General features: G+C 41.5%; 42 protein-coding genes and 3 pseudogenes. 25 read left to right on the top strand and 20 right to left on the bottom strand.

The genetic code is table 11. From position 1 onward, the window contains the following. The coding region (locus tag AACR11_RS15790) for a hypothetical protein (protein WP_079324849.1) at positions 1–255 on the top strand (255 nt) is incomplete at its 5' end. An 11-nt stretch (positions 256–266) separates the two neighbouring features. On the opposite strand, the pseudogene AACR11_RS15785 reads toward AACR11_RS15790, so the two are convergent. After that, positions 267–605, bottom strand: a pseudogene (locus tag AACR11_RS15785) (DUF6088 family protein); the annotation flags it as partial. 309 nt (positions 606–914) lie between these two features. On the opposite strand from AACR11_RS15785, the gene AACR11_RS15780 reads away from it, so the two are divergent. From AACR11_RS15780 to AACR11_RS15740, 9 genes are all read left to right on the top strand, one after another. Beyond that, the gene (locus tag AACR11_RS15780; RefSeq protein WP_189338774.1) at positions 915–1,682 is read left to right on the top strand and encodes a hypothetical protein; all 768 of its coding nucleotides are present in this window, start codon (positions 915–917) and stop codon (positions 1,680–1,682) included. Positions 1,683–1,825: 143 nt separating this feature from the next. Continuing rightward, complete coding sequence (locus AACR11_RS15775) at positions 1,826–2,143, top strand: hypothetical protein (RefSeq protein WP_223295746.1); 318 nt, start codon at positions 1,826–1,828, stop codon at positions 2,141–2,143. A gap of 330 nt (positions 2,144–2,473) precedes the next feature. Further along, positions 2,474–3,613, top strand: a complete 1,140-nt coding sequence (locus AACR11_RS15770; RefSeq protein WP_079324843.1) for a DUF6161 domain-containing protein — start codon at positions 2,474–2,476, stop codon at positions 3,611–3,613. Between the two features lie 143 nt (positions 3,614–3,756). After that, entirely contained in the window at positions 3,757–4,047 is a 291-nt protein-coding gene (locus tag AACR11_RS15765; RefSeq protein WP_079324839.1) for a hypothetical protein, read from the top strand. Between the two features lie 132 nt (positions 4,048–4,179). Continuing rightward, entirely contained in the window at positions 4,180–5,028 is an 849-nt protein-coding gene (locus AACR11_RS15760; protein ID WP_079324837.1) for a YecA family protein, read from the top strand. A 142-nt stretch (positions 5,029–5,170) separates the two neighbouring features. After that, positions 5,171–5,587, top strand: a complete 417-nt coding sequence (locus AACR11_RS15755; protein ID WP_079324855.1) for a lysozyme inhibitor LprI family protein — start codon at positions 5,171–5,173, stop codon at positions 5,585–5,587. A gap of 158 nt (positions 5,588–5,745) precedes the next feature. Further along, a complete protein-coding gene (locus AACR11_RS15750; RefSeq protein ID WP_069530165.1) occupies positions 5,746–6,957 on the top strand; it encodes a DUF3644 domain-containing protein in 1,212 nt (403 codons plus the stop codon). Positions 6,958–7,131: 174 nt separating this feature from the next. Then, a complete protein-coding gene (locus tag AACR11_RS15745) occupies positions 7,132–7,917 on the top strand; it encodes a DUF6602 domain-containing protein (protein ID WP_339367389.1) in 786 nt (261 codons plus the stop codon). A gap of 158 nt (positions 7,918–8,075) precedes the next feature. After that, a complete protein-coding gene (locus AACR11_RS15740; protein ID WP_079324831.1) occupies positions 8,076–9,011 on the top strand; it encodes a hypothetical protein in 936 nt (311 codons plus the stop codon). 577 nt (positions 9,012–9,588) lie between these two features. On the opposite strand, the gene AACR11_RS15735 is transcribed toward AACR11_RS15740, so the two are convergent. Further along, positions 9,589–10,791, bottom strand: coding sequence for a tyrosine-type recombinase/integrase (locus AACR11_RS15735; protein ID WP_079324827.1), 1,203 nt, complete (start codon positions 10,789–10,791; stop codon positions 9,589–9,591). A gap of 484 nt (positions 10,792–11,275) precedes the next feature. On the opposite strand from AACR11_RS15735, the gene AACR11_RS15730 reads away from it, so the two are divergent. After that, positions 11,276–12,265, top strand: a complete 990-nt coding sequence (locus AACR11_RS15730; protein WP_005445595.1) for a DUF3187 family protein — start codon at positions 11,276–11,278, stop codon at positions 12,263–12,265. 4 nt (positions 12,266–12,269) lie between these two features. Here the strand turns inward: AACR11_RS15730 and AACR11_RS15725 are convergent, their stop codons facing one another. After that, on the bottom strand, positions 12,270–13,013 hold the full coding sequence (locus AACR11_RS15725; protein ID WP_029791136.1) for a sporulation protein: 744 nt from the start codon (positions 13,011–13,013) through the stop codon (positions 12,270–12,272). Between the two features lie 193 nt (positions 13,014–13,206). Between AACR11_RS15725 and hutC the strand changes: the two genes are divergently transcribed. The 6 genes from hutC to AACR11_RS15695 all read left to right on the top strand — a co-directional run bounded on the left by hutC (position 13,207) and on the right by AACR11_RS15695 (position 20,962). Next, entirely contained in the window at positions 13,207–13,914 is a 708-nt protein-coding gene (gene hutC / locus AACR11_RS15720) for a histidine utilization repressor (protein ID WP_029791137.1), read from the top strand. A 121-nt stretch (positions 13,915–14,035) separates the two neighbouring features. Continuing rightward, a complete protein-coding gene (gene hutI, locus AACR11_RS15715) occupies positions 14,036–15,286 on the top strand; it encodes an imidazolonepropionase (protein WP_017190337.1) in 1,251 nt (416 codons plus the stop codon). A 1-nt stretch (position 15,287) separates the two neighbouring features. Continuing rightward, the gene (hutG, locus tag AACR11_RS15710; RefSeq protein WP_029791138.1) at positions 15,288–16,301 is read left to right on the top strand and encodes a formimidoylglutamase; all 1,014 of its coding nucleotides are present in this window, start codon (positions 15,288–15,290) and stop codon (positions 16,299–16,301) included. A gap of 113 nt (positions 16,302–16,414) precedes the next feature. Further along, the gene (gene hutU / locus AACR11_RS15705) at positions 16,415–18,112 is read left to right on the top strand and encodes a urocanate hydratase (RefSeq protein ID WP_009705869.1); all 1,698 of its coding nucleotides are present in this window, start codon (positions 16,415–16,417) and stop codon (positions 18,110–18,112) included. An 11-nt stretch (positions 18,113–18,123) separates the two neighbouring features. Next, positions 18,124–19,659, top strand: a complete 1,536-nt coding sequence (gene hutH / locus AACR11_RS15700; protein ID WP_029791145.1) for a histidine ammonia-lyase — start codon at positions 18,124–18,126, stop codon at positions 19,657–19,659. 577 nt (positions 19,660–20,236) lie between these two features. Next, on the top strand, positions 20,237–20,962 hold the full coding sequence (locus AACR11_RS15695) for a DUF3581 domain-containing protein (RefSeq protein WP_009697345.1): 726 nt from the start codon (positions 20,237–20,239) through the stop codon (positions 20,960–20,962). An 82-nt stretch (positions 20,963–21,044) separates the two neighbouring features. Here the strand turns inward: AACR11_RS15695 and AACR11_RS15690 are convergent, their stop codons facing one another. Together AACR11_RS15690 and ydiJ are read right to left on the bottom strand one after the other, a co-directional pair. Continuing rightward, positions 21,045–21,506: a methyltransferase family protein gene (locus tag AACR11_RS15690; protein ID WP_005445612.1), complete on the bottom strand. Its 462-nt coding sequence runs from the start codon at positions 21,504–21,506 to the stop codon at positions 21,045–21,047. Between the two features lie 92 nt (positions 21,507–21,598). Then, positions 21,599–24,634, bottom strand: coding sequence for a D-2-hydroxyglutarate dehydrogenase YdiJ (gene ydiJ, locus AACR11_RS15685; RefSeq protein WP_029791147.1), 3,036 nt, complete (start codon positions 24,632–24,634; stop codon positions 21,599–21,601). Positions 24,635–24,893: 259 nt separating this feature from the next. Between ydiJ and AACR11_RS15680 the strand changes: the two genes are divergently transcribed. The 7 genes from AACR11_RS15680 (at position 24,894) to AACR11_RS15650 (ending at position 30,724) form a co-directional block, all read left to right on the top strand. Continuing rightward, positions 24,894–25,577 (top strand): DUF3334 family protein, encoded by a 684-nt coding sequence (locus AACR11_RS15680; protein WP_009697342.1) that lies wholly within the window; start codon positions 24,894–24,896, stop codon positions 25,575–25,577. 145 nt (positions 25,578–25,722) lie between these two features. Then, on the top strand, positions 25,723–26,418 hold the full coding sequence (locus AACR11_RS15675; protein WP_005445617.1) for a DUF2786 domain-containing protein: 696 nt from the start codon (positions 25,723–25,725) through the stop codon (positions 26,416–26,418). Positions 26,419–26,583: 165 nt separating this feature from the next. After that, positions 26,584–27,243, top strand: coding sequence for an OmpA family protein (locus AACR11_RS15670; protein ID WP_017190341.1), 660 nt, complete (start codon positions 26,584–26,586; stop codon positions 27,241–27,243). 76 nt (positions 27,244–27,319) lie between these two features. Next, the gene (locus tag AACR11_RS15665) at positions 27,320–28,297 is read left to right on the top strand and encodes a J domain-containing protein (protein ID WP_026138246.1); all 978 of its coding nucleotides are present in this window, start codon (positions 27,320–27,322) and stop codon (positions 28,295–28,297) included. Between the two features lie 181 nt (positions 28,298–28,478). Then, entirely contained in the window at positions 28,479–28,664 is a 186-nt protein-coding gene (locus AACR11_RS15660) for a hypothetical protein (RefSeq protein WP_005445621.1), read from the top strand. Between the two features lie 360 nt (positions 28,665–29,024). Next, a complete protein-coding gene (locus AACR11_RS15655) occupies positions 29,025–29,417 on the top strand; it encodes a SulA-like leucine-rich domain-containing protein (RefSeq protein WP_009697340.1) in 393 nt (130 codons plus the stop codon). Positions 29,418–29,620: 203 nt separating this feature from the next. Beyond that, positions 29,621–30,724, top strand: a complete 1,104-nt coding sequence (locus AACR11_RS15650; protein WP_005445626.1) for a phosphoribosylaminoimidazolesuccinocarboxamide synthase — start codon at positions 29,621–29,623, stop codon at positions 30,722–30,724. Positions 30,725–31,013: 289 nt separating this feature from the next. Here AACR11_RS15650 and AACR11_RS15645 read toward each other — a convergent pair whose 3' ends face one another. The 15 genes and pseudogenes from AACR11_RS15645 to AACR11_RS15575 form a co-directional block, all read right to left on the bottom strand. Further along, entirely contained in the window at positions 31,014–31,415 is a 402-nt protein-coding gene (locus AACR11_RS15645; protein ID WP_033001807.1) for a hypothetical protein, read from the bottom strand. 136 nt (positions 31,416–31,551) lie between these two features. Further along, entirely contained in the window at positions 31,552–31,998 is a 447-nt protein-coding gene (locus AACR11_RS15640; protein WP_029791150.1) for a hypothetical protein, read from the bottom strand. Positions 31,999–32,058: 60 nt separating this feature from the next. Beyond that, complete coding sequence (locus AACR11_RS15635; RefSeq protein WP_029791151.1) at positions 32,059–32,514, bottom strand: hypothetical protein; 456 nt, start codon at positions 32,512–32,514, stop codon at positions 32,059–32,061. Between the two features lie 1,043 nt (positions 32,515–33,557). Next, positions 33,558–33,809, bottom strand: coding sequence for a DUF2442 domain-containing protein (locus AACR11_RS15630; RefSeq protein ID WP_005445646.1), 252 nt, complete (start codon positions 33,807–33,809; stop codon positions 33,558–33,560). Between the two features lie 846 nt (positions 33,810–34,655). Further along, positions 34,656–34,885 (bottom strand): annotated as a pseudogene (locus tag AACR11_RS15625) (hypothetical protein); the annotation flags it as partial. Between the two features lie 166 nt (positions 34,886–35,051). After that, a complete protein-coding gene (locus AACR11_RS15620; protein WP_029791157.1) occupies positions 35,052–35,483 on the bottom strand; it encodes a GNAT family N-acetyltransferase in 432 nt (143 codons plus the stop codon). 206 nt (positions 35,484–35,689) lie between these two features. Next, positions 35,690–36,106: a hypothetical protein gene (locus AACR11_RS15615; protein ID WP_029791159.1), complete on the bottom strand. Its 417-nt coding sequence runs from the start codon at positions 36,104–36,106 to the stop codon at positions 35,690–35,692. Positions 36,107–36,294: 188 nt separating this feature from the next. Next, entirely contained in the window at positions 36,295–36,621 is a 327-nt protein-coding gene (locus AACR11_RS15610) for a hypothetical protein (protein WP_029791160.1), read from the bottom strand. Position 36,622: 1 nt separating this feature from the next. After that, positions 36,623–37,123, bottom strand: coding sequence for a hypothetical protein (locus AACR11_RS15605; RefSeq protein WP_029791164.1), 501 nt, complete (start codon positions 37,121–37,123; stop codon positions 36,623–36,625). Positions 37,124–37,419: 296 nt separating this feature from the next. Further along, entirely contained in the window at positions 37,420–37,725 is a 306-nt protein-coding gene (locus AACR11_RS15600) for a hypothetical protein (protein WP_017191351.1), read from the bottom strand. Then, entirely contained in the window at positions 37,725–38,111 is a 387-nt protein-coding gene (locus AACR11_RS15595) for a type II toxin-antitoxin system YafO family toxin (RefSeq protein WP_029791167.1), read from the bottom strand. The genes AACR11_RS15600 and AACR11_RS15595 overlap by 1 nt, the downstream gene beginning before the upstream one ends. An 18-nt stretch (positions 38,112–38,129) precedes the next feature. Next, a complete protein-coding gene (locus AACR11_RS15590) occupies positions 38,130–38,273 on the bottom strand; it encodes a hypothetical protein (RefSeq protein WP_155397170.1) in 144 nt (47 codons plus the stop codon). A 179-nt stretch (positions 38,274–38,452) separates the two neighbouring features. Further along, on the bottom strand, positions 38,453–38,779 hold the full coding sequence (locus AACR11_RS15585) for a hypothetical protein (protein WP_223295743.1): 327 nt from the start codon (positions 38,777–38,779) through the stop codon (positions 38,453–38,455). Positions 38,780–38,867: 88 nt separating this feature from the next. Then, positions 38,868–39,806 carry a DUF3644 domain-containing protein gene (locus AACR11_RS15580; RefSeq protein WP_223295747.1) on the bottom strand — a complete coding sequence of 313 codons (939 nt, stop codon included), beginning with the start codon at positions 39,804–39,806 and terminating at the stop codon, positions 38,868–38,870. A gap of 448 nt (positions 39,807–40,254) precedes the next feature. Further along, positions 40,255–40,359 (bottom strand): annotated as a pseudogene (locus AACR11_RS15575) (zinc ribbon domain-containing protein); the annotation flags it as partial. A 437-nt stretch (positions 40,360–40,796) separates the two neighbouring features. Here AACR11_RS15575 and AACR11_RS15570 point away from each other — a divergent pair. Further along, positions 40,797–40,985 (top strand): type II toxin-antitoxin system RelB/DinJ family antitoxin (locus tag AACR11_RS15570; protein ID WP_079324823.1); only part of this gene is annotated, 189 nt, incomplete at its 3' end.

Raw genomic sequence — 40,985 nt, 5'->3', positions numbered from 1 at the left:
TTAAAAAGAAAAGGAGGAAAGAAATCAAGAAAGCAGCAAGCGAAAAGGATTGAGTTGTTAGTCTTAAATATTGCCGAGCACGAGCATGCGGTGAAAAGAATCAATCAGATTGGCCGCAACCACGTTACTGGCTTTCTAAAACGGAACAGTGACTATGCTCTCAGCACCAAGCGAGATTATAACTATGCGATAAGGTACTTCTGGAATACTGTCTTAAATCGGAACAGTGCTCCTCCGGTGTTTGAGTTACATTGATTGTCTTTGGATCAATCATCGGAGCGCTTTCGAACACTACATAGAACTCGGTTACCTACCTTGATCTCACGATTAAATACTTTGTGATCCCAAGAATACTGAACCGAAGCGGGGATCTGATTGGAGTGACCATTGATACTTTTCAATGACATTTGGTCAATCTCAAAAGGGACACCAAGTTTCTTCAAGATTTCTAGCATCACCCCATCCGTGCCACCAGGGTGAGTCGGCATTGGCTTGTTCGTTAAGCTGTTTATTGTGGCTTTAGTGTATAAGCCATACCCTACTCTCATCAATATGCCTTTTTCAATCAGTTGTTTAAGGCTACGACTAATTTGAGAATAGCTGGCACAGCGAGCAAAAATCTGTATTTCACTTCGACTCTAGTTTTCTTTTAAAGAGAGAATGTACGTCAACGACTATTAGTTTGTATGCTGCATACATAAGTAACTAGCAACTCTTGCCTGCGTGAGGGCATCGTTCTTCTCAAAACCAGTTACGCACCTTCAAGTTATGCATCTTTTAGCATTTTAAAAACTCCGTGCTATTGCTAAGTTATTGATTATAAGCTTTATTAGTAAATAAAAGACGGCGCTACGTTGGGTTAAAAAGCAGCTGTTAGTGGTCTAATTAGCGTTATGTAAAATGAGGAAACTTTTTTGAGTCGTATTGGTTTGTTAAGACCACAGTCTTTTGTTTGGTTATTAAATTACATAGGTGTCCCGGCAACACTTTTATATTTTATCTCGATGTGTGTTGTACCTTGGTTCTACGGAGATTGGGAATATGTGCACCAAGTGTGGTTAGATTGGCAAACCTTAAACACAGGTGTTCTAGCGTTTATATCAAGCATTACAGCTTTTAATATTGCCAGTTTTACTGCTGAAATACAGAGAGCGCGAGAATTTGTAGCCGCTAGGGCATTATTACCACAAAAATTAGATTCTCTACTTAGGTACGTTGATAGTAGTGCAGAAGTTTTACAACAGGCTAATTTCTATCAGAAAGCGAGACAAGCCAGAGAGCAGATAAGCCCGCCAGAGCTCAATACTAGTGATTTGACGACCATTCAAGAGTGTATTCGATACGCTACTCCCGAGGTTGCAAAATACTTGGCAAATATTCTAAATCAATTGCAAGTACATAGCTCTAGGCTTGACTGGGTTTGTAGACGAAACGATAACAATCAGAGGTTTTACAATACGCTCTATTACGAGCTTGCTGTGCTAAGGAATAATATAACAAACCTATTCCCTTTAGCTCGAGGTGAAGACGACAAAATTAACACCGCTTGCAATAAAGGTGCGATTGACTTTGCGCTGCATATACTCAACATTCGTTATGAGTTTGTTGATGGGCTAGAGGACTATGTATCTGAAAGATTGGGGAAAATTTCACATAACAAAGCGTTTAAGAGTGATTCGTAACGCGTGGCATTTTTACTATGCGTTGGTTTTAGTGTTTAAGGCGTAATGCGGAGGCTTTTGTATTGCGTTACTCACACCTTAACGCGGCGTTATGTGAAAATTCTCCTGAAGCCGTTGTTAGCTCTAAGTAAAGGTATTAGATAGTGAAAGATATAATGCTCAAATTAGCGTACTTCACGCAGCATATAACTTTGAATAAAAATGATTACGAATACATAGGGGAAGACGAGCTTAGCGTTGTCTTTCGCTACAATAATAGTGTCCTTTGCCGCCCCTATATTTATTTTCGACCAGTAAATATTAGTAGTGCTTTGAACGAACATGAATTTACAGAGACTATGTTCGAATGCTATGAGGGGAATGTTGAAATTGTCTCTCAAACTTTTACCGAGTTTGAAGACAGATTTCAGATAGTTACACGCTATGGTATGGTTCTTGGCGATACTAATGGTGAGTTTTAGGGGTGTGAGTTTACTTATAGGCAAGATAACGACAACATTTTTAAGTACCAAGTCGAAAACTCCATAGCGCCTGAAGATGAATGTTGCACACCTTTGAACCCTCTAAAACTCTCAGTAAATGGAACGTTAGAGTGTGAGGTTGTGGAAGAGCCTTTAGTAGGCTCTTTTCTCTGCCCAAATTAATTTTCACATAACAAACTGTTTAAGAGTGATTCGCAACGCGTGGCATTTTTGCTATGCGTTGGTTTTAGTGTTTAAGGTGGTATGCGGCAACTTCGGTATTGCGTTGCTCACACCTTAACAGGGCGTTAGAAGTTACAAGGAGATTAGATGGACAAGTTACAACAAGAGATAGAAAGTTGGTCTTGGTTAGAAGGTATAGATCATGGTTTGGATGGATATGAGCAACTTAACCAAATAGGACTTAAACTCAATAGAGAGCTACAAAAAGCTAGTCCATCAGACAGCAAACTACAGACTTTTGAAGAAAAAATAGAAGAACTAAGCCAAGAACGAAAAATATTCTTATCTCAAAGTGTAACTGGTCGCTTCATCAACAGTATTGAGGATAAAGCTGTTGCAGTTAGTTGTTTACGCACGCTTTTGAACCAACAAGACTCTGACATTGAGGGTATTGTTACAGCAATTTTATATAAAAAGGGATTACGAAAGAAATTATTGCCGGAAAAGCAGCAATTTCTAGATTTGATGTCAGAAATCAGAATACAGGCTAAAAAGCAACAAGAGTCTTTGGAAAGTGAGTCTATTGCTCTAGAGAAACGAGCCCGAGAATCTGAACAATTAGTCATCAGCTTAGATGACAGAGTAAAAAAAGCTATTCAAGAGGCTGAAGAAAACAAGGATACATTTGTTGAACGGGTTGAAACTGACTTACAGGAAACTATCAACCTCAATTCCAAAAGGTACGAAAGTCAGATTGAAGAACTAAACACTAAACTGGAGTCTGAAAAACAGAAAGCTAAAGAAAAAATATCCAATTTTGTTGAGTCATACAAAAGTGAAATCCAACTCAAAGCACCTGTTTCATATTGGGAAGATAATAAAAAGTTCCACAGGAAACGAGCAAAATACTTTGGTATTGCATCTTTAATTATCGCTCCGTTCATTTTTGCTTTAATAACGTGGGTTGGTTGGGAAGTTCTTTCTACGGACTCAATTGTTTGGGGGAAGATCGGAGTTATTGTATTTGCGACATCTTTAGCTGTATGGCTCATAAGAATTTTGGTAAGAATGTATCTTAGTCATAATCATCTTGAATTAAGTTCGCAGGAAAGAATTATAATGACTAAATCTTACCTAGCTCTCCTAAGTGAGGGAGGCGCTTCTTCTCCTGAAGAAAGGCAGTTAGTTCTACAATCAATATTCAAGCCTTCGGCAACAGGTATCATCTCAGATGATGCGGCACCACCAAGTGTTATTGAACTGATAAACCGAACGACCTCAAGATAGTAACTTCTAACAAATTGTTCAAGAGTGATTCGGCACGCGTGGCGTTTTTACTATGCGTTGGTTTTTGTGGTTAAGGTGTTATGCAGAAGCATCGGTATTGCGTGCCTCACACCTTAACAAGGCGTTAAATTTTAGAGGAAAATATGAAGTACAAAGTTGTAGTCCACATGGCATCAGATTTAGATGAGGGTTCCTTTGATAGCGCAGAAGAAAGATTCCAAAGTGCTTTAGGTTGCTCAAAAGGTGCTATAGAGTCGATTTTTTATGATCACCATGTCCAAGTAAACTTAGAATCCAATGTTATAACTATCGAATTTGAGCAATCAAGTGAAGTTAATGAGCAGCAGTTAAAGGAAATGATAAAGCCTGCATTTTGTGAAACATCAGGTCATAAGTTCCCAGAATTTCAAGTAATTGATGTGAATAAAATTTAACAAACGCTTTAAGACGGATTCGCAACGCGTGGCATTTTTACCATGCGTTGATTTTTGTGATCATGGTGTTGTGCGGAAACATCGTATTGCGTTGCTCACCACTTAAGCGGGCGTTAACTTTATAGGTAAGACATGTCGAAAAGTAATAAAAAAACAGGTCGTAATGAGCTTTGTCCTTGCGGGTCTGGTAAAAAGTTTAAGTATTGTCACTATGGTTATGATAGAGACATACCGGTAGCCCCTGAGAACAACCCATTAGGGTTGAACAAACAAGGGCAAGAGCTGAGTAATTTAATATTTTCGTTGATAGCAAATGAAAATTTACCACTATTTGAATTTTGTCTCGAGAGTGGAATTTACTATTTTCAAGGAATGTCTATCGATGCTCACATAAAGAAATTAGAGGCATTGCGAGCTGGTAACCTAGATACAGACGCCCTATTTGAATCTTGGAAAGATGGTTACTCTAGAGAATACTTGGAAAGGATGTTGAAGAATGATCAAAATAGAGAAGGTTTTTTAGGTAAAAACAAAGACGCTGTATCTCAAATTATAGAAGCACACTTCTCTGGTTTGTACACTCTAACTATCCCTACGTGTTTTGCTTTGATCGAGGGAATATTCAGAGATTATGGTAATGTTTCTTTCGACCGGAACAATAGTCCTGTATATAGAATTGACTCAAAAGGTTTGAAGGAAGGCATGTTATATGGTGATTTAGATGCAATTAAGTACTTTTGTAAATTCTTAAACAAGATTATGTCTGGTAAGTCGGAGGTTGGTGATTTTCACCGAAACACGGTTATGCATGGCGTAAGCAAGGACTACTCAGTGCACGACAATTCTTTATTACTCATTATGACATTATTCGAATTTGCACGGCTAGAAGGGTTAAGTGATATGTGGCCTCCAAGTTATTCACAAATTGGAGATGACTGGTATTGCAACGGATATAAAATTGAAATGCGTTCTGATATATAAAGTTAACAAACAATTTAAGAGTGATTCAGCACGCTTGGCATTTTTGGTTTGGGTTGAGTTCAGTGATTACGGTGGTCAAATTGAGTGGTGTGGTCGCGTGCTTCACACCTTAATTGGGCGTTATGTGCTTTCGGAGAAAACGATGAATAAGCGTCTAATCATCATATTAGCTAGCCTTTCATTTGGTGCTTTTGCTGAAGAAGAGTCCATTGACTGTAATAATGCGATGACCACAATTGAGATAAACCAATGTGCCACTATTGAATTAGAGTCAGCACAAGTTAAATTAAACAAATATCTAAACACTAGCTTTGAGCACAACTCTCATGACCCAGAACTGATCGCAGCAATTAAGCTCGCTCAACAGGATTGGCAAGCATATATGTCCTCTCACTGTGATTCGGTTTATACGCAATGGCGTGATGGAACTATTCGTGGAATTATGGCGATATCGTGCAAAACTAAGTTAACTAAGCAAAGAACGCACGAGTTATGGGAAAACTTTTTAACTTATATGGACAGTACACCACCAGTTTTACCGGAGCCAAGTGTAGAGTAGGTTTCAACCACGCACATAACAAACTGTTCAAGAGGGATTCGCAACGCATGGAATTTTCACTATGCGTTGGTTTTAGTGTTTAAGGTGGTATGTAGCGGCTTTGGTATTGCGTTGCTCACCCCTTAGCAGGGCGTTAGGCTTTTGGAGAAATAATCAACATGGTTAAAAAGGGTATGCTTCTTCAGCTATTGGATGAACTCCGAAAGCTTGAGGAAAAAGGTAGTGAATTTACAGCTAAAGAAGTGGCGGAATCAGTCGGTTATAGTGTTAGCTCTGTAAACAAATACTTCAACGAAAAGCTCAAGGGCGAGTACATCGTTAAAGTGAGTCGTTCTCTATGGAAATGCAGCGGTATTAATAAACTCTCTAATGACGAGTTTTTCAGGCTCATGTCCCAGAGTTTGAATACACAGTCCAAATCACCTGATGAAATTCTCTCGGATCAACTGATAAAAAGAAGTCATGATGCTTTTACGTTAGCGCTTGAAGTTTATAACCGTCCAACACTGGGGAACCGAGTTGAAGCATTTACCATTATGATGGTAAATGCATGGGAACTCATGCTTAAGTCGGAACTAGCTAAACGAGACGGTGCATCAAGTATTTTTAAAGAGGGTGATTTCAGCATTAGCATTCGTGAAGCTATGTGTAAGCTGCTCGAGTCATCCGACAATGTGGCTAAAAACTTGGAAACGCTGATTGATCTTAGAGACCATGCGATTCATCTGCTAATACCAGAGTTACAACCTCAATTATCTCGTTTGTTCCAAGCAACAGTACTGAATTATCAAAAACGCTATAAAGCGCTAATGGGCAATAGCCCATTAGCGGGTCAAAGCGTTGGTTTACTGAGTCTTATTGTCGATGGCTGTGAACCTGAAGTCGCAGTAATCAAAGAAACTTATGGTGAGTTAACCGCAACTCAAGTGAGAAGCTTTCTGGGCAAATTTACAGAAATGGCACGAGAATGTGACTCTGATGAATTTTCGATTTCTGTAGACTACAAGTTAGCGTTAACCAAAAAGTCTTCAGAGAGTGACTTATCTTTGTCACTGAGTGATGGTGGTGAGAAAGCAATTATCATCCGCGAAACTAAAGATCCAGATGTTACCCACCCATACCATCAGAACACAGCAATCGCAGAAATTAACGTTCGACAAACACTCTTTAAAATTACAAGTTATTCTTTTCAAGCTGTTGTAAAGAAGAACAAAACTCAGAAAGCCAAGCGCTCTAACTATCACTATGAGTTAGATGGGCGTCACAGGTACTCTGAGGCTTTCATTGAATGGTTTGTGAATAATCTTAACCAGAAAAATTGGCTGGACGGTGCATTAAAAAGTCACCGGAACCGTCGAAAAAAAGCCTAACAATCTGTTTAAGAGTGATTCGCAACGCTTGGCATTTTTGCTATACGTTGCGTTTAGTGTTTAAGGTGGCATGCGGAGGCATCGGTGTTGCGTTGCTCACACCTTAACAGGGCGTTAGGGATACTCGGGAAATGAGGGAAAATGATACTTTATCAAAACTATGCCAAAGAGATCATGAGTAAACTAGGTCGCTTAAATGAACTAGTAAAACATGCTCCGTCCGTTGGAACATATCATGAGAATTTGATAGCAAACTATTTATCAAATTTTCTTTCCAAGCGCTTTTCGGTGAAAACTGGCTTTGTCTACAATCCTAAAACTCAGGAAGTTAGCCCACAAATAGATATCTTGATCATTGATGAAAATGTACCTTCAGCTTATCTGTTTCAAGATGGGAATTTTGCTGTTGTTGTGCCAAACGCTGTAGTAAGCGCTATCGAAGTTAAAACGGTGCTGAATAAATCGTCATTTGATGACATCGTTAAAAAATCAATTCAGTATCGAAAATCAACCCCCCAAGGTTTTAACCTATTCGCTCTTTGTTTTCGTAGCAGCACAAAAAATATGGATACAGTTGCTGATTGGTGTAAATCTTACGGAATGGATGACAATTTTTTAAACTATCCTCATAAAATATTGGCGCTTGATAGTTTTATCCTCGATTTGCTGCTCGAGCCTGTAGCCAAACCATTCGGACTTTATGTTACAACGTGTAATGACTGTGTTGAATCTAAGGAAGAAGCAATACTAACTCAATTCCTATTTTGTATTATGAAGCAGTGCGAGCTGAAAGCTGGTATACATACTGCCGATACGATCAATACCATATTCGCAGGTGATTTCGACAAACTTTATTTCTTACATCACCAAGCCTTTAGATTGGGTATCGGGAAAATTCCAATGCTGGAACTTAATCATGTTGATGGTAAAAACATCTTTAGGAGATCAGAGGCTACGTAGCCCTAACAAACTGTTTAAGAGTGATTCGCAACGCGTGGCATTTTTACTATGCGTTGGTTTTAGTGTTTAAGGTGGTATGCAGGAGCATTGGTATTGCGTTGCTCATACCTTAACAGGGCGTTATAAGCCACAATTAAATTTACACGTTAGGTGTTAGTATGGTTATTGATATACCAAGTAAAAAAGACTTCCATGAAATGGGAGAATCGTTGATTCAATCTGCGTGGGAAAGCTTGGTTCACCTCTTGAAAGAGTATGATGAATATGCTGGCTTTGATGAGGGCGGGGATTTTGAATTCAGATACTTTAAATATTCCAAACCCAAGCTAATGTCTGCGTTTACACTTGTTCAACAGGCGGTGGAGTTTTTTCTTAAAGGTAATATCGCTGGAGTTTCCCCGTATATACTCATTGCTAATGATGGAAAAAATTGGCCGAAGAAAGCCGATAAGTCGGATATAAGCTTTCTGGAGTTTCGTACTTTAGATGCCCAAGATCTCATCAAAATCCACAATACATTTTGTTCAGATCGGCTAGATGAGTCGTTTACAACTTGGTTTAATCAGATGCGCTCTGTTCGAAACAAAGTTATGCACTCAGTGAATGAAAAAAGTACAATATCCCCATTAGATTTGGCAAAAGAAATTCTAACAGCTCACGAATACTTTTTTGGCAAGCAACAATGGATAAAAGCTCGTTTCAATTATCACGCTAAGCAACCTAGCAATGATCTAAATATTGTTGGAGAACTCGAATCAGAGGGGTATCGTTATTTTGAAATACATGAAGAATTGTCAATAGTAATCAGCTCACTTAAACCATCTTTGGTAAAGCAGTTTTTCGGCTTTAACCCTAAATCCCGAAGTATTGAATGCTATTTTTGCGAGGACTGGTTTCGAAAAATCTACTTTTACGAAGATACTCATTGGAAAAGGCATAATATTGATACGATGATTCAGTCTAGTGCAGATAAGTCACATTACGAGTGTTTTGTCTGCGGTACTAGCCTAGATGTCTTAGTGGCAAGTTGTGTCGAATGCAGGCAAGTTAAACTGGATAAGAATACCAGCCGTTGTGTTTGGTGCGAAGAGTAGCTTATAACAAACAATTTAAGAGAGATTCGCAACGCTTGGCATTTTTACTATGCGTTGCGTTTAGTGTTTATGGTGGTATGCGGCGGCATTGGTATTGCGTTGCACACACCTTAACAGGGCGTTATGCCACAATGTGCTCCTTGTTTACTATTTTTGTATTTAAATATGACTAGAAACTACGTCATAGAAATCAGAGAAAAATACGGCAACAATGCATGCCTACACCAACTTTCAGTTTAGTCGCTCAAAATTGAACTGATTAAACCGAACCTGACCGATTAAGACATGTAAAACTCTAAGTGATTCTGAGAGTTCTTAACCCGAGAACTCATATCGACTCAATAAATAGGAGTTTTAAAATGATTCAAAACGATAGCTTAGTCCTCGATCCAGAGAGCACCCGCCCATTTATATCGGATAAAGAAATTCGAGAGCTTTATGGTATTAGCCCCAGCACTCTATGGAGATGGACACAGAACAATGGTTTTCCAGCCTCTATTGAGGGGATGAGAGGACGACGCTCTTACAAAGAGGTCGTCGCATGGTCTCAGAAAAACAACCTAATATAACTTCTTGGTCAAGGGTTCATATCGAGTAAGACGGAGCACCAATTCTCGTAAGCTACTCTTTGCTCCTCCAAATATTCATAGTCCAAGTAGTGACTTTGTACTCCGGTATGAACCTTGTGTCCCAGCATCGCTTCGGCGACATTGTACCCTACCCCTTGGGACTCCCAGATATTTCTCGCAGTTCTACGCATGTCATGATTTGTCGTTCTTGGATATCCCATGGACGCCATTGCATCACCTAACTTTGCACCAAAATTTGTTGGAGAATTATCCGACATAGCTTGGTCTTTTTCTGTATTCACTGGAGGAAACATAATCTCGTGTTTCGGCCAAATTAGAAATTGCTCTTTGATAACTTTTGCTGCAAGTTCTGGTATTGGACGACGGATTGCGCCCCCACCACTCTTCCTAATTTTGTTGTGCTCTTCAGGAACTGTCCATACATTAGCTTTGAGATCAAAATCACTTTTCTTAGCCATCCTCAACTCGATACTACGACATGCGAAAATCGCTAACAGTCTTAAAAAGTTCTTGTTACTCTCATGAATAGAGACAGAAGCAATTGTTTTCCACAAAACAGGGACTGCATTGATATCTTGTTTTGCTCTTCTGACACTTGTAGGAGAACCTACATCTACTTTCTTTAACTCAGCAAGCGCATTGTATTTAAGCAGTCCATGACGGACGGCATACCCCAACACACTTTTAATTCGTGTCATTAAGTTTGCTGAATGCTTTGGGCTGACTCTCTCCTTCGCTTTCTTAAAGATAGGCATATAGTCAAATAGTTCTAATTGATGTGCCGGATAGGAGCCTATATAAGGGCTAATGTCAGTATCGAACATCTTTTTTAGTGCTTTCCAATGCAAAACGTTCTCTCTTGCATGGTTCTCCACCCAGTAATCAACGAGATCATCTAAAGTATGAGGTCGAGTCTTCTCTAATGATGAAACACCGGAGCGGGGGTCAACACCAATAGCAACTAGCTCGGCTCTTTTATCTCGCTCTCTTAACGCATCTCGTATTTTTAAGCTTGGATACTCACCCAATTTCATTTTGATAGGTCTACCCAGAAAGTTAACACGATAGATCCATGTAATCTTTCCCTTGGGGCTAATGCGTACACCTAAACCGTCTCGGTAAGTAATCTCACTCTTACCTGAATAAGGCTTACCCACGGCAGCCCGAAGCCATGCATCACTGATAGTCATATCTGAGCCTCATACCCGAATCTTAATTAAATTTGGTACAACGCTACAAAGAGTGCAAATGAAAATAGCTAAACGAATATAGAGTTTCATGAAATCACATCGCTTCGAATTCATAGTTAAACTGCTAATTACATTAGTTTTATTCTGTATTTACTGAAATTAAGTGAACTGTAGTGAGAAACCTTGAATAACTGCAATATGCAACAAAGACCGCACACCAAGCAACACATGTTATTCAAATTAGAAGATATTTCGAAAGTTGATGACGGTCGCTCGGTAACACGAATACCGGACCTTCATCAGAACGAGGATTGTACCTAGCTCACATTTAGAATGCAAAGAGCGATTTCAAAATGTCATCTAAACTTCATTACTACCAATTCAACACTAAGCCCAAATTGTATAATTATTGCAATTGAACAGCATTCAAAACATGAAGACACTATAGTTAATTTATTGAGTAATCTCATTTTAGGCTTTCATCATGATGGATTTAAGATGGCAACCTACTCTTTTGAGTTGCGCCTTGTTTCTAAGTACCCCAGCGTTCAGCGCATCCGATTTGTATGGTCCACTGCGCTCTTATGCGCAATCTCCAATACAAGTGGTCAGTCATACTAACGTACTTCGCTCTGGGTATAGTCTTCCCTCCGGCTACGTTGAAGCATATGGTTCGGGCACCATCGCAAGTGTCTGGGCTCACACGAGCGATTATTCTCTCGATTACTATCACAACCAACTTGAACTCGGTGGAAAATGGCAAATCAACGACCAGTGGCAATGGGAACTGAACTATCGTTGGGTCTTTGCTGCAGACAACCATTTAGATGGACTGACCGAAAGCTTTCACGACCTATTTGGTATCGGACAAAATGGGCGAGATGAAGTCGACAAGAACCGCTTTTATATGTCGATGCCCGAGTACGACATTTTAATAGAGGATTTTGAAGGTGAAACACTGGCAAACAACCTCTCAACGTATATCCAATACCAAATAATACAAAATGAACATCATGGTTTATCTGTCGGTGGTAGTCTCTACTATAACGATGTCGCTCACGGCTCCTTTAAAGGAAGCAGTTTTGAGCAAGGAGTACAAATTAACTACAGCTACCGACTCAATGCAGCCAATGTATTCTATTCCATGGCGGGGATGACGTTTCGAAATAGTGATCGAGCGCTTGTTGACTTCCCATACCGGCACAACACGGCAGCGCTTGCAGGCGGATATCGTTATGCGTTAAACAACAATCACCACTTTATCCTTGAATATCATTGGTATCAGGGCTCCACTGAAGGTCCAAGCGAGTTTGCTGACGCATCGAATGAGTTTGTTATTGGTTATCGCTATTTGATGGAGAACTCTGCCATTGAAATCATGGCGATTGAGAATGCGAGAAACATGGATAACAGTACCGATATCGCCTTCACTTTTGGATATCGGTACCTATTCGTTCCAGAAACGGAAAGTTAGATGTTTACAGATCCAATGTCGGCGCAACTGCTGCCGCAACTTCTGAATCAGAAGCTCCAATCGGTAACGAGAAAGAACGGTATTGATCGCCTGACATACTAAATGAACGGTCGATCTCTGCTAAACAGTGGATAATCCCACCATCTAGGATAAATGAGAGTTCGATCTCTTTAGTTGACACAAAACCGTTATTACGAAATTCCAGTTCTTGATAGATACCCGAGCGTGAAGAGAACGTATTGCCACGCAAGAAGCCTTTCTCGACATCCGCTTTCACCATAGTAAAACCCGCTTGTTCGATGGCTTGGATTACACGCGAAGCGACTGGTAACGGCTTAACCTCGATGTAATCTCTATCACGCGGGTCAATCGCAAAGCCAATATCTAGCGTAGTTTCTACCCAAACATGGCATTGATTTTTCTGTGCACTCACAGCTGTGATTGGTGTTTCGTCATGAAGTTTGAGCTCGAATGGCACTTGTTTTTCTTCATTCGGTTGAATGACAAACGGTTCGACCGCTTTAAGTTGGTCTATCGTGAAAGTTTGGTAACTGATACTGTCATCCACTTCCACTTTCATTTCGGTGTTGAGCTTGATGGTAATGGCATCAATTTGTTGCTCTACGTCACCACCTTTGATTTGAACATGACCGCGCAGTGTTGCCCCTTGGTACACGCTCATTTCATCTAAGATCGTATCGACTTTAGCTGAGCCGATCCCAAGCGACGCTTTGAGTTTTTTAAACATGCGATTCCTTTGTGACTGTCTATTTTCATTGTTTTGATAAGTCTCTGTTTACACAACTGCAGAAACTCCTGCAAGTAATAGACGACAAGAATGCGGACTAATTCCTTTTATCACTGCACAAAATAGGTATGTTTGTTTGCAATTTGTCCATAGATTACGCACTATTTGTATAGTCAATTAAAAGGAAATCTTTATGTCTGCGCCACTCTACATGCAAATCAAGCAATTCATCCTCGATAAAATTGACTCGGGAGAGTGGATAGTTGGGCATCGTATTGCGACAGAGATCGAGTTGACTGAGCAGTTTGGTGTGAGTCGAATGACCGTCAACAAAGCCATTCGGGACTTAGTCAACGAGGGGAAACTGCAACGTCGCCCTCGCCTTGGGACTTTTGTTTGTGATCCGGCGGAGAAGTCAGAATCGCCCCTTTTAGACATTCGTAATATTGCCGATGAAATCAGTAATCGCGGACGAGAACACCGCAGCGCAGTGTTACAACAAGTCGCTATAAAAGCCGATGACGCTATTGCAACCAAGCTTGGCGTGATGTTAGGCACAACAGTATTTTATAGTGAAATCATACACTTTGAAGATAACAACCCGATTCAACTTGAATTGCGTTGGGTCAACAGCCAATATGCGCCAAATTATCTACAACAAGACTTCACTTGTAAGACGCCAAACCAATACCTATCAGACAATTGTCCACTGAGCGCCATAGAGCATACGGTCGAAGCGATTATACCGGATGGACGCGTTAAGCAAGACCTGAAAATGCAAGCCAATGAACCGTGCTTACTCCTCAATCGCCGGACTTGGAGCCAAGATAAACTGGTCAGTACAGCCCTTCTGTATCACCCTGGTAACAAGTACAAATTAAGCTCTAAGATCCTGTTATAAACTGGACGTTACTTCTTCGTTTCGATCACATTTCCGCAACATTAGCCTTGTCAGTGATGCTTTTTTCTCCTATTTATTTGTATATACATTTAAAGAATACGAATTGAAAGGAACGACAAGAATGGATCTGTTGATTGAGAACGCCCGTTTAGTCACGATGCAAGAAGGAGAACATGGTTACCTGCCTTCTCCTCCTGCCCGCGTTGGCATTCGTTCGGGAAAAATCGTTGCCATCAGTACCACAGAAAAAGGCAAAGACAGTGCACAAACCGAATCCATTCTGAATCCAGATCATTACGAACAAACGCTTGACCTTCAAAACAGGTTGTTACTGCCAGGGTTAATAGATTGCCACACCCACCTCGTATACGCGGGTAATCGAGCCAACGAATTTGAAATGCGCCTCAATGATGTGCCTTACGAAACAATCGCCAAGCAAGGCGGCGGTATTCTCTCTACCGTTTATGCCACACGAACCGCAACTAAAGAACAACTAATTGAGCTCGCTTTGCCACGCCTTGACGGTTTGATTGCAAGCGGCGTCACGTCGATTGAAGTCAAATCCGGTTATGGATTAACTCTGGATGATGAAATAAAAATGCTACGTGCAGCCAAAGCCTTGGAACATGAACGTAAGGTTAAGATCACAACCACCTTACTCGCTGCTCATGCGCTTCCTCCAGAATATAAAGATTGCGCTGACGACTATATTCAGCATATTTGTGACGACATTATTCCTCTTGTCGCTCAAGAAAATCTCGCCACCAGCGTCGATGTGTTTTGCGAATCGATAGGCTTTAACTTAGAGCAAACCGAACGCGTCTTTCAATCGGCTACCCAACACGGGTTAAGAGTGAAAGGCCATACTGAGCAGCTTTCTATGCTTGGCGGTACCGCTTTAACCGCTCAATACAATGGTCTGTCTGCCGATCACATCGAATACCTAGATGAACAAGGCGTAATCGCTTTAGCCAACTCTCCAACGGTTGCGACGCTGCTCCCCGGCGCGTATTACTTCCTACGTGAAACCCAATTACCACCGATTGATTTACTCAGAGAACACAAGGTTCCAATGGCGATTGCAACAGACATCAACCCAGGAACATCCCCGTTTGCCGATTTAACCTTGATGATGAACATGGCATGCACACTTTTCCGTTTAACACCACAAGAGGCATTGCGTGGTGTTACGCAAAACGCTGCAAAAGCATTGGGTTACGGAGAATCTCGTGGCGTCATTGATATTGGCTGTGACGCCGATTTCTCCATCTGGGATATCGAGCATCCAGCAGACCTCAGCTATCAAGTCGGTGCAAAACGCTTAGTAGGTCGTATAGTGAATGGTGAATACGTTTCCCACGGAGGGCATTAAAATGTCTCAATCCGATGTAAATCACCCACCCTTTCACTGGCAAGGTCGTCACGATGCCGAAGATGGAGAACAAGGAAAGCGTGTCCACCACGTGATCAAAAATATCTCCACCGAAGAACTACCACATTTAAGCGAAGGCGTTTCAATACTTGGCTTTGCTACCGACGCAGGTGTGGCGCGCAACAAAGGTCGCATTGGTGCGAAGAAGTCACCAGATTTAATCCGTCGTGCCTTAGCCAATCTTGCATGGCATCAGGACGCGCCACTTTACGATATAGGTACCATCGTTTGTGAAGACGATTTACTAGAGTCGAGTCAGAATCTGTGCGCGCATACTATTGCTCAAGTCCTACCCTATAGCCCTGTCGTCGTCTTGGGTGGAGGGCACGAAATTGCGTGGGCTTCATTTTCTGGACTGGCCAAATACTTCAAAACCCATCACCCAGATAAGCAGCCAAAAATCGGTATCATCAATTTCGATGCACACTTTGACTTACGCGCTTTTGAAAGCCCCATTGCAGAGGTAAAGCCAAGTTCTGGTACACCATTCAATCAGATCCATCATTTTTGTCAGCGTAACGATTGGGCATTTCATTACGCCTGCATAGGTGTCAGCCGCAGCAGCAATACTCAGGCTCTTTTTCAAAAAGCAGATCAACTCAACGTCTGGTACGTGGAGGATAATCAGCTTTGTTACATGAACCACAGCTATCATTTAACCCAGCTCCAGCACTTTATCGATGACTGTGATTATCTCTATCTGACGATTGATTTGGACGTATTTCCAGCGGCAACTGCACCTGGGGTAAGCGCGCCAGCAGCGAGAGGCGTGAGCTACGACATCCTTGCACCGTTTCTCGATCGAATACTGCATTACAAGAACAAACTCATGTTGGCAGACATTGCAGAGTACAACCCCACTTATGACGTCGATAGCCAAACGGCTCGATTGGCAGCACGTCTGTGCTGGGATATTGCCAATGCCATGGCAGAGAAAGACCATAAACCCAAATAACCGAATTCAATAACACTTAACTCGAATAATGGTTAGTTCTCATGCCAAGTTATTTGAGGAGAAGTAGCCAAGCAGAGACTTGGATATAAACGTGAAACTAAAGGAGTCTTAAAATGACACAGCGCCAGGGACAAGATCCACGACTTGATACAAGCAGAACAATTCGTGCTCCACACGGTACACAACTGCGCGCCAAATCTTGGCTGACGGAAGCGCCACTTCGTATGCTGATGAACAACCTTGATCCAGATGTAGCCGAGCACCCTCACTCGCTTGTAGTTTATGGTGGCATTGGTCGAGCAGCACGAAATTGGGAATGCTTCGATAAGATTGTTGAAGTGTTAGAAAGACTCGACGATGACCAAACTTTACTCGTCCAATCAGGCAAACCTGTCGGCGTTTTTCCGACGCATAAAAACGCGCCGCGCGTGCTGATTGCGAACTCAAACTTAGTGCCACATTGGGCGAATTGGGAACACTTCAATGAGCTCGATAAAGAAGGCTTGATGATGTACGGTCAAATGACCGCAGGCAGCTGGATTTACATTGGCTCACAAGGCATTGTTCAAGGTACTTATGAAACCTTTGTGTCTGTGGCGAAAAAGCACTTTAAGGGTGATGCCAAAGGTCGCTGGATCTTAACTGGGGGCCTTGGTGGCATGGGTGGTGCTCAACCTCTTGCTGGCACCATGGCTGGCTTTTCCATGATTGCGGTCGAGTGTGACGAATCACGCATCGATTACCGCCTACGTACCGGTTATGTTGATAAAAAAGCAACGTCTTTGGATGAGGCACTAGCGATGATCAAAGAATCTGACGCACCAATTTCAGTTGGTCTACTGGGCAATGCAGCAGATATCTTCCCAGAGCTTGTAGAACGTAACATCACACCAGACGTAGTAACAGACCAAACCTCTGCGCACGATCCATTGAATGGTTACTTACCTCAAGGTTGGAGCATGTCACATGCAGCAGACATGCGTTTACAAGATGAAGCGAGCGTAGTTAAAGCAGCCAAACAGTCGATGGCGATTCAAGTGAAAGCTATGTTGGAGCTTCAAAACCGAGGCGCTGCAACGCTCGATTACGGAAATAACATCCGTCAAATGGCTTTAGAAGAAGGCATTGAGAACGCGTTTGACTTCCCTGGCTTTGTACCGGCTTACATTCGCCCGTTATTCTGTGAAGGCATCGGACCGTTCCGCTGGGCAGCATTATCTGGAGACCCAGAGGACATCTACAAAACCGACCAAAAAGTGAAAGAGCTGATCCCGGATAACCCACATCTACACAACTGGCTAGACATGGCACGCGAACGCATTCAGTTCCAAGGTCTACCAGCACGTATCTGCTGGGTTGGTTTGAAAGATCGAGAACGTTTAGGTCAAGCCTTTAATGAAATGGTGAAAAACGGTGAGCTCAAAGCCCCTGTCGTCATTGGTCGTGACCATCTAGACTCAGGGTCTGTAGCAAGCCCGAACCGTGAAACCGAAGGAATGATAGATGGCTCAGACGCCGTTTCAGACTGGCCACTACTAAACGCATTGCTGAATACCGCAGGGGGTGCGACATGGGTATCTCTTCACCATGGTGGTGGCGTAGGTATGGGCTTCTCACAACACTCTGGCATGGTGATTTGTTGTGACGGCAGTGATGACGCGTCGGAGCGCATTGCACGTGTTCTACATAATGACCCAGCAACGGGGGTTATGCGTCACGCTGATGCAGGATACGACATCGCAAAACAATGTGCAGCTGAGCAAAAACTGGATTTACCAATGCTCAATGAAGAACTGAAAAAGCTGAAGTAAGGATGAAAGACATGCTCAATTTAACGCTAAAGCCAGGTCATATTAGCTTAAACGAACTACGCCAAGTGAGCCGCTCACCCGTAAACCTTACTCTGGATCCAAACGCGATTCCAGCAATAGAAGAAAGCACTCAAGTGGTCGATCGAGTGATTGCAGAAGACCGGACGGTTTACGGCATTAACACCGGCTTCGGTTTGCTAGCAAATACACGCATTGCACCAGAAGATTTGGAAACACTGCAGCGCAGTATCGTGCTTTCTCATGCGGCTGGTATCGGCAAGTTCATGTCAGACGAAACCGTTCGTTTGATGATGGTATTAAAGATCAACAGCCTCGCCCGTGGCTTCTCTGGCTTACGTTTAAAAGTCATCAACATGTTGATTGATTTGGTGAATGCTCAGGTCTACCCATGCGTCCCTCAGAAGGGCTCTGTAGGCGCATCTGGTGACTTAGCGCCATTAGCTCATATGAGTACGGTTCTTCTTGGTGAAGGTCAAGCTCGCCATAATGGCAAAGTGATTTCAGGTCTAGAAGCACTGCAAATCGCCGGTCTTGAGCCAATCACTCTTGCTCCAAAAGAAGGGTTAGCACTGCTTAATGGTACTCAAGCGTCAACAGCATTTGCACTAGAAGGTTTGTTCATTGCAGAGGACCTGTTCTCATCAGCGACGGTTTGTGGTGCGATGTCAGTAGAAGCGGCTTTAGGCAGTCGTCGTCCGTTCGACCCACGTATCCATCGTGTTCGTGGTCATCGTAGCCAAATGGATGCCGCCTTGGCGTACCGCCACCTGTTAGAGGCGACCAGCGAGATTGGTGAATCTCATACCAACTGTGAGAAGGTACAAGATCCTTATTCACTGCGTTGCCAACCTCAAGTAATGGGAGCTTGTTTGCAGCAAATTCGCAATGCAGCAGACATTCTACAAGTGGAGGCCAACTCTGTGTCGGATAACCCGCTGGTCTTTGCGGAAGATGATGACATCATCTCCGGCGGTAACTTCCATGCAGAGCCAGTCGCTATGGCATCGGATAACCTTGCACTTGCGATTGCTGAAATTGGTAGCTTGTCAGAGCGACGCATGGCACTGCTTATAGATAGCGCTCTATCTAAGCTTCCTCCCTTCTTGGTCGACAATGGCGGCGTGAACTCCGGCTTTATGATTGCTCAGGTGACATCGGCAGCATTGGCAAGTGAAAACAAAACATTGGCTCACCCAGCTTCTGTCGATAGCTTGCCAACATCCGCAAACCAAGAAGATCACGTTTCGATGGCTACTTTTGCTGCTCGTCGTTTGAAGGAAATGGGAGAGAATACACGTGGCATTTTGGCGGTTGAATACTTGTCAGCTGCTCAAGGGCTAGATTTCCGTGCGCCAAACAAATCTTCAGAGCGTATCGAAATTGCCAAGCAAATGCTGCGTGAGAAAGTGTCGTTCTACGCTAAAGACCGCTACTTCGCGCCAGATATCGAGCAAGCCAATGCACTACTCAAGCTCGCTCTGCACAACGCATTAATGCCAGAAAGCTTACTACCAAGCGTGCATTAATACATAATGAGTGATGACTTTAAAGGCTCCTCCGTGGAGCCTTTATTATATTTATATATAACCTAAGTAACCTCGAGATGCTAGGTTCAGCGAGAATGACTTGGTTTGTAGACGCGGCGGCGATTTAAAGGTCTAGTGGATCTAAATCAAGAATCGCCAATAAAATATACAAGCCAAGGTCCTTACTATTTGTAAAGAGTACCCTTTGAAAGCGTGTCATTGACTCGCTTTTCTATTAAACCAATGGCTAAGTCAAACAAATTGGAAATTGGAAATAGCTGGCTGTTACGCTGCGTTGTTTTCCTTGCTTGCTTTCGGTAAGTAGGGAATCAATGACAACGCTCTGAACCCTGCATCTTGAAATCACTTGGGTATATACTCATCACCCGAAGCGAATGGTAAATTCCTGATTTATAGCCATACTGAATAATGTGACACAAAAGCACTCTTTTTGATGCTTAATTGCCCTGCGTTATCGTTTCATTGTTAAGATACAGTGAAGTTTTCACTGGATGGACCATTGCTACGCAGATATTCGCATATAATCCCTGACAGTTTTGGTTACTACGTAAAAATTATGTTTCTAACACCTTATTTTTCAAACACTAATCACCAATTTCAGTTCACTCGTGAGCAAGCAAGTCACTTCGCTAAACGCGTCGCTGGTGATTACAACCCTATCCATGATGAAGACAACAAACGCTTTTGTGTGCCGGGCGATTTACTTTTTGCCGTATTGCTAAGCAAAGAAGGGGTAAGCCAAAAGATGCGTTTCGATTTCTCCGGAATGGTGAACGATGGCGTAGCGCTTCATATCGAGAATAAGTGTGAAAAAGAAAGTGCCGTAGTCGATGAAGCAGGTAAAGAATACCTGCACATGTCTCGTGAAGGCGAAACTAACCTCAACCCTGAGTTCATTGAACACGTGGTGACTAACTACGTTCAATTCTCTGGCATGAACTTCCCTCACATCATGGTTCCTCTGATGGAAGAGAAACAAATGATGATCAACTGCCAACGACCATTAGTGATCTACGAAAGCATGGAAGTAGAATTCAGTCGTTTAGACCTAGCTCATCCAGAAGTAGATTTCACTGGTGCGACGTTCGATGTTGAAGGTAAGCGCGGCGTAGTAACACTAAACTTTGCCTTCAAAGAAGATGGCGAAGTTGTTGGCAAAGGCATCAAGCGCATGGTTGCGAGTGGTCTTAAGCCATACGACCAAGATGCAGTGGACGATTTGGTTCAACGCTTTAACGAGCGCAAGGATGCTTTCCTAGCAAAGTTTGCTAAGGCAGCATAATCATCCCACTGCCGACAGATTTCAAAAAGAAAGCCCAGCGTATTGCTGGGCTTTCTTTCATCTGTAACTCGGTATCTTTGCGTCAAATCCAGCGACGCACTTGGTTTTTATAATCCAAATAGTCTTCGCCAAACAACCTCTCTAACGCACGTTCTTCTGGTTTTATTTGATAACGGTTCATGTAGGCCACAAACAATACACCACATAAAATGACGCTTAAGTGTTGCCACCACAAACCTATAGCGACAATAACTAATAATAACGCCACATACATTGGGTTACGCGTGTAGGCAAAAACGCCGGAATCCACCACTAGTGAAGCCGTCTCTGGTTTAACCGGATTTACGGTCGTCTTTGCTTTGCGAAATTCATAAACACCAGCAATACCGATAAAACCAGCAAGAATAATGAGCCCCGCCGTAACGAACTCAACAAACGGCACTGTAATTTTCATTTCAGGCATCGCTTCTTTTAACCCATACATCAGCAGTATCATCAAGAAAAATAGAGCGACAGGCGGCACTTTAAGCTCAAGCTTTTTCAATCTTCATATCCTTATGAAAGTAAAAACAGATTCATGTTCAGTTACATAGCACTAATGACAACAAGCCCAGTAAAACTGGGCTTGAGTAAACGTTATAACAAGGTTAGCAAAGCTTGCACTGGGTGTTTAGGTTTGATGCCTTCAAAACGCTTTACTTGGCTTCGACAGGAATACCCTGTAATTAAGCATCGGTCATTATCAAGCTTATCTAAATTTGGTTTCCAGCTTAGATCATAGATATCACGAGACATAGTTAGCTTATCCACTTCATGGCCAAAAGTGCCAGCCATACCACAACAGCCTACAGGCACAGTATTCAAGATCGCACCAAAGTGAGCAAAGATTGCCCCCCACTCTTTCTCAGCATTTGGCATTTTTGTTTTCTCAGTACAATGCGCAAACAAATACCAAGGTGCTTGCTCTTTGGTATCTAAAGCCTCGAACTCGCTCAGTCTTGGATAAAGCCATTCATGAGCAGTTAAAACATCAAACCGACCACGCTTACTGCCCAATACCTCAGCATACTCATCGCGATAACAAAGCACTAGCGCGGGATCAACACCCACCATTGGAATGTCTAAATCCGCAACCATCTCCAAGAACTTAGCGGTATCTTGAGCGGTGTGCTTGAACTGGCGTAAGAAACCTTTAATGTGCTGTGCTTTGCCATTTGGCTTAAATGGCAAAAGAACAGGGTTCATACCCAACTTCTTAACCAGCTTGATAAAGTCTTCCACCACCTCAGCATCGTAGTAGCTGGTAAATGGGTCTTGTACAATCAGTACATGCTGTTGTTTATCCTCACTTGATAAACCACTCAGCACTTGAAGATCATAAGCCGTCGTTAACGTGTCTACACGATCCTTCAAAGTAGGCACAGACAGCAACGGTGCATCGACATAACCCACAGTAGATGCCGTTAAACTTTGCACCCAAGACTGCTTAAGCACTCCATTCACAAGCGTTGGGGCTTTTGCCATTAAGGGCAGCATCGACTCAATGTTCGACACCAAGTAATCTTTTGCCGGACGTTGGTAGCGCGAGTGATAGATGTTTAGGAAACGAGAGCGGAAGCTAGGCACATCAACCTTGATAGGACACTGACTCGCACACGCTTTACATGCAAGACAACCATTCATTGCCTCGTATACTTCGTGAGAGAAATCATACTCATGACGACGATTGATTGAATGACGTACACGGTCGATCATGGTTTTGATAGGCGTTTTATTTTCTAGCGTCTGCTTCTCTAAGTCGAGAATATCAATGCCTTGCTCTGTCAACTGACGTAACCATTCACGCACCAAACCTGCTCGCCCTTTTGGTGAATGGCGACGATCTGCTGTCACTTTCATCGAAGGGCACATCGGCGAGCTCGTGTCGTAGTTAAAACATAAGCCGTTCCCGTTACACTCCATTGCCTGCTTGAAGCTATCACGCACCTGAACGTCAATCTGACGGTCGAAGTAGCCACGTTTCGTATCCGTGACTTTCACAAGTTCTGCATCGCTGTTTAACGGTGTACAGATTTTGCCAGGGTTCATTTTATTGTGCGGGTCGAACGCCGCTTTCACACGTCGTAGCTCGGTAAACAATTCCTCACCGAAGAACTCAGGTCCATATTCAGAACGAAAACCTTTTCCGTGCTCACCCCACATCAAGCCACCGTATTTGGCCACCAGCTTAACAACCTCGTCTGAGATTTCATGCATTAAGGCTTCTTGATGAGGATCGCATAAATCCAATGCAGGACGGACGTGAAGTACGCCAGCGTCTACATGACCAAACATACCGTAGTTGAGTGACTTCGCATCCAGCAGTTCACGGAACTCAACAATAAAGTCCGCTAGGTTCTCTGGCGGCACACAAGTGTCTTCCGCGAACGCTACCGGCTTAGCACGCCCTTTCGCGGCCCCCAACAGCCCCACAGCCTTTTTACGCATGTTGTATATACGCCCGATGCTCGCAACATCATTACATACTTGATATCCAATAATGCCCGCTTCTTCGGTCTCTAGCATGCTATCAAGTCTGCTCGTCAGGGAGGCCACTTGCGCGGCAACTTCCTCTTCATCTTGACCTGCGTATTCCACCATATTGATGCCAAGCATCTCTTTGTTGGGAACGTCGGTGATCAGGTCGCTGACGGTGTGCCAGACAATGTCTTGTTTGGCAAGGTTAAGCACCTTAGAGTCGACGGTTTCGACTGATAGAGCATTTGCCTCAACCATAAATGGAGCATTACGTAATGCAGAGTCAAAACTGTTGTATTTTACGTTAACTAACGTTCGAGCTTTAGGGATGCGAGTTAAGTTAAGTTTTGCCTCGGTAATGAATGCCAACGAACCCTCAGCCCCACACAATACGCGAGTAATATCAAAACGATCTTCCTGCTCATCAAACGCGTTCTTTAAATCATAACCGGTTAGAAATCGATTTAACGGTGGAAACTTATCATTAATTTGCTGACGCTTATCACGACACACCGCTTCGGTAATGCGCATCGCGTTGTAGGCAAATTCACCTTCAATGGGCATACCATGAGACAGATCCGATTCTAAGATGGAACCGTCAGCAAACACCGCTTGCAGTGACAAAACATGATCTGACGTTTTACCGTATTTGAGAGAACCTTGACCAGATGCATCGGTATTGATCATCCCACCAATCGTTGCTCGGTTACTGGTCGATAAGTCTGGTGAAAAGAAGTAACCATATGGGCGCACAGCATCGTTGAGTTGGTCTTTGACCACTCCCGTTTGAACACGCACCCAACCTTGCTCTTCGTTAACCTCTAACACTTTATTCATGTGACGCGACAAGTCGACCACAATGCCTTTGGTTAACGACTGTCCATTGGTACCTGTTCCGCCTCCACGTGGTGAAAACGTTATACGTTCATAAGCTTCCTTATTGCTCAACCGACCAATAAGGGAGACATCTTGAGTGTTTTTTGGGTGAACTACAGCCTGAGGAAGTTGCTGGTAGACACTGTTATCGGTGGCTACCGCAAGGCGGCTAGAATACTGGCTTTCAATATCGCCAGTGAACCCGGATTGCTCAAGTTCTTTGAGAAAACTCAGAACAAGAGGATCGACATCCGTTTGCGAGTGTAATCTTGGTAACATTTGCTTCCTGCCCCTACTGCGCTGATCCAATCAGCTGCGGGTTATGTAATTTTTAAGCACCCACGCCTCGGAACTACACCGTCAACAGCAGAAGACAGAGACATGAATGAGGTAATATTCTTTGAATTACGTCACTTTACAACATTTAAAAAGGCGTTCAAATCAGAATCTCCAAACAAGAATTAAACTTATGCTTTATTTTTTGAGGCTTGATGCCTTACATTGAAAGGGAAATAGCCCTTTAATATGAGCTTTCAGGATGAAAAAAAATAAAGTTGTAACCACTGAAGATATCCTTCTAAAACTTTGCCAGTCGGTTTCTGGCGTTCTTACTTCGGCGACTTCCTCTCAAGTTAACTACTCAGCAATGGTGCAAAAGATCAACAAAACCAGCCTCAAGCCGGATTTTGGTTGTTTTGTACTGTTTGACGGTGGGTTTACTGGATTGGTGGTCATTAACTTTACTGCTAAAGCGGCACTGGAGGTCTACACCAACTACATGCGCAACATGGGCATGCCAGAAGAGGAGTTAGCGATCTCGCACACCTCTGACGAAGTAGGTGATGTTCTTGGTGAGCTGATGAATCAGCTGGTTGGCGACTTCACCAACAAGATCCGCAAAGAGCTACAAACCAACATTACTCAAAATCAACCCAAAATGTTGGCTCTGAATAAACAGGTAATTTTGCAAGTAGACACCAACCTCGACCGACCTCAAGCGCGTCGCGTGACCTTCTCTACGGCAAATAACAACATTTTCTACTTAGAACTTGCGATGGACAAAACCGAGTTTATTCAACTTGAAGAGTTTGAGGTGGCGGAAGACGAGAGTCCAGACGACATTTTAGAAGCGACTCGCAAAAGTATGGAAGATAAGCAAGCGTCACAATCAAGTGGTTCTAAAAATGACGCAGATGATCTGTTAGACCAGTTAGGTTTATAACGTTTCAATCGCTATTAACACCGTATTAAGCCCCTTTTAATAAGGGGCTTTCTTTTTGCTCACAGCTCACCTTTCTGGCGTTTTTAGTGCGAAAAAGGTAATATGTCCGACTTCTTAAATTTTCTGCTCTTGGTACTGTTCATCGATGGATAAACAAAAAGCTCTGAAGAAAATCGCCAAATGTTTAGAACTGGGTAATTCCGCCAACGTCAATGAGGCTGCAAACGCCATCAAAATGGCGCATCGTTTGATGCTTAAATACGGGTTGGATAAAGATGACATTGAGTTTATCAAGATGGGTAAGACGCAATCGTCACACCTGCTGCCAGCCAACATCAGTTCAACATTGCTGCGTGTGATCCGCGGTATTAACACTAAATTTGGTGTCGAGGCAGTACTTCTAAACCATAAAGGATTAAAACGAGTTGAGTTTATCGGTGAAGCAGACCGTGCGATTTTTGCTGCATTTGCATTCGATATTATCTATCGTGAAATGAACGAAAGTACTGGTCAGTTTCGTAACAGCTTTGCCGGTTCAGGCACCTCATCAATGGAAGTCACTCGTCGCGTGAACTCTTTTGTTTCAGGTTGGGTTGAAGGAGCACTTGAGAAACTACCAGTGATCTCCCCTGATGAAGAGTCCGCAAATAAGATCAATAACTACATTGATAAAGAATTTAAAAACATCGACCGAGAGACGTTCAAGAAACAACTCAAAGAAGCGATGAAAAACCTCACAGCAGATTATGAAGTTGGCCTAAAGAAGGGTCGTAAGGTCTCCGTTAACCGCGGAGTGGGCGGAGAGCAAGCGAGAAAAATGTTGGATAACCCATCGAAGTGAACCTATCACTGGTTATTCAATCGCCAACTATCAGAAAAAGCTGACGAACGTCCTACCAATCTGACGTTCACATAACAAATATCAATACCTTCTATTCCATAATTCACATCCCATTATGAGGCGCCATTGCGCCTCGGCTTATACGGAGATTTTCCTTTGAAAAAGATGTCTATTGCACTTGCGCTAGTGCTGGCTCTTACAGGCTGTCAAGCAACCCAACGCCAAAACGCAACCACAGGTGAATACGAAACAAATTCAACCACACAAGGTGCGCTTATCGGTGCGATTGCCGGCGCAGCAATCGGTCTTGCGACGGGCGACAATGCAAAAGAACGTCGTCAACATGCATTAATTGGCGCTGCAGCTGGTGGCGCAACTGGTGCTGGCATTGGTTACTACTTTGACCAACAAGAAGCAGAATTGCGTCGTGCACTACTGAATTCAGGAGTGCAAGTTGAACGCGTAGGTGAAAACAAACTGCTTCTTCGCATGGAAAACGGCATTGGCTTCTCTTCAAGCTCTTACCAATTAGACGCAAGCATCCATAACACACTACGTGGCGTGGCGCGCATTCTGGTTGAATACCCAGACACTAGCCTTGTGATCGATGGTTACACCGACAGTACTGGTAGCGATTCATACAACCAAACGCTATCTGAGCGTCGTGCTGAATCGGTACGTCAATACCTAGTATCACAAAACGTCGCAGCAGGTCGCGCAATCGCACGTGGCTACGGTGAGCGTAATCCAATTTGCTCAAACCAAACTTCTGAAGGCCGTGCTTGCAACCGTCGTGTTGAAATCCAGATCTTGCCACTGAAGTAATTTGGTTGCACCATATCGGTAATAACTAAAATTACCGGAGCAGGTCTAGCGATAAGCGCTAGACCTGACATACCTCATGTGTTTCAAAACTTTTGCCCTTTCTCTGGTATTGATGACCAGTCTGACGGGCGCAGCATTCGCCTCCCAAAACCCAACTCAGCCTGAGGCGCAATTCGAACTAGCGCAGCAACTGGCTCTATCCCCTAATCCAACTTCACCTAATGACGCACGCTATTGGTTAGAACAATCGGCACATCAAGGGTATATTCCAGCGCAAAAGCAGTTAGCCGAAGACTACGCTAGAGGTTTAACCGGAGACGTAGATTACACCTTAGCAGTGTATTGGTTTACATCAGTGGCACTGGATGATCCAAACGATCGCGGGTTCTTGTTGGCTGATTTTGTAGAACATCATCAGCAAGAAGTATCAAACGCCGATTTGGTTGAAGCCTGGTATCAACTTTCGGCTTTAAAAAACCCGCAAGCAGAGCAAGCGTACAATCAATTTTTGGAAGCGCGGTTTAACCAATTACGAGCTAAACAAGTATCGGAAATCGTCGAGTTAGACAAAAAAGCCACCGACGAAGAAGAACAAGACCAAAAACAAGCGAAGTCCACGCAACAAGCACAAGAGTCCACACTTTGGTACTTCTTTGGCGCCCTAGGTGCTGCTTTAGTAATTGCTGGAGGCGCATTCGCAACTCGCCGACATCGTCAGAATATCAATGCAAATACCGCCCACCAAGTATCCAGAACGCTGCAGTTAGAAACTCAAACTAAAGAACTTGAATTTGCAAATAAGCAGCTTAAACGTCAACTTGAAAAGGTATTCAAAGAGTTTAGGAAGATCAAAGGTCAATCGGAAGGACACAGATTGGCTGTAGCATGCGCCATGTTCGGTTATACCCCACAGAGTATCCCAGACAGTAAAGCAGTGAAATTGCGCTACAGACAACTATCAAAGCTCTATCATCCTGATTCCAGAGGAAGTGAAGAAGAAATGAAGCGTTTAAATCAGGCGTTTAAAACCATTTCACAGAATGTTACAAAATAGTAAAACCAAGTCAAACCCCTTTAGCATGCGAGCTTTTCTGCCTCTAAAATAAAGGCTCGCAATCGATCTCCCTCTCAAACAAATTAACAGACATTTAACCTAGCTATCTTTTGTATGCCATAATACTTGGCGAAAAATAACACCTAGCGACTCAAAATTCATGTAGGTGGGGAGAAAATCAATGTTCACTGAAGAAGGCACCTGTGACTGGTGCAAAAAACCTAGCTTTGTTACTCGTCATGATTACCTAGATGGTAAATACCATCGTTCTTGCAAATCTTGCTACGACATCGCCAAAATTGATGTGCGCCTCTTTAACCAAGGTGAATTGCAAATGCGTGAACGTATGGTTCAGCGAGCAAGCTAACCACAACAAATCAATGGAACTGATTTTCAAAGGCGCCTTGTTTAAGGCGCTTTTTTGATCGTATCAGCTTACCACTTTCCATCCTGCCTTCTCGTCTCCGAGTCAAATCCTACTGTGCCCCCCTGTCTATACAGTAGAAAAACACTGTATAGACAGGAAGCGCAATGTCGATGAGTTCACATTTTTTCACACTGCCAATCTACACTCGATAATAACTTTATCTCTATAATTCAACAATTTAACAAATTTTCAAGCCATAAAAATGCGACATTTATTCTAAGTCATCGATAAAAATGGGTTGATCAGACTTCGAAAACAAACTACTGTATACACATACAGCATGTATAAAGGAACAGTAAGATGCAGTTACAAAGTCAAACTCATACATACTCTCGCTACAACGTATTGGCGCAAGCAACACAACCGATGGATGTCTCTGACCAACTTCTTTCTCAGTTGGCAGTATTATCTCAGCAACAGCAGTGGATTTTGTTTACTGCTCAGTGCCCGCGTCCTGATTTTGAGCAACTTGCTGCTTCTAATATTCGCTGTCAAAACATCATTCAGATGAAGCCATCTCAGCAACTTTCTGAAGTGGAAATCGTTATTAAAGCCATCCAATCTGGCAATGCTAGCGCAGTTGTTGCTTCGAATGAGATTGCTCTTATCAATCAATCTATGCTTCGTGACATCGCTCAGCGTTATCAGTGCGAAGTCTTTTTCGTCGAAGGCCGTCCAAGCCAATACCACTAATAATATCGACGTTATCCATCCTGCATCTCGCCTCCTTTTAAGGGGGCTTTTTTATACCAAAACAAAATAAGGCAAACGTTTGCTTTTTCTCTGGCGAGTTAAAATAGTTCTGGTATGATGCCCTCATTCGGTTTATTCAGTGCGCACTGTGCGCTGAGTAAGTTCTCTTTCTGACGTTTGATTAAGATGATAGGAATGTCGCAATGAGCCTTGCTAATCAAGTACTTGCCGTCAATGACGACCTGCCAATTCGCACTCACAAGCCCGTCCACAGCGGAAAAGTTCGCTCTGTTTACTGGTTAACAGAAAAAGACAGCGCACGACTGATCAAAGAAAAAGGATACGACGTCGCCCCAGATGCGCCCTTGGCCATTATGGTAATCAGCGATCGCATCTCAGCATTCGATTGTATCTGGCACGGAGAAGGAGGACTAAAAGGCGTTCCGGGTAAAGGAGCAGCGCTGAACGCAATTTCAAATCACTGGTTTAAACTGTTTAAAGAAAACGGTCTTGCAGATAGCCATATTTTAGATATCCCCCACCCGTTTGTCTGGATTGTACAAAAAGCCAAACCAGTTAAGATTGAAGCTATCTGTCGTAAGTACATTACGGGCTCTATGTGGCGTGCTTATGCAAATGGTGAACGCAACTTCTGTGGTATTCAGCTTCCAGAAGGTCTTGAAAAAGATAAAATGTTGCCAGAGCTACTAATGACACCTTCAACCAAAGGTATCTTGAAAGGCATTCCTGACGTCCCTGAAGCTGATGACGTGAACATCACTCGCGAAAATATCGTGGACAACTTTGCAGCTTTCAACTTCTCTCATGCAGAAGACATAGCGCAGTACGAGAAGCTACTCAAAGAAGGCTTTAACGTGATCAGTCATGCACTGGAAGCCATCGACCAAACCTTTGTTGATACTAAGTTCGAGTTCGGTTACGTACACGATGCCGCAGGTAATGAAAAACTAATTTATATGGATGAAGTTGGCACACCTGATTCATCGCGAATTTGGGATACCAAAGCGTATCAAAAAGGTCAAATCGTCGAAAACTCGAAAGAAGGTTTCCGTCAGTTCCTGCTAAACCACTTCCCGGACCCAGATATTTTACTTAATAAAGAGCGTATGTCAGAACGTGAAGCATTGGCTCGCAACAACGAATTGCCAGTCGAATCTTTAATGGATATCTCTCGAACTTACATTGGTATTGCAGAAAAAATTACCGGAAAGCCAATTACGTTAAGCCAAAACCCTAAAGCTGAAATCATAGAGATCTTAAGTAAAGACTATGGCTTAATTGACTAAGCTACCCATTGCCGTTTATTGGCAGTATAGTCTCGATTAAAAAACCCGCACATTGCGGGTTTTTGTTTTTATTCGTTTGCATTTAACTAACTTAATAAATGTTTCGTAAGTAACGCATTGTTCAGCTTCGAACCAATGTGAGGACAGGGCTTCAGAATACAACTTTGAGATCCGAGTGACAACGTAACCACAACAAGGACTACTATACCAAGTTAAATAGTGTGTTTATACCCAAATTCAAAGTAAATATGATTGAGTTAAATACTCTTGAGTTCTGATATCGACAGGTTCAAGCAATCTCTTTTTCCAATGCTTCTATAACCCTTTTAGCATCTCTCAACGAAGCCCCCATCTCTTTTCTATAAAGACGAATAGCTTTTAACTTAGCCCCGGATTTAACCGCGTCACACACCTCGATTGAGACACCAAACCGTTGATCGACCTCTAAACCTGACTGTTCCAATAAGAGATCTATCTTGCGCTCAATTATCTTTTGTCGATACTTAATTGAAGAGAACTCGTTTTGTCCCCAAAATACAGCAAAAGCTAATATGCCTAACATCCACTCCACAAAGCCCTCCTTTGACACACGTTGCTCCCCTAAACAGGAAAAGTTGTGAGGAATAAAACCAATAATTAACATGAGTTCAATTACTTCGGTATAACTATCTCTAATTACGCCAGTAATCATGGCTTTTACTGCGATGCACCTTCAAGCTTCTTGAATTAGAAGGCATGGTTAAAACGAAATAACTCACTTTTTCGTAGTCCATCGCCATACCGATCATCATCAGATGTTGACACAATATAATTCTCACAGCTTAGGTTCATTCGTGTTTTATTAATCCCATCGCTTCTGCTGTTGTTATAGCATTGAAAGGTCCCAAAATTTGATTAGAGAGAAAGATAAGCTGCTGTTCATCTAAATGTTTAACATCAACATTGCTTGGCATGTCGAAGTAGATAAATCCTTTCAGAACCTCATTGAGCGTTGTAATGTCATATTCGCTCAAAACACTTTTAAGTTTTTCGGCTTCTTCTTGAGTGCACTCGTAACCCTTAAGAAAATGTATGTATAAGAATACTTTTCTTTTGTTATCTAGCGTCAAACTTTCGAACCAATCAGACTGAGGAAATACGATAGTCGTTTCCTTGCCTACCTTGTCACACTCTTGCCACTTGTCATTCCATGTTTCCAAGTAGCTCAGTTTATCCACTTTTGACACGCATCCAACTAAAATGAGTAGCGTCACGTTGATAACGAGTGTTTTCATTATCCCCACGTAATATAAACAACAAAGTTGATTCATTTTTTCCTCGTTCTTACAGAAACATTAAATCAAGCGCTCGTTACAATCTAACATTTTGACTGGTAACTGGTTATCCACGAGAAAGTAATAAAATCGCAAATCCTCGATCAAGTCTTTCGAAGCAAGTTCAAAATCTTGGTAAGTCTGATTTTTGTAGCGAAAACGAACCGTGTGTTCAAACCTCTTGGTTTGTCCATACAGAATTTCTTTTACATCAGATGTCATGATACACATATTGAGAAACCTCAACTTAGTGCCATCAAACGAGACCTCGACAGACTGTCGTGGTTTTGATACTGAATAATCGATAAGTAGTGAGAAACCACAACCAAAGGCTATAAAGCTGAGTTGAGTAAGCAATGGTTCTTCTGAAATGATCACTAAGTAGTAAGCTAAAATACTAAAGAAAAAGACTCTGTTTATAAAACTATGAAGTAGCTTAATATTGGACAACTTGTTTTGTCTTAATAATGTTTTCATGTTTCCATTTATCATTTTCACTATGAAGTAATAATTTTTCTAAAATTTTCCAAAGCCCAAAGATAATTTGGTCACTCTTCCCGTTTTTAGTTTGTAGATCCTAATGCCCGTATTGGGTGGAAATAAACTTATTTATATTTTAGTAAATTTAAAGATTAAACATTCCAGTAGCATGAGATCGTTTGCAAGTTCGATATAATCATCACTGTCTTCATCTTATTTAGCTAACAAAGCTAAATCACGCTCATACTTCTCAATTAAGTAAATCTTTATGTACCTCAGTTCTTTATCATCAAACATAGAGATCCAAGCCTGTTTTAGCGCTGATTTGAAATCCATAGCTGATAACGTTTTTGTGCCGTTGGCGAAACGTAACACTCTTTACTTTCAACCCATATAGGGCGCTGTCGCCTATTTAGAAGCGAAATATGTATCGTACTTCCATCATCTGCAGTGCACTCGTCCTCACCGAGACAACATTGGTTTCGCAGCCATCGCTTTCCTTGAAAGTAGTAAGACTGACCATTACGAGTTAGTGTTATCAGATCTATCAAAATATCTCCATTTTGTAACCCAACATATGCGAGTAAATTTCGTGACTTGCGTTTCACTTCTCCCTCCAATGGAGCAACATTGAATAAGGTTTTCACTTTCAATACATCTAAGGAATCCTATCAGCAAAGCGAGTATCATAAGTCTTCTTGGTTAAAATTAAGTATTTGTTCCCCAAATACAACCTTCGCCTCACTCTCAAGTGACTTTCTGAGTAGTTGAACCTTTATATAATCATTAGCAGCATTAGCGCGAACATTTTCATCATCGGAAAAATCACTTATACTCCTTAGCCTTTCAAGCTCATTAAGCATAGATTCTAATATTATTCTAGTTTCCCAATCAACAAAGCTACATTTTAATTCCCTAACATATGTTATGTGACTTTTCTCTATTTGACTTGATGATAGTAAGACTTTTCTTTTCCATGAACATTTCCGTCTATAATTAAGTTTTCGCAAACTAAAAATTTTTAAAACAAGGAAGAATCATTAATTAATGATATTATTTTTATAAAGATCTTCAATAGGAAAAATCATATTATAATCATGCCAGTTCAGATTCCCATCAACAATGTCAAAGTCAACAAAGAAACAAGTATCCCTGTACTGCTCATAATCCGGGTGTTTTCCACTAAAAATAAATGATGAGAAGTCAACAATAGATATGTGTCCGTCACTGAATTGTATCTTTAATATGTATCCAAAAAGATGTTTTACCTTGACTATTGAAATGTTTTCCATTTTTTCCTTCTAAAATCTGTTCAGGATAATTGTCCATTTAGGGAGGGTTACTGTTTATATGAAAAACGATAAAAACAAGTTTTAAAGTACGTTCCATTAGGCTTGGTGATAAGGCGTAAATTGCGAATTAATTAGTAGTTTTACACTTCAGCGTATTATCTCCAATAAAATTGGATGAGAACATGCCATTATAGTCAACATAATAAAAAACATATTGAATACGCACACCCAATAAATATATATAAAAATACTTACCCAGCCATTTTTAATTAACTCCTAAACTAGGAAAAATCATAAGTAAAAACATATTTCGAATAAGTCCACTTCTGCTTTTGGATGCTTTTAATAACATAATTTCTGACGAATAGTATTTAGCGTAAAGTAAACCAAATAAAAGCAAAAAATATATGCCACATACAAACAATAACAAACTTATGTCGATTTTAATGAGCACTACAGCAAGGAAAGGACAAACTAGTAATATAGAGATAAGTATCATCCATATCCTGAGCATTGACACATTTTCAACCCACTCAAACTTCCTAGCCATAAGTTTCGGCAAATAATCCATTTTACCTCCTGATACATTAGACAGGTTTCATCTTGCCTATATGCTTCAAGTAAAATCATAAATCATATCGCCCTAATAAAGAAGCCTCACCTTTATATAATTGACACATTGAGATCAATGGCTCAGTTATAATGTTGTAAGGTACATTTTTGTATTAATATCGAAACATAACTAAACACTAATTCCCGAAATTAGACTCTTGACTTAATAAGTTAACGCCGCGGGCATTAATTACTATTCTGCAAAAATTTCTGATATCGGAAAGTGTGAGGCTATCAACTTTGCGAACTCTGCATATGCCGTGCATTATCTGCGGCTTTTTACCACCACAGGCTTTCCCATAATATTTAATGTCTGGCGAAGAATACAATGATAGTGTTTTCTCAGCGTAAGTCATTACAGTTCCCGCTTCGCCACACAACGCCCCAAACGCATAAGGCTTTATAAATTTATGGTGTTCTTATAGTAGTTGATCTTTTATCCAATATTCTGCGGTATTGTCATGCTACGCCCAAGCAAATAGCATACTGAACTGGTTTGGAGTAAAAACGCCAAGCGTTACGAATCACTCTTAAATTTATTGTTATGTGATTTTTCACCACATACGGAAACGCCCAAAGTTATTAGCTTTGGGCGTTTCTTCTAGCAAACTGGTTACGACAAACCGAGCTCTAAAGTGTCATATGCAGAATTGGAAAAGGTTTTCCCATATCATCAAGTGGTGAGCGAGAAACCACTCTAAAACCCATATACTTGTAAAAACCTACGGCTTGCGGGTTTTGTTCATTTACATCGACTTTGGTTGCACCTAACTGCTCTATTGCATATTGCAGTAGCACCTTACCAACACCTTGCCCTCTTGCCTCGTTCAATATAAATAGCATTTCAACCTTTGAGTCGTAGATACCCACGAAACCTAAAATTGAGCCGCTATCATTTTTCACACATCTCAACGCGACAGCAGGAAAATCCTGCTCAATGATAATTGGTTTAAAAAACTCAATATCTTCTTCTGTTATGAAGTCATGAGTTGCTCGGACTGAATTTTCCCAAACATTAAGCATTTCTGCATAATTTTCAGGAAGCACATTTTCTACAATCATCGTATTTTCTCTAAAGTTGACTGAAATTCATGTGCAGCCGCGAGGAGGAATGTTAACCTCAATAGGTATGAGTTGTCCACCAATCGCATAATTCCCTGCTAAGAGTGAGCAACACAGAACAAAAGCTGTCGCACATCACCTTAGTCACTAAAATCAAGGGATGATAAAATGCTACGCGTGATGCCCCCCTAAACAGTTTGTTATGTTTATGTGTTGGAGCGAATGATCTTAAAACCGTCGTCAGCGGCAATCCTAAAGTTATTGCTAAATCCATTTTTTATGGTTACGTCTAATGATTTTTTGCACTGTTTGATATCAGGACATACTCCATTTTCTACTTCGAATACGTATCCTCCTGGAGCTAAGTAAATGGTAATTTCCTCCATCACGTTAAGCCACACCACGTATTCTCCATCTATTTTCAAGAATGTAGTAGCCAAAGATCCTAAAACACCAGTGTCCCGTGTTATCGTCACTGGAACAGTTCTAAGTTCAGAAGGTTTATATAATTTTTGATTATATAATCGTTTATGAGACGCTAGCTTAATATCAGATGGTGCTGTTGGAGCTGTAGCGCATCCAACTAATCCAACAATTAAAAATAAACACAAAATCCTTTTCATATATTTCTCCACAAATTAGCTATACGTTTTTAAGCTACATACACATAACGCCTTGTTAAGGTATAAAGCACGCAAAATACCTAAGCGGCCGCATACCACCGTAAACACAAAACCCAACGATGGCATGAAAAATACCAAGCGTTGGGAATCACTCTAAAATGCTTTGTTAACTCATAATTTTGGGGGAGTTATAACCCTGCGTCGATCATTAAGAAGTTCGTTTTCATTTTTATTGCTGACGTTTTAACACAAACAGCATAATGCCCTTTTCGACCTTTCAACTTTCTAAGGATCATTGAACGTACTTGTTTGCTCAACCATTTTGCGGGGTTCTCTCCAACAGATATTGGTCTAGGAACTAAGTCCATGAGGTCAGAGCATTTTCCCGATTCTGATAACATTTTATATGTAAGATTAAACATTTCATCATTTATCGCCCAGTTCCTAGCTTGTGGACCATATACATTGATAAGAAACGACTTTAGATCTTGCTTTTCTTCTATTGATAAAGACATATCACTTCCTTTTAATTGCATTTAGCAGTTCAATGTAATACTCATCCTCTCCTCCAATACTGAGATGATGAATTTGATACTTTTCAAAAACAAGAATGTTACCCTGCTTTGACGCATCGTCATAACCACCCAACACCTCTACATCGCCAAACTTCCGATTAATTACATTAGTTTTTGACAGACCAAATGACATTGCTTGCTCATTTGCAAGCTCACCTAACCAATTAGGTAAACTTGTCCGTAGATTTGGATAAAAGACTGACTTTAAAAATTCATGTTGAATGTCAGTTAAATCAATCGTTGTGTAAAATTCCTTGGGATTTATTATCTCATGAGAGAAGTACCAATCATCATATTTCAGGACAAGTACATTGCCTGAATGTGATAACTTTTCTGGTATGGATATATCTACTACAACCTTATTAGATAAATGCAACTGTTCTAATTTCGCATAACACATATTTGATGTAAAAATTAGCAGGAGAATTATTAGTGGTTTCATCTCAAGGACTCAAATTAAATGAAAACCATTCTTGCATTGCCAATGCATATCTGTCGACATTTTCACATTCGAGGATGAAACTGTGCGATTCACATACAATGTAAATGAAACTGACAACAAACATATTTCAACAACACCTGCACTACGCATTGTGAGTTAACGCCGCATTAAGGTGTGAGCAACGCTACCACGAAACTAAACCAGACCACCATAAACATAAAACCCAACGATGGAATGAAAAATGCCATGCGTTGGGAATCACTCTTAAATGCTTTGTTATTTGAATTTATTATGGATTACTCTACTTCGATGAAATCATCATCATCAAACTTACCGCCATGTTGTTTCCTATATTTTTCAAACTCTATATCTGTTTCTAAGTCACCGGTAGGCCAACCAGCATCTAGTTGTGTCAGCATGTCAAATACTGGCGACCAGCCGACAATATCAGAAGTCGTTTTATTCAACCAACATTTACCATCCCAGTATAAGTAGTCATACGAGCCAAAACCACTAAGATGTCTTAATGCAACTAAGTAGACACCAATTTCGCTAGGCTCTGTACCCTCAAACCATGTAGCTTTGATCTTCACTTTACTCATTATTTCTGATTCCTAAATGCTTCCGCCTTATCAATTAACCAACTCATATACTCGTGCCTTCTCGCCTGCGCATGAGCACCATCCACCAAGAAATCGATTATAAAGTAAGTATTGATGCTTGTAGCACCCTCAGTATAAATTAAGACACTATCACTTGTATCACTTTGACCAAGTTTTAGCGTTTTAATTTTATCTAGTATATGAATATGCATTAACCCAGCATCTTCTGCTGCAGGAGCTGGTCTATGATATGGGACTTCTTTACCAAAATATGATATCCGATGACCTTGCTTGTGACGCTTAAAGTCATGAATTAATAAATCTAGGTCTTTGTTAAGTTTTCTTTCCTCACTGAGAGCCCTAGTTACGTATATTTTGACGTCCATGTTTAAATTGTTCCTCTTTTATTTGACTTCTACAAATTCAGTGGAACTATCACTTTGCCTATCTTTAGCACGCTCAAAGCTCCTTTTTACTCTATTTATTGCAACATAATGAGGGGTGAAACTTTCCTGTTTTTTTGCCTTAGGTCTTGATTTTTCTTTCATTTTTACTCCCTTAAAGTTAAATATCTAAATCTAAATTCCAATAACGTCCTGTTAAGGGGTGAGCAACGTAATACCGAAGCCGTTGCACACCACCTTAAACAACAAAAACCAACGCATAGTGAAAATGCCACGCGTTGCGAATCCCTCTTGAACAGTTTGTTATGTTTGTGCTGACGTAGCTAGGCAAACTTATGGTTGTATAGAAGTAAAATGTTGATCACTGGTTCTTCGTAAGGGTGAATTGTTCGAATAGCATCAAGTGCAGCTTGAACTAAAGACTCTTGGCATCTAACGTCAATTCTGACCTCTTCACCAAAGTTAATTTCACCCTTCTTGCCAGTAACAGGTTCCGAGCCTTCAGTTGGTCTCCAGAAACCTGAAATTTTTACGATTGAAATAACGCTGTCATAGTCACCCACAACACCAGCGCCAACTGAGTTAAGTACATCACGGATAGCTACGACTTCTGTTTCAGGTGCATAGATTTCTAGCTTGAATTCCATCATTTTCTCCCAAAAAACATAACGCCCTATTAAGGTGTGAGCAACGCATAATAAAAATGCCACGCGTTGCGAATCACTCTTAAACAGATTGTTAATTGGCTTTTTCCACCTTTTCTAAGACTTCTGGTTTTTGAAGCTCTGTCACCAAGAAACTAACCCACTGCTTTGTGTATAAGTAGCCATCAAAACCCTCGACAAATGAACTATATTCACCCTTAAATCCGACTTTGTCTTCACGAGGTCGCGCTTCAAAAAACTTCCAACACTTTGTGTGAAGAGGCATATTGAAAAATGACAGTTTATCTTGGACTAAGCTCATTACTTTAGAGGGCTTGAGCTTATATGGGTTTTCGATTCCTTCAATAAAAGCAATACCCTGCTCATAGTTCTTTATCTCATCTTCGCTGAGTTTATTAACATTAATAAACTCGACTGCAATGTCAGATGATTTAGCATGGTTGCCTAGCTTGGGAACTAACAAAGCACGAATACGGTATTGCTGACTTTCAACAATATCGTCCTCTAAGTCTTCTCGATAAGTTTCCATATAGTTACGTACTACTTTATAGTTTTCTTTTTGCAGTTGCTTCATCGCATCCAATTGCGATTGTTCTGATACACGGCTAAGTTGTATTGCAATTGCCAAATTTGTACATAAGGCATGACTATCCCCAAACTCTTCGACCAACAAGCTTTCAAAATTGATTAATGCAGCTTGGCATTCACCTGAAACTGCCATGTCAATAGCAGGCAAACTGCGATGCTCTATTTTGTTTCTTAAGCCGATTAGGAATTTAAGATTGTATTTCTCCGGACGCTCTACACCACCCCAATACTGATTGCAGCACTCCATCAGCTCCCAAGCTTTTTCTTCACCATCAATTTTGACGGGCTCACCATCTTTTAGGTGGAAATAATAGCCCCCCTTTTTCTCAAAAATTGCGTGAAACAACGCTGTGTATGCGATGACAATATTTACAATGTAACCATAGGTCTTAAACTCAGTATATGGGTTGTTATATGTTGACACAGCAAGCAATGCAAACTCTCTCGCTTTGTGCATACCTTTGATCGACTGGTCCGTAACTTGTTGTAGTTTTTGGCTATGGACTGAACGAAACTCTTCTTTGCTTAGAAACTTGATACCTGAAGCCATCTTTTTGAACATACTGGTGCCACCGTTTAGATGGGTATGTACCGCAAGTCTGAGTTTTCCAACCAGTAGCTAAAGACAACTCTTCAATTGTGAACGATTCACCTTTATTTTCCTTGTTAGATAGGAATGTATAAGCTAAATCTACTTGATCATATCTGCCCAATCTAAACCTCCTGTTGGACTTGCGAGCCAATTAACGCAGCATTAAGGTGTGAGTAACGCAATACTGAAGTCGCCGCATACCACCTTAAACACTAAAACCAACGCATAGTAAAAATGCCACGCGTTGAGAATCACTCTTAAACAGTTTGTTATGCCTATGCTAACCACCTAGAAAATCTAGTATTTTTTGTCCAGTACCTAGACCTCGTTTGTAAAACTCAGTGTGACCGCAACTACTGCATGATAAGAAATAAAAACGGTGTTTGTTGTAATTGAAAAATGTACTCCAAAATCCACCACTGGCTCTTAACTCACCAACCTCATATGACTATGAACCACATTTATCACAGCAGTATTCGAACTTCGATTTCACTTTGTCATTCCCTAGGAGGTGGTTTACCATCTGCTTGTTTGCAAGCTCTTTGCTAAAGACCCGCACTTTTCACACTTCAATGATGAGTGCTCATTGCTATGCCCGCACCCAAAGCACTCCCATTTACTATCCATATTTCCTCTTATAGGCATAACGCCCAATTAAGATGTGAGGCACGCAATACGATGTTCCCGCATACCACCTTAATCACTTAAACCAACGCATAGTAAAAATGCCACGCGTGCCGAATCACTCTTAAATTGTTTGTTAGTTGCCCATCTCAAAGCCAAGTGCTAACATTTGTACACACACCAACAAAGGAATATATCATGGACACTAGAATTCAATTTCGTGTTGATGAAGAAACAAAACGCCTAGCTCAACAAATGGTTGAGAGCCAAGGTCGCACTCTGAGTGACGCATGCCGTGAACTTACTGAGCAACTCGCTGAACAACAAAGAAAAACATTGTCTCACGATGCATGGCTAACTGAACAAGTAAACCTAGCATTTGAGAAG

The organism is Vibrio sp. L85 (genome assembly GCF_963871815.1).
GTDB lineage: Bacteria > Pseudomonadota > Gammaproteobacteria > Enterobacterales > Vibrionaceae > Vibrio > Vibrio harveyi.
The sequence above is the reverse complement of the archived record's forward strand: the minus strand, read 5'-3'. Positions and strand labels throughout refer to the sequence as shown.

Coding starts and splice junctions, on each gene's coding strand:
- AACR11_RS15770 (WP_079324843.1), top strand. CDS start 2,474: ATGGACAAGTTACAACAAGAGATAGAAAGTTGGTCTTGGTTAGAAGGT.
- AACR11_RS15765 (WP_079324839.1), top strand. CDS start 3,757: ATGAAGTACAAAGTTGTAGTCCACATGGCATCAGATTTAGATGAGGGT.
- AACR11_RS15760 (WP_079324837.1), top strand. CDS start 4,180: ATGTCGAAAAGTAATAAAAAAACAGGTCGTAATGAGCTTTGTCCTTGC.
- AACR11_RS15755 (WP_079324855.1), top strand. CDS start 5,171: ATGAATAAGCGTCTAATCATCATATTAGCTAGCCTTTCATTTGGTGCT.
- AACR11_RS15750 (WP_069530165.1), top strand. CDS start 5,746: ATGGTTAAAAAGGGTATGCTTCTTCAGCTATTGGATGAACTCCGAAAG.
- AACR11_RS15745 (WP_339367389.1), top strand. CDS start 7,132: ATGAGTAAACTAGGTCGCTTAAATGAACTAGTAAAACATGCTCCGTCC.
- AACR11_RS15740 (WP_079324831.1), top strand. CDS start 8,076: ATGGTTATTGATATACCAAGTAAAAAAGACTTCCATGAAATGGGAGAA.
- AACR11_RS15735 (WP_079324827.1), bottom strand. CDS start 10,791: ATGACTATCAGTGATGCATGGCTTCGGGCTGCCGTGGGTAAGCCTTAT.
- AACR11_RS15730 (WP_005445595.1), top strand. CDS start 11,276: ATGATGGATTTAAGATGGCAACCTACTCTTTTGAGTTGCGCCTTGTTT.
- AACR11_RS15725 (WP_029791136.1), bottom strand. CDS start 13,013: ATGTTTAAAAAACTCAAAGCGTCGCTTGGGATCGGCTCAGCTAAAGTC.
- hutC (WP_029791137.1), top strand. CDS start 13,207: ATGTCTGCGCCACTCTACATGCAAATCAAGCAATTCATCCTCGATAAA.
- hutI (WP_017190337.1), top strand. CDS start 14,036: ATGGATCTGTTGATTGAGAACGCCCGTTTAGTCACGATGCAAGAAGGA.
- hutG (WP_029791138.1), top strand. CDS start 15,288: ATGTCTCAATCCGATGTAAATCACCCACCCTTTCACTGGCAAGGTCGT.
- hutU (WP_009705869.1), top strand. CDS start 16,415: ATGACACAGCGCCAGGGACAAGATCCACGACTTGATACAAGCAGAACA.
- hutH (WP_029791145.1), top strand. CDS start 18,124: ATGCTCAATTTAACGCTAAAGCCAGGTCATATTAGCTTAAACGAACTA.
- AACR11_RS15695 (WP_009697345.1), top strand. CDS start 20,237: ATGTTTCTAACACCTTATTTTTCAAACACTAATCACCAATTTCAGTTC.
- ydiJ (WP_029791147.1), bottom strand. CDS start 24,634: ATGTTACCAAGATTACACTCGCAAACGGATGTCGATCCTCTTGTTCTG.
- AACR11_RS15680 (WP_009697342.1), top strand. CDS start 24,894: ATGAAAAAAAATAAAGTTGTAACCACTGAAGATATCCTTCTAAAACTT.
- AACR11_RS15675 (WP_005445617.1), top strand. CDS start 25,723: ATGGATAAACAAAAAGCTCTGAAGAAAATCGCCAAATGTTTAGAACTG.
- AACR11_RS15670 (WP_017190341.1), top strand. CDS start 26,584: ATGTCTATTGCACTTGCGCTAGTGCTGGCTCTTACAGGCTGTCAAGCA.
- AACR11_RS15665 (WP_026138246.1), top strand. CDS start 27,320: ATGTGTTTCAAAACTTTTGCCCTTTCTCTGGTATTGATGACCAGTCTG.
- AACR11_RS15660 (WP_005445621.1), top strand. CDS start 28,479: ATGTTCACTGAAGAAGGCACCTGTGACTGGTGCAAAAAACCTAGCTTT.
- AACR11_RS15655 (WP_009697340.1), top strand. CDS start 29,025: ATGCAGTTACAAAGTCAAACTCATACATACTCTCGCTACAACGTATTG.
- AACR11_RS15650 (WP_005445626.1), top strand. CDS start 29,621: ATGAGCCTTGCTAATCAAGTACTTGCCGTCAATGACGACCTGCCAATT.
- AACR11_RS15645 (WP_033001807.1), bottom strand. CDS start 31,415: ATGATTACTGGCGTAATTAGAGATAGTTATACCGAAGTAATTGAACTC.
- AACR11_RS15640 (WP_029791150.1), bottom strand. CDS start 31,998: ATGAAAACACTCGTTATCAACGTGACGCTACTCATTTTAGTTGGATGC.
- AACR11_RS15635 (WP_029791151.1), bottom strand. CDS start 32,514: ATGAAAACATTATTAAGACAAAACAAGTTGTCCAATATTAAGCTACTT.
- AACR11_RS15630 (WP_005445646.1), bottom strand. CDS start 33,809: ATGGAAAACATTTCAATAGTCAAGGTAAAACATCTTTTTGGATACATA.
- AACR11_RS15620 (WP_029791157.1), bottom strand. CDS start 35,483: ATGATTGTAGAAAATGTGCTTCCTGAAAATTATGCAGAAATGCTTAAT.
- AACR11_RS15615 (WP_029791159.1), bottom strand. CDS start 36,106: ATGAAAAGGATTTTGTGTTTATTTTTAATTGTTGGATTAGTTGGATGC.
- AACR11_RS15610 (WP_029791160.1), bottom strand. CDS start 36,621: ATGTCTTTATCAATAGAAGAAAAGCAAGATCTAAAGTCGTTTCTTATC.
- AACR11_RS15605 (WP_029791164.1), bottom strand. CDS start 37,123: ATGAAACCACTAATAATTCTCCTGCTAATTTTTACATCAAATATGTGT.
- AACR11_RS15600 (WP_017191351.1), bottom strand. CDS start 37,725: ATGAGTAAAGTGAAGATCAAAGCTACATGGTTTGAGGGTACAGAGCCT.
- AACR11_RS15595 (WP_029791167.1), bottom strand. CDS start 38,111: ATGGACGTCAAAATATACGTAACTAGGGCTCTCAGTGAGGAAAGAAAA.
- AACR11_RS15590 (WP_155397170.1), bottom strand. CDS start 38,273: ATGAAAGAAAAATCAAGACCTAAGGCAAAAAAACAGGAAAGTTTCACC.
- AACR11_RS15585 (WP_223295743.1), bottom strand. CDS start 38,779: ATGATGGAATTCAAGCTAGAAATCTATGCACCTGAAACAGAAGTCGTA.